Raw genomic sequence first — 48,114 nt, forward strand, 5'->3', positions numbered from 1 at the left:
AGATCATGAAATTGTTAGCCTCTCTCTTCGCAATGCGCTTACTGATTTAAACATCACCATCAACAACCAGGATTATGTATTTTATTGTGATGATGCTTTAACCAGAATAAAAAAAGCATTGCAGGAACTTGATCCCTACGAATTGATTATTACTGATTTATCTTTTGATGAGGAATATACTCAACAGAAAATAGTTGATGGCCGTGAATTAATTACAGCTATACGGGCAGTACAGCCTGATATTAAAGTATTAGTCTTTTCTATCGAAAACCGGGCATCAATCGCGAATGCACTTTTTCAGGAATTAAATATTGACGCCTTCGTTCCAAAAGCGCGTCATGATGCAAAGGATTTGAAACTGGCTATGGAAAGCATTTATAAAAATAAAAAATACCATTCTCCCAATCTGCGGCAAAAACAGGTTAGCTCACACATTTTTACTGAATATGATAAGGCTATTGTGTTATTACTATTGGAAGGCAGAACACAAAAGGAGATGCCTGATCTTTTGAAACAGAAAAAACTGGAACCACATAGTCTAAGCAGTATTGAGAAAAGGATCAATCACATTAAAACTTCTTTGAATATTTTAAATAACGGACAATTGATTGCACATTGTATTGCCAATAAGATCATTTGACGCTTTATCTGTTCTCACTTTTTAGCTAAATGCCTACGGTTTCCCGTAATAAACACCTGACCTTCTGTACTACTTTTGATTGAACCAAAAATCAAAACAGACAAATGGATCTTAAATTAAAGTTAGAACAACTTCACCAGCGGGTGGTCGGATTAAAAGATCAGATCAATACCGAAGAGGCTACGAAAAATGCATTTGTAATGCCATTTATTCAAATCCTGGGTTACGATATTTTTAACCCTACAGAAGTGATACCGGAGCATATTTGCGATATCGGAACAAAAAAAGGGGAAAAGGTAGATTATGTGATCCGTAAAAACAACGAGCCCATCCTCATTTTCGAATGCAAACATTGGAAAGAAAATGCTGATGCACACAATTCTCAGCTGCACCGCTACTACCATGTTTCCAAAGCACGGTTTGGTGTATTAACCAACGGCACGGTTTATAATTTTTACGCCGACCTTGAAAAACCAAATATTATGGATGAGAAGCCTTTCCTCACCATCGATATTGAAGACCTTAAAGATAACGCCATTAAAATCCTGGAGAGTTTTACCAAAAACGAATATAATTTAGAAACAATCCTCGACTCGGCCGAAGGTTTAAAATACATCAAAGCCATTAGAAAGGAATTTGAAAAAGAAATAGACAGCCCTTCCGATGAAATGGTAAAACTATTGGTGAACAGGTTTTTCAACAAACCATTAACCGCTAACCGGATGATTGCCTTTAAAGAATATACTAAAAAAGCACTCGCCGTCTCCATTAATGAATCCATCAGCGACCGCTTAAAATCGGCACTGCACATCAATGAGAAAATAGAGAAAAAGGAAGAAGATAAAGTAATTCCGATAATTGAAGATACTGATAATTCAAAAATTGTCACTACCGAAGAAGAACTGGAGGCCTTCCAGATTGTAAAGGCCATTTTACGCGAAAAAATTCCATCAGCGCGCATAGCTGCCCGTGATACCCAATCTTACTTTGGCGTTTTGTTAGATGATAATAACCGGAAGCCCATCTGCAGGCTTCATTTTAATACGGTTAACAAGTACATCGAGACTTTTGAGAAAGGCAAAGATGCGGGTGAGAAAAAGCAGTTGTTTAATCTCGATGAACTTTATGATTACAGGACTCAATTGCATCAAACTTTAGAAAATTATTAATTAGCTGCTCCATACTCAAAATGCAGGGATTGCTCCATGGATTGTTGGGAGCAGTCAGGACAATCCCTCATTTTTAAACGCATAAAATCCTTTTCTATTTGTCATCCTGAACAGAGTTGAAGGATCTTTATGAAGAGTATGAATGATCAAGTATAGCTAATGCGTTACATCTTTTAATTTAAATAACCCTCGCTGGGGTTAGCCGTAAAGAATCCATTTTTAGCCTGAATAACTTAGCACAATGAAAAAATTGATCATGGTGCTATTATTAATATTCGCAATAGGCACCGCCCAGGCGCAAAAACAAAAAGTAATTACTTATCAGTTAATGGAACCTGGTTTTAACCAAAAACAAATAAAAGGAACCATTAGCGAGGTATATACCACAAAACGTTATGGCAAAACCTTTTGGTGGGTCGTTATTGGAACCGATACCATTATCCACGTATGGCCCAGGCACCTCGACACCGCAGCCATGAAACCTGGCCTTACCCGAACATTTATGTCTGTTAAACGCCTCGATAACAGCTGGTGGAAAAAAGAAAAATCAGAAGATTATACCAAACCGATAAAAGAATGACAGGTTTTCTCTCATTGAAGATTCTGACAAATTTAAGACATTGAAAATAAACCATTTACAATGGTTATTTCTAAGGAAATATTTTTTAGTGTTACGGTTTCCCGTAAGGTTTGAGGCTTGGGCTTCTATACTTTTGAAGTATAAACTTAAAAAAATCTAATAACTTAAACATGGAAGCACCATTACAAAACGAATTCACATTTTATCAAGATGGAAATGTAACTGTTACACAATCAAGGTTTGTAACTAATTCAAAAACTTATGCAATGCGGAACATTTCCTCTGTTCATATTTTTGAGATCATAAAAAGCAAAACACTACCTATTACTATGATTATCATCGGTGTTCTGATGCTTTTTTCAGATGCCTCAAGAGTACTAGGTCTAATTCTTTTGACTTTAGGTATTTTCATTTTAGCATTTACTAAAAATGAATTCTCTGTCAGAATCAGCACAAATTCTGGAGAAGTTAATAGTATTGTTTCAAAAGATAGGTTATACATTCAGAATATCGTAAGTGCACTGAATGATGCAATTGTGTACAGGGGTTAAAAATGTGGCTAACTATTGAGTGTAATTTTTCCTATGAAACCATTCCTGATCATTTGCTCAATCTGCTGCTTTGTCGCAATATTGAAATTGCCCATTGAATATTATACCTTTTTGAGAACAATAGTTTCGCTGGGGGCCGTGCTGCTCATTTACCACTGGGTCAAACAAAAAAACTATTACCTGGCAATTGTCTTTGCGCTGATACTCTTCCTTTTTAACCCCATTTCTCCCATTTACCTGCACCGCAAAAGCATCTGGATTCCTCTTGATATCATTACCGGATTGTTGTTTTTAATCATTGCTTTTTATAAGAAAAGTGAACCTCCAAAACAAGAAGAAAAAGCCACTGAAATTTTACCCGTTCAAAAAACCTACGCCAGAGACCGGGTAGTTTCGGCAAAAAGAGAAATAAAATAATCAATCAAACTTAAAAACTTAATGTTATGATTTCCCAAATAGAGAATTTTTTTAACTTAAAAACAGCCGATCCGAGTCAGGATGAAAATGTGGAGATCAAGGCGCCTGATACCGAAGAGACAGAGGAGGTAAGAAAAAGAACTTACCATGAAGCGGGCTTTAGGGACGGATCGAGGAACAGCGGTAGCCCATTGGCACTTTCAATATGTTTGAATGCCATTTATGCCAGGTTTCAAAACGAAGAAAAGGAACTGATAGAAAAGCAGCAGCTGGCGAAAGAACCCTATATCAACGAGCAGAAAACCAAAGAAACTGAAATAAAAACACTCGTCGTCAGCAAAGAAAGTAAAGAACAACAAATCAACAAATCAGAAGCCGATATCAGGGCGGTAAAAGACAATATTGAAGAATTAAAATTTGAAATCAACGATCTGCCCCGGAACCCCGAAAAATATCATGTCAGTGCTTCAAAAGGCGCTTCAAGCAAGTTCTGGATCGGTTTAATCATCCTGATGCCTTTAAGCCTATATTTATTTACCTTTTATATTTCTACCTCTTATTCTGCCTTTTTTAAACCCTTTGATGCGAATAGCACCATCATCATGAATGTGCTTGATTCGAAAGCATTTGAAAAGGCCTGGCATGATGGATCGCTCGAAGGTGCTTTTGTCACCTTTATCCCTTTTGTATTTTTAGGACTGGGTTATTTAATCCACATGTTCGGAGAGGTTAAAAGTATCGGGAATTATGTTAAAATTGGACTGCTTTTACTCACCACTTTTGTATTTGATGCTATTCTTGCTTATCAGATTGAAGAAAAAATTTATGAGCTGACCAAAACATTTAATACGCCTGAATTTAACATCCCAATAGCTTTCGGCAAAATCCAGTTCTGGGGAATCATCTTTGCCGGTTTTGTGGTGTACCTCATCTGGGGAGTGGTGTTCGATTTTATCATGAAAGAACATCGGGAGAAAGACAAAGTGAAACACGAACAGCTGCGGAGAAAAAAAGATATTCAGATCCATCACGACAGAATCACCGACATCGAAGCACACAAAGAAAAGTTGGTAGACGAACTGAATAAAATCAAAGCAGATTCGATTGCTGCGCAAGAGCGGGTTAAAACATTACAAAACCTTATTGATGCTGTAATTATACCCACTAAAGAATACGTATTATATGCTTCGGAATATATGCAGGGCTGGATTACCTTCGTTAACGAAAAACTCCGGATTTCTCAGCACGAAAAAACAGTGCTCCAAACCGAATGTATGGCTACCTATCAGGAAAACCTTAAAAGTGTTGGTGCCAGCGAAGATGCTCAAAATTCTGTTTACACAACTACCTTATAACCCGCCAGCATGAAAAGAAAATTACAAAGCCTTTTGCTGATCTTTTTGATCACCGGTACTTTCGCCGAAGGAGTTAAAGCACAAAACCTCAACATCAGTTTTTTACTCGATTTATCTGATCGCATCGATCCTAAAAAAAATCCCGGAATTTACCAGCGCGACCTGCAATATATCAAATCAGTACAAAAAGCATTTGTTAACCAAATAAAAGGGAAAAAGATACTCCTGTTAAAAGACCAGATGCAGGTTTTCTTCAATCCTTTGCCCAATATCCCAAATATTGATCAGTTGAGCGAACAGCTAAAGGTTGAATTTAATCCAAAAACGAGTAAAAATGATTTCCTGAACATAGATAGGGTTTATAACCAAAATCCTGCTAAAATTTACCAGTCTGCCATTAAGGACCACAACTACGTAGGCTCTGATATCTGGAGATTTTTTAAAAGCAATGTGCAGCTATATTGTATCAAGCCAGCCCATCGGAACATTTTGGTGATACTCACCGATGGTTACATGTACCATAAGACCAGTATAATGCAGGTAGGGGGAAAAAGTTCTTATATCACTGCAGACTATCTCAGCACTAAAAAACTGGTCACTGCAAATTATCAAAAGATTATGAAGCAAAACAACCTTGGTTTTATTGCCTTCCCCTACAACTTAAAAGAACTCGAAATTTTGGTATTGGGCATCAATCCATCGGTTAAGAATCCATACGAAGAAGATGTGATCAAACAATACTGGGGCGATTGGTTTAAAGCGATGAGAGTGAAGAAATTTGAACTACTGACAAATGATTTGCCGTCTGCATTGGAGCCAGTAATCACTAATTTCATTAACGGAAAGCCATAGATTAATAATTTCTATATTTAATAATTCATTTATCAACAGATAATTAACTCCTCCCAACTTCCTTAAAATTAATCCCGATAGAATGAAAACACTCTCCCTACTCATCTTCTTCTTCGCTAACATCACCTGCAAAGAAAGTACAACCGTATACACCTGCAACAGTCCTGGTGCTAAAAAATACCACAATAGCTCAAATTGTCGCGGTTTAAATAATTGTACTTACAAAATTGTAAAGGTAGATATCGAAAAAGCCAAAAAAGACGGCAAAACATTATGCGGCTGGGAAAAGTAAGCGTACTGCTGTTGTTGCTCACGCTTCAGTCCTGCTTCATCCGGCCAGCCAGAAATAAAGGCATCAATGATAATAATCTGGTTTTTACGGCCAGGGTTATCCGGATTTTAGATGGCGATACCATGGAAGTATTGTATCAGGATCATCCTGTTACAATCCGTTTGGCGCATATCGATTGCCCCGAGAAACGTGGTCACCAGCCTTTTGGCACCAAAGCCAAACAAGCCCTGTCCCATTTATGCTTTGGGCAAATGGTAACCATTGGGGGCCAAAAATACGACCGCTACAAGAGATTAATCGCCATAGTGATTAACAATAAAAAACAGGTGATCAATCAGGAAATGATTAAACAGGGCATGGCCTGGCATTTTAAAAAATACTCCAGCGATCCGCTTTATGCGCAGCTGGAACTTACCGCGAGGAAACATAAAGTAGGTTTATGGCAAGATAGCACTGCAATTGCTCCATGGGAATGGCGGTGGATGAAGCATGTTTTGGCGAAGTAACATTTCTCATGCTACACGTTTTAACCGTTATACCTCAAAGACTATGGAGCGCTTGTGAAAATTTTGTACAATATTTATAGCATATTGTATAAAGACCGCCATTACCATTACCATCTATTCGGCGGCCCGAAAGAACAGCTCGCCCGCCAGTAGCTAAAAGATTACCTTAACATAAGCGAAAGCACCTACCATGTAAGGTAAAAGGCGATCGTTAAACCCCATAAAACTGCTGGGTAGCGACCGTTTTTATCTGGAAGGCCAATTGGCTTCATATTTAAAAAGCCAGAAGGGTGCATTTAGTTACCCATCCTTTACCCTTTGTTTACCTCTTGTTCGAGACAAGCTGACCCCTTGTTTACCCTTTCTTTACCTTTTGTTTACCCCGGCGTTACCTTTTAGGTAAACAAAAGGTAACGCCGGGGTCTTTTTATGTCGGCGATAGGGTTGTGCCCGGCGCCAGCTGTCTGCTACCATGTGCGCAGTTCTCATAAATTAAGTTAAAGGTATATTTTGGCTAAGGTATATCTATAACTTTTTTTAGGTAGGTTAAGTCCGCAATAATGCATCACTAAAGCCGGTAGCTGGTGTAGGATGGGTTTTTGCGGATAAACGAGAAATAACATGCTATCAAACAGCCTAATACCTGTATAATTTTACCATACCAGGGGCTTAAATAATAAATTCTGCTGCGAGCGGCTATGATGCGGTTGGAGCAGGGTTTATTAAATTTTTGTTTTTTTAGCTACATTTTCCGCACTGCAGTTTTTAATACCGAAAGGAGAAAAAGGATAAGAAATACGAAAATGACAGGCGCAAAAATTGCTAACCAGCCTATGTGCCCAAAAATGACTTTGATGATAAAGAGGATGCCGCTAAAAAGCATCCCCAACAGGATTAAGGTTTCTTTAAAACCCCTTTGTTTTGTTTTTCTGGTCTTTCTTTTTGCCACAAGATTTTTTTAAATGATTAACTAATAACCTGATTCCGATAATTGATATAGTCTTAAACAGTCTCTTGAAGATATTTTTAGTTCATGGTCGTCACCCTGAATTTATTTCAGGGTCTATCTAGGAGGAAAGATGCTGACCACGCAGTAGCTACAAGGCAATTAAAAATACTAGCACAACTTGTAAAATAAATTCAGCATGACGATCGCGCTAGACTCATTAGTCCTTAAGAATAAATATTAATCGAATTTAGGTTTATAGCAATGTAATTTCAACACGCCTGTTCTTTTTTCTTCCACTAGCAGTATGGTTTGAAGCAATCGGATTTTCGATGCCTTTTCCTGTAGCGGTTATCCTGTTTGCTTCGATATTTAATGCCATTAAATGATTTTTAAAGGCATCGGCCCTTGCCTGCGATATCTGCTCGTTTAGGGCTATCGGACCATCGCTGCTGGCGTAACCATCAAGATGGATGGATGCCTCAGGGTTTTTGATCAAATAAGCAATTATGCGTTTGATTATAGAGTTGTTGGTGCTGGCGAAAGATGATGAACCCTGAACAAATGTTACCGGCACCGTATGGTTTAAAGCTTTGAGTGCTTTAATTGCTAATTTAGCAAATGCTGGATTCGGGCCAGTTTTGCTGATCGAATCTTCTTTTATTATAGGTGATTTTACCTGTGCTAGAGCCATTGTATCCATACCACTAACTTTTTCTTTTGCTGGTTCCGCAGGTACAACAACGGAAGCAGGATCGGAAGAAACGTTTGATGTAGATGCCTTTGCTGCAGGATCTGTTTTGCCTGCCGCGTAATACCAGATGCCGGCGCCACCAACCAGTATCCCAAATAAACCGATTAACCAGCCTCGCGATCTGCCGGCAGGTTTTTCAATCTCTCCTTTTGAAAGATCAAATTTGGATGGCGCTGTTTTAATACCATCGTTTTTATTTAAATCGAATGCCATAATTTTATTTTCTAAGTGTACATATCTACCAAAGTTTGCAAACTGCCCGTATGCGCCCTGCCCATCGCTTCAAACTCCCAGCTTTCGCCAACACGAAACAATCGCCCAAATTCTACGGCATCTTCATTTGTATATTGGTCTTTAAGGTCGTAACGCAATATTTCAGAACCATTGCTTTCATCCACAATCCTGATGTAACAGTCGTTTACCTTTCCAAAATTGAGGTCTAATGTCCTCCGGTCTTTTTTATTGTCGTTCGGGTATTTACAGATCGTACAGCATATAATAATCTGCTCCACCTTATAGCTAACTTTGGATAAATCGATAAACATATCTTCATCATCATCGCCATCACTTCTGCTCCCGTCAGGATCATCAATGGCACCGATAATTGCACCGTCTTCCGTAAACGGTCTAAAGAGGCCTTTTTCTAATTTATCCTCAATTTTATTACCCATTCGGATTTGCCCGTAAAAGGTAAAGTATGAATCAGAGGGGATCTTAAAATCGTTTCCAATCGAAAATGCTGAAACATCGAGATCAAACTCAGGACCGCCCGGTTCTTCGTTAGGATTCCAGCCCATTCCTATTTTTACCAAGGAGAGTCCGGGCGCTGCCTTGGACAGAGAAAACCTGTCCCCCTTATTTAAATTAAAACTGCTCATCTATTGGTATAATGCTATTAGTGTATTTAAACCGCCTGAAAAGGCCTGTCCAAGGGCCTCTACATTCCATGTTCCCCCGTTTCTGGAAATGGACGCAATCATGAGGGAATCTTCATTTGTAAATTCGTCTTTAAGCAGGTACTGGCATAAAACCGATTGATCGGCATGGTTCCTGATATTAATGTAGGAGTTTTGAACGTGGCCAAAATGGTGGCCCCTTTCTTCACTTTGATCAATGGTTACGGCAAAATAAAGGAATTCTACTTTCGGATCTATTTTTGATAAATCGATGTGGATTACCTCATCGTCTCCATCGCCTTCGCCGCCCCTGCTATCACCCGGGTAATGAGTAGAGCCATCAGGACTGGTATTGTTGTTATAAAAAACAAAGTATTCATCAGCAAGGAGTTTTCCATTTTCACCCAGCATAAATACGGAGAGGTCTAGATCTACCCGGTGTCCATTTATAACAGCAGTATCCCAGCCAAGTCCGGCAATAATGTGTTTCAAGCCAGGTTTTTCCCCGGTCAGGGAAACGGGTTTTCTTTTTTCTATTTGTATAGCCATTCTGTTAATTTTTAGATGTTATATGCACTAACTTTTTTTGTAGGTAAAGGCGGTGGTTTTACGGGATTGTTTTTCGTGTTTGGTGTTGCTTTTATTTCGGGCAACCTGGGGATGTTTATGGGTTTTGGAATATCGTTTTGCTTTTTTGGTGGTAATGGCGGTGGCAATTTGGGCGTTGGGAGCGGGGGGCGAACCACTACCGGAGACGCAGTGGGTGCTTTCACCTCAACATGGTAACCGGCTTTGGCAATGGCCTGAAAAATAGCCAGCATGGTATCTTTAACATCAACAGGCTGCAATGCGATAACATGATGATACTTTTTAAGCAGTTTATCCGAAAAATAAACAGTGCTGATTTCTTCTGATCCAAGCAGAATCATTACCCCATCTGCCTGTAAATTATTTGTCCTCAGGAGATCGTCTATTGCGGCAAAAATCATCCCGTCATTGGCATAATATTGCAGCCTGTCGTTTAGATTTCTTTCTCTTACGTTAAACCAATATCGGTTTCCATCAGATAATTCGGCCTCGCCTTTAATAATCGGGCTGATGTTTTGAAGTAGAGCGGCACAGAACGGGAGCAGGAAAGCAATTTCCATATCTTTATCAACCGACAGGTAAGAATTTTGCAGGAGGATGTATTCTACAATCATATCGGCCAGGATTTTTACCCTTGGGTCAGCACCCTGACCTAACAGTTTGGCTGATCCAAAAGATTCTGCCTGGATATTTTTGTAGAGGTTTAAATAAAGTACATTATCAATGCCATTCATCAATAAAATGGCTTTGTGGTTTGGCAAAATCTGCTTTTGGGCTAGTATATTAAAAAGAGTCTGGTGATACGTAATACGGTCTAAATTAAAATAGCCGGCCTCCTGAAACAGGTTTTCGATCAGCGATTTCTCATTGTCCTCAATATCATCATCAAATAAAAAACGTAAAGGGAATTGCTGCCTGTACGATTCGATAGAATCTGATTTGTACAAGACCGCATTTAAGAAGTGTGATAAATATTGTTCAATACCATAATAAAATAGCTGCTTAACCGGTTTTTTATGACCATATATACTGAAATGTTTTGTCGGATCTTTTACAATTTCGAAATAGTTGCCATAAGCGTAAGGATCGTTTTTGTAAAAGCGTTCTTTTGCTGCGGCACCAAATATAAAATCGTTGCCATTTACATAAAAGTATAGGGGAACCTCGTTTGATTCCCTCATTTTTAATGGGGCATAAGGGTTACTGTCTGATTGATACCAGAAAGTAACCGTTCGCTTCGCTATTTTCGCCAATACGCAAAATCCCATCGCAACTATTATTTTTGAATGCCCTTAAGCAGGTGTTTTTCAAAGAATTTCATCCCTTCAAGAATAATGATCGGTGCTACATAATCGAAATCTTTCTGATCATCGTGTTTCCGCTTTTGTGCTTTGATAAAGTCGGGTTCTCCTTTGATATAATTCTCAATGTTCATATCCTGAAAACCAGCCATAAAATCTGTCGCATTCATTTTTAAACCGAACATGCCGGATGATACCTTATAAAACAGGTCAGCAAAATCCATAAACCTGGGGCAGTGTGCTTTGCCTTCCTGTGGTAAACAGATAAAGTGGTTGCCAATGTGCTCCAGCATTTCGGGTGTAACGGAATTGGTTGATTCCAGGTATTTAAATTCGCCATTTGGCGTAACCACACAAAAATTATCTTCGCCCAATATCTCAATCGCTTGTTTATTGGTCGGCACCAGAATGCTGGTGATGTTTGTTGGAATGGCCAAACCTTTCGACACTTCGTATTTAATATCCGTATTATTTGTTCCACGTTGCGAATTGATATCGATTATTTTCAAAGGGTTTGTGGTAATCGGACTAATGGTTTGTTTGGCCACTGCTTCTCCACCCATTCCCCTGATAAACATCTGTGTATAGTAATCATCTGCTGCTGTCGGATTTACCGCGTTAAACCAGTCAAATATCCTCGCTCCCTTGCCTGCAAACGCAATTTTTACTTTTGGTGGAATGGCTTTAACGGCTGGTGGCGCATCTTCTGATTTCACAATCTCCTTCCGCAGTTTATAAGCCAGCTGACCTGCGTAAAACATAATCAGGCCGGTAACGTAAAGGTTAACGCTCATCATTTCTTTACACTCCGCAGCGATTAAGAGGTAAAAAGTTTCAAAATCTGAAGCCTCTAAACGATCAACAACTTGTTCGAAATAATAGGGTGCGGTATTTTCGTTAAATTTAGTTATGCCGGAATTAAGCCCCTGAATGGATATTTTTTTCTTTTCACAGATCCTAAGCAGTACGTTTTTAAAGTTGGGTGAAAATTTGGTCGCCTGCGCCACACGTTCGGCCGCAAAACGGATGGAGTTCTGTTTGATCATGGCCTTTCCACCTTCCATTTGGCACAGCGCTGTAATATCTGTTGTACTGCCACCAATGTCGAAACAAAGTACCAGCTCTCCGGGATTAATGGAGTAACCCCCATTTGGGCGAACCAGATAATTGGCTACAGCACAGGCTTCTGATAACGACTCTTCGTTGCTTAATTTTTTAAAATCGAACCTTACCGGACCTGTCTCCGTTTTAATATCTACCGTTGTAAGTGTTTTTTTGGCTTCATTGCCCCACCCTGTAGCAACTTCTGCTTTGGCTTGTTCGCCCCAGGAGCTATTGCTGGTGCCAGTTGAACCCCATGTTGAGGCTGTGGCCTCAGGTGTTGAAACTTGACTGCCCCAGCCACCCGATGGAGCAATAGGAGAACCCCAGCTGCTGTTGCCCGAGGTATCGCCGATATCCGAAAGATCAGAAGGAGGGAAAGTCTTTAATTTCACCCGACTTTCAATTGGCGAAATTTCTTTGAGCGAATCCCAAATCCCTCTGTATTCGCTTAATAATTCTTTACCCATTGATGAAGGGTACGACCATTTTAAGGTATGGGGTTCGTGGCCTTCAATAAACAATTGGGCATATACATGGAGCAGCAGGGTACTTAAATAGGCTGTTTTATAACTTTTATCAATCTGCTGGGTAGACCATTTCATATTGTAAACCAGCTCTGCCCTGCCAATCCGGTTATAACCTAAAATATAGCGGTTGTTTTCGGCATTTTCGATGGGTAGGTTTTTTTCAAAACAAGGAAAACCACCTTTTACCCCCTGAGCCATTAGCGAATTGATCTGGATGTTGCCATCATTTACCACTCGTCTTGAATCGTGGATGGTTAATACAGATTTGATGGAATTAGTGAGGATTTCATCGTTTTGGAAAAAGAAAATTTCATCTTCAACAGCTGGCCGTTCATCGTTGTTTTTGCTATCGGAAGCCAGTAATGATACCCTTTTGTTGGTGAGTTTCAGGTTTTCACAAACCTCGTTTCGCTGATCGGAAAAGTAGGCTATAGAAGAGTTTGTACTGCCAAAATCGACGCCTAAAAAGGCCGGCGATAAGGTCCTCGGCGCGTTTAACATGTTCACCGGTAAAGCCTGAGTGTTGCCAGATCCATCGTAACGGATAATCCCAAAACCGCAATCAGCCCCTGCATGTGCAAATTTTACACCTTTAAAAGGTTTATTACTTTCGTATATCTCGTACTTGTATTTATTGTCTGCAACTGCATTATTGGATGCAATATGTAAGTGCGCTTTAATATTGCCATATTTTTCGGAGATTACCGCAGCCTTTCCGTTACTGGCGAGGTATAAAGGAATACCATTTTCATCCAGTACAATCCTGAAAAAATCGTCGTTCACATTTCCGATAAATGGCGTAGCCTGAAACCTAGCATCATTATGTGGTATTTCAGAATACAGAAAATAGCGGTTCCATTGTTTGGAAATAAAATTAGGCCACATCAAAATATCCTTACCGCTGATCGATTCGGATGTTACCTTGTAAATAACTTCTTTAACGATCTCGTTTCCGGTCTCGGTATATAACTTTAACTGTACAATCAGGCGTTCGCCATCTTTATCCGTTGGATCGTAAATGGCGGTAATCCTCGATTTTACATTCGATGATTCGGAAATGCCAGTTAATGCGTCGAGTGTAGCACCAAAAACATTTAATGCCAAAGGCGTTAAGGGTAAGGTAAAATAGGCGTAGTTGTTCAGCTGTCCTTTGGTTTCGGCCGCAAGCAGTAATATAGGCTTGGTCTTCAGAAAATTCCTAATTTCCATGCCCTCTCTCCCAAAATCGATCTGTGCAATTTCAGTAGTATCCGGAAGTAGTAAATCTTTCGGATCAAACAGAATACTTCCTTCTTTCGATTCGTTGTAGATAATTCCTTCAGAGCCGAATAATGAGGTAGAATAGTTAAAAAGAAGGCTAAAAGGATAATTGAATAAGGAACCAACTTCTGGCGGGGTAGATTTATCGATTTTAGGATAACCTTTTGTTTGCTGATAAATAACCATATCGCTCATCCAGGCCTGGATACAAGTAGAAATATTACCATATTCAGGCCTGATCAGTTCGTCTACACCAGCATAATTCAACCTGAATCGCTCCATGTTATCCAGAATGTGTTTGGCGTAACCATACAACGTAAAAAGTTCCTGCGGATTAATTTCCGATTGTAAAGGATCGATAAATTTTCCGTTCTGTACGTTAATGAAAGGAAACTTTTCCCTGATCTGATAGGATACTGAAGTAAAAACAAGACTATCAGGAGAAGTGCCACCTATCACATTGCCTTTAAAGGAAATGACATCAATGAAAGGGATCCTGTCGGCATTATTGGCCAAAGATTGATCGCACCACAAAGGTTTACGCTCGAATAACATATTACCAAATGCGCCGGTAGGCTCGTAAATATTTGCAGTTGTATCTAAATGCTGTCCGTCTGAATAAGATAGATGAATTCTATTTGCTTCTATATCTTTATAGTTTAAGGCTATACAGCTGATCAATCCTTTCCATTCACTGATCAGTGACTTATAGAACAACATCAAACCTGATGCTTCAGCGTCTTTATTGCGAATATGATCTATGGCATTTTTGAATAAACTGGCCCGGGCAAATACCGAAGGTATGCCAGACACAATTGTTCCGATATTAACAGCAGAATTACCATCCTGATCTACAGCGATTTCCGGGATCAGGATGTTTTTGGTAAATACTTCAAGCTGGGGGATTTTATCCCACGCAAATTCAACTCCATTTGGCTCTGTTTTGGGATGAACTTTTATCGCCAGTGCTTTGATTCGTTTATCAGACATGGTGCTTTAGTTTATATCGAAGTTTTGTGAAATGGTAAGTGCATTAAAAATATGCGCGAGGAATTTTTCTTTGGTGGTATTTACCTTTTGCTCTTCCTTAGGATTCGTGTTTATCAGATTCTCAACAAAAATATTATATCGATCGCTAAAAAATCGTCCTTTACTCCAATGGTGTTTTTCATCAAGAAAAATGGTACCAACATCCAGTTTCTTTAGCTCTAAAGGATTATCCGGAAATGCCTTGCTATTAAAAAGAAACCTGCCCGGGGCAACGGAACTTCTCACCTGATAAAGCCAGCCAGGTATAAATCTGGCATCTTTAAAGGTGTAAGCAAAGAGTTTAAAATATTCATTGATGTCTTTGCACTCCGCATCGGTAATGGTACTGTACTGGTTGAGTTTTTGGTTTTCGCATTGTTTAATGAAACCTTTTATGCCTGCATCATCAAAAGCACCACCGTTTTTGGTTAAAGAAATGTGTGCCAGGGAGAAAAAGGCACCCAATTTATTTACAAATATTTCACCTGATTTATTTTCGTTTCCAACAAAGTCATCAAAGGAAAAATTGAACGAATTATCTTTAAATTCTACCGCTTTATAGAGATAGTCGACTTTTGCACTATTAAACCCGTCGTTTCGGGTGAAGAAATCGTAAGCAGCACAGGCACATAACAATTCTGTAATGTGACATGGGTTTTTCTGTTCACTGCCACCGGTTGTGGTCTGATTGGAAATATTGTTCCCGTCAATTTTTTTACTTTCAATTGGCCAGCCGATATGGTAAAACAACTTATAACATTTCTGAACGGTAGGATCGCTTTGGTAAAACTGCAAGGCTGCCTGACTATTCAGCGGAAAAAACGACGAATCGGCAATTACGCTATTGGCTTTGCTGGCTTTTTGTTTATCATCTGGTTTATTAAAAGTAAAATACGCTGTTAATAAGGTAGAACCAAATTTAGCCTTGGAGAAATCGATACTGGCATTGCCATTAGAACGGATTTTCACAAAATCCTGCAGTGCTTTGGGGATTACCGGGATAGATGAAGCACCTGTACCACCGAATATAGAACCAAAAATGAAAACCCTCGCATTTGCACCAGCACTTTCCAGTTTGCCCATAAAAGTGTCCAGTTCACGTTCCTCCGATTGCACTGCCGCCCCTTTGATAATGTTACGGGCGGCTTCCACTATGCCGTGATACATCAGCATGGAGCCGAGGTGGGTTTGTGCCCTATAGCCATGATCTAAAGCAAACTCCTGTACTGAACCATTGTCCAAAAACAGATCAGAGATTAATTTATTGGCTTTCTGTTGCTCAGCCGAGCCTGTGGTAATTTTGCTAATGTTTTTATAGGTTTCCCTTCCAGGCCCGGCATAATTGGTAAAAAATCGATATAAATTCAGTTTGGCCGAGAAAAAGGTATTTGCATTTGGAGTTCCGCCAACGCTGGTACCAGTTGTTTTAATCCTGTTGTAAAGGCTGATCAGCTCTTCAACTCTTCCCTTGTTCCCATTATTTTGATCGGTATCGAGCGTGAGGATTTCGATTTCCTGATTATCGAACATCCCGATTCCGCACAGATGCGTAAAGGCTTCCAAACAACGCATCCCGGTACCGCCTATGGCGATTACGAATAATTTATCCATTGCTATTCTTGTTTAGGAATTAAAACCAGTGTCCGATTTTTCCGGTGGCAAATATTTTGCTCATTACAAAACCGATGATGATGTAGAGTATAAAACCGATAGCCGTACCAATACTCAAGGCTGTTACATAATTATTCAACACCATAATGTTTGCATCTGGTTTGAATACATAATAGCCCAATAAAAAACAGACTGCCGGATTTAAGATGGCCAATATCCAAAACCAGGTTTTACGTGCCTGTGGATCTTTGGGATTGCTCCCACCCTCAAACTTAATGGCGTTTGCAATAATGGCAGATAAAAGAAGAAAGATCAATGCGATAATGATCGATATGATGTAAGCTGAGGTTGATTCCATTTTTAGAATTTATTTTAATGATTTTAGATTACTGTTTGGTTTTGATGTAGTAAGAGTGCACGACTCTGTCCACAGGTTTGAGCTCCTGTAAAGTATTTTTTATAGATTCTGACAAAGCGGTATTAGGGGTGTTTTTTGCATTTACCCACTCGAATTTGGCCATTTTGCCTCCCTGTAGATTTGGTGTGGCGGTGTTTGATAAAATATCTACCTTAATCAAACCGTCTGGATTATGGATGTTGGCTACACTAAATTTAGGGTCGAAGGAGGTACCAAATTCAACACGTTTTGGGTTGGAGGCCCTGGTATTGGTAAAAAGCGTTTGATTGAGGGTAAAAACCTCATTGAGTGGGTTTGATGCCTGTGCTTTATAAATCCATTGTTCTTTTAATTTTCCGTCGGTATTGTAACACGCCAGTGCAATTGCATCTTTTTCCTGATCAGAAAACTTAGCCTCACCATTATTGCCTTTACTTAATTTGGGCTGGTGTTTTTTAGCCTCATCCGCTTTTGCAAAGTTTTCGAAATCGGCCGTTATATCCGAAACTTTTACGCCGAAGTTTGCAAAAGTGTAACTATCTTCATTACTGAGGTCGATAAATAGTCTTCGGAAAAAATCATTAAACTGGTTTTGCGCTGCATAAGTAGTATGCAACTGATCGATGCTTTTCCAATCTAATCCAAGTGGATAAAACTCAAAGTTCTGCCCTTTTTTAAGACCATTAATATAACCCTCTCTTAAATCCAGTATATTTTTGGCTTTGGCTGATTTTGCGGCCTCATCATAAAAAATACCACCTGATTTTTCTGAAGGATATGCGGTTGATAGTTGATACGCCCTGCTCGATAAATCAAACCTGGTTGTTGATGATGAAAGTTTTGATTCGAGTTTTGAAATCAAACTTCTTTCATCCGGATGACCACAACTGAATATGGTAAAATAGAGGTGTTTATTCACCTTGCCCTCTTTGTAATCAGTGATAAAAAAGTGAATCGAATTTCCTTTTTCAAGCCATTTGGAGAAAGAGATTTTTAGAAACGCGGTATTGGTAACCTCTATATTTTTTTGCCACTCCTCAAAATCGGTGATCAAAAGTGCATCTCCATTACCACTTACAATTTTCTCGACCGATGCTTGCAATGGCGCCCAAATATCAGCATATTGATTTGGGTCGCTTACCTGTTGGCCCAATTCAGTGGTATTGGCTACATTCAGCAACGAGATTTTATTGGAACCTAACTTATAAACTTCAAATTGCTGGGCCAGAATGGTGTTAAAACAGCTCGACATCATGCTTTTAATCGTAGGATCGCTAAAAGCCTTATTTATTCCCGATGAGAAATCAATATAAAGTGCCGGAGTACCTTTTTTAGTATTGCTACTAGACGTATTAGCGTTATGGTAAGCTTCGATACGTTTACCTAAGTCCTGATCATAAAAGTTGAAATTTGTAGCTGCGAAAGGATCTTGTGATTGGGAGCCTCCGGATCCTTTACAAGCTGAAACTGCAAAGAGTCCCAATAATCCTATGATTCTAATAAAGTTCCGGGTATTGCCTGTTTTCATAATTTATACATTTTAGTGCTTGGAGTATTATTTAGTTGACCAAAAGTATAAGCACGGCAGCGGCAATCCTTACGGAAAACCGTAAAGAGAAAATTATAGCAACAAAATTTTGATTTAATTTTTAGAAGCCATCATTTTTTGAGCACTTGAGCCAATCACTTCAAGCTAATGGTACCCTAATCATTTGGATGATAAAGTTCACAGAAAGAGGTAAAGACTTACAGCCACTTAAAATTTACGATCAGCTAAGCAGAAATATTCTTTAAATTATCCCCATAAACAAAAAAAAGCCGCCTAATAGGCAGCTCTGTTTATCAAAAATAAATATTGCTATTTTGCTAACACCATTGCATTTTGTTCTGCTTTCATGATTGCTTCAGTAGCATAGGTTTCAGACTTTAGACTCGCAAAGTCAGCTAACTTTACATTTTTCATGTTGCTTACGATCATTGTACTTTGATCAGCAGTACCATTCATTTTTAAAACTGCATCTTCGCTAACGACTGTGTATAAACTGCGTGCTGTAGTTTTGATCTTGGCAGTAGCGCTTTGGCTCAAAAATAACTGCAGGTTTTTTACATCAAAGTTATTACTGGTTACCACAACCGATTGACCATAAGCTTCAATCCTTTCTAAATCTTTTACGGTAATATTAAGCGTTACCTGACCAGTTTCCATTGAATTGATAAATAAGGTTTTTCCATCAGTTCGTACTGAAGTTTTTGCAGCATCGTAGTTGTTCGCGCCTGCTACATTTTGTTTTTCGCCTTGCGTTAAGATCAGTTTTACATTACCGCTTACCCAGATCCTGTTGAATGTAGATAATGAAGAAGTTTTTATTTCTGCTTTAACTGGCTCAGCCGCAAAAGTTGCCATTGCTGATGAAGTGAATACTACTGCTGTTAATGCTACTGCGAATAAGGTTTTTGTCAAGGTTTTCATATCTTTAATATTTTAAGTTCTTTGTTATTGTTTTGTTATTAAGACGCAGTTGATTCGTAAACGTTGCAAGCAAAAACCCGGTATTATACCACTGTCAGTAACTTCTAGACGAACGCCTGTAATTTCTAGACGAACGCCTTCCAAATTTTATCCTGATTTTGGCTAACATCGATGTGTTTGTGCATAATCATCCATCGCCGCCAGCCAGATCGATATATGATGTTTATAAATTGGGCATTCCAATTCCTGATTGATGTAATGAGAAAGATATAAAAGCTGCTTTAATTAGTTACCAAATGAGCTACAGAAGCAAATAAATTGAGCTGCACAAGCAATTTTCTTATCGTTCGAACAGAGATATTTGTGTTATGAAAAACATCAAAAAAATTCAATTAGGCCAGAATGGGCCATTAGTTTCCAACCTTGGATTAGGCTGCATGCGTATGTCGTCAATTTGGGGAGGACCAACACCTGATGAAGCAGAAGGTATAGCCACCATAAATGAAGCTTTGGATCTTGGTATCAATTTTCTGAACACCGGCGATTTTTATGGAGCCGGCCACAATGAAATGCTGATTGGAAAAGCAATTAGGGAAAGACGCGACGATGCTTTCATTAGCGTAAAGTTTGGCGCCATCTTTCATAACGGCCAATGGTTAGGCATGGACCTGAGACCGAATTCGATCAAAAACTTTATCAATTACTCACTTACCCGCCTTGGTATTGAAACCATTGACCTTTATCAACCTAGCCGGATGGATAACAGCGTGCCCGTGGAAGATATTATCGGCACTGTTGCTGATCTGATTAAGGAGGGTAAAGTTAAATACATAGGTGTATCTGAAATTACCGCTGAGCAACTCCGGAAAGCCAATGAGGTTTACCCAATCAGTGCATTGGAAATTGGTTATTCGCTTGCTGAAAGACAAATAGAAAATGAATTGCTACCCGCGGCAAAGGAATTAGATGTTGCGGTTATAGCTTTTGCCAATACAGCAGAAGGTTTACTGACCGGCGGAATGACCGCACCACTGCCGGATAATGATTACCGGAACCATTTTTCCCGTTTCCAAAATGAAAATCTCATACATAATCTTGAGAAGGTTGAGGTATTGAAACATTTAGCCATTATAAAGGATTGTACACCGACACAGCTTGCGATTGCCTGGGTAAAAGAGCAGGGCGATCAGATCATGCCATTGGTAAGCATGAGCAAAAGATCGCGTTTAGCCGAAAATATCGAAGCAATGGAAATCAGCTTTACCCAAGAAGAAATGAATACATTAAATACTACTTTTGCAATAGGGGCCATTAAAGGTGGTACTTACTTAGAACGATAAATGGAAAGTCCGGCAGAAATTCTTCCTGGTGTAATTTTTTATTCCTACCTGTCAACCGAAAGGAAGCAGAAGGCATGCTTTTGGAATCATCATACCTTGATATTGCAGGTTTCAGGACAATTTACGCTGGAAACTTCTGCCCAAACCCTATCAATGGGTGCAGGAGAAATGTTGCTGATCGGTAAAAATCAGCTGGGTACGCTGACTAAAACACCTGGCGACGGGGGCAGCTATGAAACCATCGTCATCTCATTACAGGAAGACCTGATGCGCAAAATTGCATTGGAGGAAAAATTGGAATCTGGCGGGAAATACACAGGCCCGCCAAACCTCCTGATTCCCTCCAATGAATTTTTGCAGGGCTATTTTCACTCCATTGTTCCGTATGCCAGAAGTTCAGGAGCCTCTATGACTGACGAAATGGGCATTTTGAAAGTAAAAGAGGGCGTTAAATTATTGCTGCTGGCGATGCCCATATTACGAAGTTTTTTATTTGATTATTCAGAACCCTATAAAATAGATCTGGAAAAGTTCATGCTTAATAACTTCCAGTTTAATGTCCCTGTAGAAAAATTTGCCCAACTTACAGGCCGCAGCCTGGCTGGGTTTAAACGTGATTTTCAAAAAAAATTCGACCTTCCTCCACGCCAGTGGTTGCTCTCGAAACGGCTTGATGCCGCAAAGTTTTTAATTGAGCATAAACACCAAAAGCCTTCTGCCATTTATCTGGATTTAGGCTTTGAAAGCCTTTCGCATTTTTCACATGCCTTTAAAAAGAAATTCGGATCAGCGCCAAGTGAACTTATCCAGGCAGAAACAGCTAAATAAGCATAACTTACTCAATTGCTGGCTTATTGGATAAAATGAAAAATACCTAATCGTACAGATTAAACCTACATCGTTATCCGAAAATTATACCTAACGAATAGGTGAAAAATTAAGTTAAATGCGGTAGATGGGAAATGAACCCATCATGCTTTATCCATTTTTTTCATGAAAAGTTATCTTGGGGTAGTCCAGAACAGTTCGGGATTATTGGTTTTATAATTGATGAACTTGACCCCAGTTTTCTGAAATGTTGATTCTCTTTTCTGGGGGCCCTGAATAATACCATCCAATGGCAACAGCTCTACATAGGCTACTTCTTTTCCGCTGGTCCAGGTTTCGGTATCATACTGACTGATCACTGGTGTTTCCAGACGGTAAAGGTTTTTTGCCATATAGGTTTGCAGGTAATATTCTTTGGATTGAAGGGCTGTACGGTTCCAGTTTGCATCAGCATTTAATACCAATGGCATACCTTTTATCAACCGCTCCCTTACTTCCTGTATACCGAGCAGGTTGCCTTTTTCATCCATTACATACGAATCAAAGGTAGGGTCAATCCAGATCCATTTACGGAGGTCTTTGCTGTAAACCATATTAATTACATGGCAATCATCAAAGTTGGTTTCTTTTGGCATGCAGGTAATGTATCTTGACGTAATGCCCATAGCGAGGTAACATTCGTTAAGTACCGTGGCCAGCATGCGGCAATTTACCCCCCGGTTTTGCTCCCTGCATACTCTGATTAGCTCAATTGCATTTTTAAGGGTAGGGTTATCACTGTTCCCATCATGCCTGATTAAATTATGTACCCAGTGCAATAGATTGAAAATTTTAGAAAGCTCATTTCCTTTACCTGCAACCGAATCCAACTTGAGATCCTTTCTGATGCGCACCAGATTGGGGTTATCCATAGATTGATAGGTAAATACCGGGATTTCGCGCCTATCAGAAAGATTATATTTTCCCGCTTTTTTAAGGGTATCCAGATAAGCAATTGGTCTCCTGTTGGGCGCCTTGGCATCAAATTTTACCTGTGTCATTGCGGTATCCGTTCCATTGACCAGGATGATAAAATTATATTCCCCAACCTTGGGGTCAACATTGAAAGATATAGATTCCTGATCAGTGTAGAAAGTTACTTTTTTGGCTGAAGTAGCATAAACATCTAATTTCTCCTTCGGCATAACTGTCCAGGCATTCTTTCTTACAGGATCGTTATCATCCTTGATATCAACACTTGTAGAAGTGGCCTTAATAATTTTGAGCTTCGTTTGGGCGAATGTAGTTGTTATTGAAAAAAGGAGTAAGAATAAAATAGCGCGTTTCATTTTTAATTTGTTTAAGGTTTAGCATTAAATCAAAAGACGCCAGAAAACAACCGGGATTGCATGAAATCAAAAATAAATTAACGGTCTAAAAACAAGATTATCAACCAGATTGAAAACTGCTCATGCTTATTTACAAATAGGCAATTAGTATGTCTGGGCATAAAACCATATTTCTAAATCCCTCTACTTTAAACAAAAAAAGCCACCCAACGGGCAGCTTCAACTCTTCTGGTTGATATTTTCTATTTTGCTAAAACCATTGCATTTTGCTCAGCTTCCATAATCGCTTCAGAAGCGTACGAGTTTGACTTAAGACTCGCAAAATCAGCCAATTTTATATTTTTCATGTTGCTTACGATCATTGTACTTTGATCAGCAGTGCCATTTAATCTTAATACCGCATCTTCTTTAACGATAGTGTACAAACTGCCTGCTGTAGTCTTTATTTTCGCTGTGGCGCTCTGGCTTAAAAATAACTGAAGGTTTTTTACATCAAAATTATTACTGGTTACCACAACAGATTGGCCATAAGCTTCAATCCTTTCTAAATCTTTTACGGTAATATTAAGCGTTACCTGACCAGTTTCCATTGAATTGATAAATAAGGTTTTTCCATCAGTTCGTACTGAAGTTTTTGCAGCATCGTAGTTGTTCGCGCCTGCTACATTTTGTTTTTCGCCTTGCGTTAAGATCAGTTTTACATTACCGCTTACCCAGATCCTGTTGAATGTAGATAATGAAGAAGTTTTTATTTCCGCTTTAACTGGCTCAGCCGCAAAAGTTGCCATTGCTGATGAAGTGAATACCACTGCTGTTAATGCTACTGCGAATATTGTTTTTGCTAAAGTTTTCATATCTTTTATATTTTAGGTTTTTGCTATTGTTTGTTATTAAGACGCAGTTGTGCGGTAAACGTTGCAGGCAAAAATCTGGTATTATACCATTGTTGGTAACCAATAGACCAACGCCCGTAATTTCTAGACGAACGCCTCCCAAAATTTTTCCGTACCTTCCTTTACGCTTACGTGTTTACGCATGATCGTTCATCACCGCCAGCATAAGGCTAATGGTGTTATTCCGATTGCATTTCAATATCCTGAATGACGTACTCTGCTTGATAATGACGATGTAAAGGTTGCTGTTTATTTACCTACCATAACGAGCCATAAAAGTGAATTGAAAATTGACTATTCAATAACTCACAGGCAACAAAGAATGAATTGCTTACGGCTGCCAGGGCTACTTCTCTAATAACCATGCCTTAGCGGCGGCAATAACGCGGTCATTCCTGGTATTAGAAAGATCTTCCACAAAAACATCAGGTTTAATATTTTCAGGATAGCCCTTTCCAGTCCGGTCGGCTACATAGGTTCTGGCCAGTTGCAACTGGCTACCATTGGAAAGATTGTAGGTATAATTTGCCGTGGTATATCCGGCTGATGTTTGCCCAAAAGATTTAACATTGGGTAGCCCCAATAGGGAAACTACTGCCATTTCGCCACTACTTCCGGTTCTTGCATCTAGCAACACAGCGATTTTTAGGGAATTATTTTTGATTTTATATGTACTAATGTTCGCTGGCTTACCCGAAATTTGACCATTTTCATTTGGCCAAGACCTCTTTTTTTCCATGCTACCAGATACAAAATAACCTGCGGTACCATCATCAATCAGCCCATTGAGCCCCGCCAACATAGGCCACATATTACCACCAGTATTATGTCGCAAATCTACAATCCAGCCTGCAATGATGTTTTCTGTATCTAATTTTTGAATGATGCGACGGATGGTGTCGGCAAAAAGAGCGTCTTTCGTTTCATCAAAACTCAAACACCTTGGCACCTTGACCCAGGCCACTCCATCTCCCAGATAGTCACCTTGTGGCCGTTCTACCATTGGGGCCTCAGCAATCTGCTCCATCCGTTTTGCTGATATAAAAAAAGAGTGTTTATCACCAACTGCCCTTAACTTTTCTGTGTAGAAATTATAAAGCACTTGTTGGCTGATGGAATCATTACTGCTTAACGATAGGGCTTTACTTTCCTCTTGTATGTTTCGCCAATCCAGTTTGTCGCTAAACATGGAATTATTTTTCAGTATATTGAAAATTTCTTTATTCAATTTTACTGAAGTACGGCTAGGTGAGTTGCTTTGGCTATAAACGGGATTATAAAGTACACCCCATAAGACGATTAATAGATAGGCAGGGATCTTCATGTTTTAAATATAGATAAATTAGTACTGTAAAATATTGATACATTTTGTAGACGAGAGATTAACCAAAAAGGTTGCACATGAAATATATTTAAAGGTTTACAGGTTATTGCTATTTGAGAGATACACGATATACGTATCTACTTTCACACTAATAAAAGACATCAGTGCTATCAATAAAAAAACCCCCTTTTAGAAGAATTAAAGGGGGCTTAAAACAGTGGTCCCGACGAGAATCGAACTCATATCTAAAGTTTAGGAAACTTCTATTCTATCCGTTGAACTACGGGACCATTTTATTTTTCAAATATCGCCTTCCTGAAGCAGATTTAAAATATTTTTCTCTTTTAATCGCCTCATTCCTTATTGGAAATTCTTCATAATAAAAAATTATGAAGGGGAAGTAAGCCTTATTTGACTTCGTCTTACCAGCGTTGTGTTCTTTTAATCGTTTATCTAAATCTTCACAATGTCCTTTATAAAATAATCAAAGTGTACACTTTTAATTACATAGCCAAAGTAACTCATATTCCCTGCCCGACTACGTCGTTCAGGCGGATATCCGTTGAACTACGGGACCATTTTATTTTTCAAATATCGCCTTCCTGAAGCAGATTTAAAATATTTTTCTCTTTTAATAGCCTCATTCCTTATTGGAAATTCTTCATAATAAAAAACTATGAAGGGGAGGTAAGCCTTATTTGATTTCGTCTTACCAGCGTTGTGTTCTTTTAATCGTTTATCTAAATCTTCACAATGTCCTTTATAAAAATAATCAAAGTGTACACTTTTAATTACATAGGCAAAGTAACTCATATTTAAAGTTTAGAAAACTTCTATTCCCTGCCCGACTGCGTCGTTCAGGCGGGTATCCGTTGAACTACGGGACCATTTTATTTTTCAAATATCGCCTTCCTGAAGCAGATTTAAAATATTTTTCTCTTTTAATAGCCTCATTCCTTATTGGAAATTCTTCATAATAAAAAACTATGAAGGGGAGGTAAGCCTTATTTGATTTCGTCTTACCAGCGTTGTGTTCTTTTAATCGTTTATCTAAATCTTCACAATGTCCTTTATAAAAATAATCAAAGTGTACACTTTTAATTACATAGGCAAAGTAACTCATATTTAAAGTTTAGAAAACTTCTATTCCCTGCCCGACTGCGTCGTTCAGGCGGGTATCCGTTGAACTACGGGACCATTTTATTTTTCAAATATCGCCTTCCTGAAGCAGATTTAAAATATTTTTCTCTTTTAATCGCCTCATTCCTTGTTGGAAATTCTTCATAATAAAAAACTATGAAGGGGAGGTAAGCCTTATTTGACGTCGTCTTACCAGCGTTGTGTTCTTTTAATCGTTTATCTAAATCTTCACAATGTCCTTTATAAAAATAATCAAAGTGTACACTTTTAATTACATAGGCAAAGTAACTCATATTTAAAGTTTAGAAAACTTCTATTCCCTGCCCGACTGCGTCGTTCAGGCGGGTATCCGTTGAACTACGGGACCATTTTATTTTTCAAATATCGCCTTCCTGAAGCAGATTTAAAATATTTTTCTCTTTTAATCGCTTCATTCCTTGTTGGAAATTCTTCATAATAAAAAACTATGAAGGGGAGGTAAGCCTTATTTGACGTCGTCTTACCAGCGTTGTGTTCTTTTAATCGTTTATCTAAATCTTCACAATGTCCTTTATAAAAATAATCAAAGTGTACACTTTTAATTACATAGGCAAAGTAACTCGTATTTAAAGTTTAGGAAACTTCTATTCCCTGCCCGACTACGTCGTTCAGGCGGGTATCCGTTGAACTACGGGACCATCTGTTGCGCAAATATAGTAAAAGTTTTGTCTCAAGAGAATTCATTTCATAAGGGTTTACCCCAATGAATTGAATTTAAACACTTAAAGAATTAACTATGAAGCTCATCTATCCAAATCATTACGCATTTAGACACATTAATAAAAACTGTACTACTCACCATAATAAATCATTTCAATAACTTCATATTTGTCTGATTAAATTGATTAAGGATATGAAACTAACAAAAAATAAAATCCTGATTACAGGAGGTGCAACCGGAATCGGTTTTGGATTGGCTGAAAGGTTTATCAGTGAAAACAATACTGTAATTATCTGTGGACGAAGAGCATCGGCTTTAAAGGAAGCCGCAGAAAAACTACCTACCGTAATTACCAAAGTATGCGATTTGGCTGTTGAAGCAGACCGGATTGAACTGTACAATTGGGTTGCTAAACATCATAGTGATTTAAATGTATTGGTTAATAATGCGGGCATCCAAAACTGGATGAATATCAACGACAACGACTTTTCCGAAAAGGCAGGTGCGGAAATTACTACGAATATTGTAGCGCCACTCCATTTAACAACATTGTTCTGTCGGCTCAATTCGTTAGCTACCATTATTAATGTAACATCGGGATTGGCATTTGTACCTTTAGCAACAGTGCCTGTTTATTGCGGAACTAAAGCATTTATGCGCTCTTTTACGCTCTCGCTACGCCATAGTCTTAAGGCTTCGGGTATTGAAGTGATTGAAATGATTCCACCAGCACTAAATACCGATTTAGGCGGTAAAGGGCTACATGATGAATATCCATCGGTAAGCGACTTTGTAGAATCGGTATTTAAGCAGATGGGAGAAGGTAAAACGGAATTAACTTTTGGCACCAGTACAGATAGGGCAGCCGCTAACAATGAGACCATCGCTGCCTATTTTAACCGGATGAATCCTTAATATCAGAAATCAGCTTACGTTGAAATAAATCAATAAAAAAGCCATTCGGATGATCCCGAATGGCTTGATATTTTTGAACAGCTAAATACTATCTGATTACGCTGCCTTCCTGGAATTTTTCTACAGGTGCCACAAAAGTAAGTTTGCCTTCTGCATTTTCGGCCATCAAAATCATACCTTGTGATAAAATTCCCTTGATCTCTCTGGGTGCCAGGTTCACAATCATACTTACCTGTTTACCTACAATGTCTTCAGGTTTATAATATTCTGCAATACCAGAAACTACCGTTCTTTCATCAATACCCGTATTTACGGTTAATTTTAATAGCTTTTTCGTTTTTTCTACCTTTTCAGCAGCAACAATAGTGGCTACGCGGATATCCATTGCAGAGAAATCGTCAAACTGGATATTTTCTTTTGCCGGAGCAGCAACAACATTACCAGCCGCATTACTGGCTTTGCTTTGATTCAACTTCTCGATCTGGAAGTCGATCTCTGCATCTTCAATCTTTTCAAATAACAGCACAGCTTCGCCAATATCGTGACCACGCTTTAATAGATTAACTGTACCGGCATCATCCCAATCATGGCCACCATTTTTAAGCATCTTCATTAACTTCTCTGCGGTAAAAGGCATGAAAGGCTCAATCAAAATCTGAATATTGGCCGCGATTTGAAGCGCAATATGTAAGATTGTCCTTACGCGATCTTCATCGGTTTTAATCAGTTTCCAGGGTTCGGTTTCGGCCAGGTATTTATTCCCTAAGCGGGCCACGTTCATTACTTCCGATAAAGCCTCTCTAAAACGGTAGTTTTCTATAGATGCAGCAATCTTAGCCGGATAACCTGCCAATTCATCAATAACAGCTTGGTCTACTTCTGTAATTTCCATACAGGTTGGTACAGCACCATCAAAGTATTTATGTGTGAGCACCACCACACGGTTTACAAAATTACCGAGTATCGCTACAAGCTCGTTATTGTTTCTGGCCTGAAAATCTTTCCAGGTAAAATCATTGTCTTTAGTTTCAGGAGCTGTTGCGGTTAATACATAACGCAATACATCTTGTTTACCTTCAAACTCTCTTAAATATTCGTTTAACCAAACGGCCCAGTTTTTAGACGTGGAGATTTTTTGTCCTTCCAGGTTTAAAAATTCGTTTGCAGGCACATTATCAGCCAGCGTATATTCTCCATGCGCCATTAACATCGCCGGAAAAATAATACAATGGAAAACGATATTATCTTTGCCGATAAAGTGGACTAATTTGGTTTCGTCACTTTTCCAGTATTCTTCCCAGCCACATTTATCGTTTTCATAGTTGTTAATATAATATTCTTCAGCTTTAGGGTTCCAAACATCAAGCTTAGCATAGTTACACAACTCTTTGGTTGCAGAAATATATCCAATTGGCGCATCAAACCATACGTAAAGCACTTTACCTTCGGCATCGCGGAGTGGAACACGTACTCCCCAGTCTAAATCTCTGGTCATTGCCCTTGGCTGCAAACCTGCGTTTAACCAGCTTTGGCACTGGCCGTAAACATTAGGCCGCCATTCTTTATGGCTTTCGATATAGGTCCGTAAACGGTCTTCATATTTATCAAGCGGCAAAAACCAGTTTTTAGTTTCCTTTAAGATAGGTTTATCGCCTGATAGGGTAGATTTTGGATTAATCAGATCAGTCGCATTAAGTGTAGACCCACAGTTTTCACACTGATCGCCATAGGCATTTTCGTTGCCACATTTAGGGCAGGTACCGGTAATATAACGATCGGCCAGAAATTGTTTTGCAGTGGGATCGTAATATTGCTCGGTAACCTCTTCGGTAAAAATACCTTTATCGTAAAGGGTTTCGAAAAAATCAGCAGCCGTTTGGTGATGCGTAAGCGATGAAGTACGGTGATATATATCGAAAGACACCCCAAACTCTTTAAAAGAATCGCCAATAATTTTATGGTACTTATCTACCACTTCCTGAGGTGTAATGCCCTCTCTTTTGGCTTTAAGCGTAATGGGAACACCATTTTCATCAGATCCACAGATGAATTTTACATCGCGTTTATTCGATCTTAAATAACGGGCATAAATATCTGCAGGGATGTACACCCCAGCCAGGTGCCCGATATGAACTGGCCCATTGGTGTATGGAAGGGCTGCAGTTACGGTATATCTTTTTATTTTACTATTATCCAAAACAATTTTTATTAATTTGGCAAAGATAAGTGTTTTGAAGATGATTAAGCAGCCCCCATATTTAAAAAAAGGAGATAAGATTGCGCTGGTATGTCCGGCAAAGAAATTACCCAAACCTATTGACCAAGCCATAGCACAATTGGAAAGCTGGGGTTTGGAAGTTGCTATGGGCGATAGCGTATATGCCAGCCACCATCAATTCGCAGGTACCGATGCTTTAAGAACGAAAGATATTCAGCGTTTTTTAGATGACCCATCAATAAAAGCAATCATTTCTGGGCGTGGAGGTTATGGTACCATCCGGATTATTGATGATCTGGACTTTACAGAGTTTAATAAGAACCCCAAATGGTTTGTAGGCTTTAGCGATATTACGGTTTTGCTCTCCCATCTGGTTGCGCAATGCAATTGCCAATGTATACATGCGCAAATGCCCTACACATTTGATGAATCTACCCCAGAGGCTTTGCGCTCTTTACAAAAGGCCTTGTTTGGTGAGAAACAAACCTATTCATATCAGAGCTTATTTAAGAACAAGGCAGGAGAGGCAAACGGAGTTTTAATAGGTGGAAATTTAAGTTTGCTCACTATGGTACAGGGTTCGGTTTCGGAAATGGATTTTACCGATAAAATTCTATTTTTGGAGGATGTAGGTGAACAGGAATATGGCATAGACCGCATGTTGCGCATGCTAAAAAGAGCCGGAAAACTAAAAAATTTAAAAGGCTTGATTGTTGGTGCCTTTACGGAAATTGAAGAAGAAAAAATTTCTTTTGGGCAAACTGCTGATGAGGTCATTTGGGATCTGGTTAAAGAATACAGCTTCCCGGTTTGCTTTAATTTTCCAACGGGGCATATCGACAATAACCTCAGCATGGTTTTAGGCGCTGAAGTGGCCTTAAAAGTAGAAACAAATAACGTTCAATTTAAATACTTATAAGATGGCAATTTTAGACAACTTAGGAAAATACCGCAATACGGGCTTGTTACTGCTACGTATTGGCTTGGGTATTATGTTTATCATTCATGGTTTTCCAAAACTTGCAGGTGGCCCAAGTGGCTGGACCAGCTTAGGTGGAAGCATGAAAGTGATCGGGATAGATTTTATACCGATATTTTGGGGATTTATGGCTGCGGTTGCAGAGACTTTTGGTGGTTTTCTCCTGATTGTAGGATTGTTTTTCCGCCCGGCGCTGATCCTATTGATTTTTACGATGATGATTGCTGCCCTTGTGCATTTTGGCCAGGGCGAAGGCTTGCAAGGTGCCAGCCATGCCATTGAATTAGGTATTGTATTTTTAGGTTTGATTTTTATAGGCCCTGGGAAATACAGTGTGGATAAGAAATAGGTTGATTTAAACGTAAAAAAACGAAGGTTGTCATTTAAGACAACCTTCGTTTTTTTAATCGAGTTTTTATTAAAGTGTATTAACCAATGGGTTTGTATTTAACTCTCCAATTGGTATCGGGAATGTGTAACGCTGATCGCTAACAGGAATGGATGCACCAGCACCGAATGATGGGAGTGGAGCGGCTTTTCTTGCCAGATCATTATACCTAAATCCTTCAGCCAGAAGCTCAATCCTTCTTTCTTTTAATATTGCGGCTTCTAGTGTTGCTGGAGTGAGCAATGCACCATAAATATAAGATGCGTCTGAACGCGTACGTACAGCTTGTAGAAGCGCATTTGAACGGACAAGATTTCCTCCGGGAGCCAGCGCTTCAGCTTCCGCTACGTTTAATAATACCTCTGCATACCTGATTATCGGAACAAAATCAATAAATGGAGATACCGCCCCGTATTTAATTGGAAAAGAATGTAATACCCCTGAAATTGTTGCATCCTGTGTCAAAAGTGACTTTCTTGCATCGCTTGTTGGCCATGCAGGATCAGCATAGATACCAGCGCCCGTCTTGTTTAGTGAATATTCCAGGTTTCCATTGCCAGCCCAACTATAGTAATATCCAAGCTGGTTTTGCGTACCTGGTGCATTGGTATCTGCCATTGGGAAAGAAAATATCGATTCTGAAGTTGTAAATGGAGATTGAAAAACACTTACAATACTTGCCTGTAATTCGTGGGCAGTTCTAGCTGTATTCTTAAACGGTGCTGCCTGTGGCACTATTTTATTTCCTTCTTCCAATACTTTTGGGTAGTTGCCCATTGCCAGATAAACACGGGTTTTCAGGGCTATAGCGCTGTTCTTGTGGGCTCTTGTAGTGCGCAATAAAGGCGTACCATAAGTATCAGGCAAACCGGCTTCTGCCTCATCCAAATCTTTTAAAATTTGCGCATAGACTGCGGCAACGGTACTACTTTTTAATGCATTGTTCGCTAATGATGTTTCAGGTGTTAAACGCAATGGCAAGCCCCTAGAAGCACCATTATCAAGTACATATGGCTTAGCAAAAATCTGTACTAAGGCAAAATAATTCAATGCCCTTATAAATTTGGCTTCACCAGCATAGTTCGCATTTACTGCCGGTGTTAACACCGAACTGTTCTTAGAAAGGCCATCTAAAAACAGATTTACCCTATTGATCGTTAGATATGCCTGCGAAAAAAAACTGGCAACATAAGTATTGGTTGAGTTATTGGTTCCCTGATAAACATCATAACCAGTAACCGAATTCCCGGTCCTATTAACAAATTCTTCCGCTCTGATATCATTGTATATCAGATACCTTCCTCCAAATAGTGAACCCGCTTTGGAAGAAGAATATAGCCCATTTACCTGACCTAAAATCCTTGTTGGGTTTGCAAATGCATCTTGATCAGGAAGTGTCAATTCCGGAACCTTTTCTAAAAATTCTTTTTTGCAAGATGAAATACTTCCAATTAAGGGTATTGCTAGTATAGCTGCAGTAGCTAACTTCAATTGATATGTTTTGATATGAAATAATTTCATGAATGTAATAATTAATATTATAAGCCTAAACTGATACCAAATGTAAATGATCTGCCTTGTGGGATAGAGTTGCGCTCAACACCACTTGCGAGATTACTATTTCCATTTGTTGATATTTCTGGGTCTACTCCTGTATATTTTGTAATCAAGAAAGCATTGTTTACAGATGTATAAACCCTGATACTGTTAATGCCTGATTTACCAAAAACGCTTTTAGGAATGCGATAACCCAAAGTTGCAGCCTGTAGTCGCAAGAAATCACCTTTTTCTACGTTAGCATCAATAGCAAACGATGAGCCATTTGAAACATTATCGCCATAAACCACCCTTGGAATATTTGTCTGTTGGTTTGGGGTTGTCCATGCATTCAGCACTTCAGTTGAGTTGTTCCAAACACGTTGATCTAAAAGCCCGGCACGGGTACCATTGTAAATATAATTTCCACCGGAGAAGGTAAACATAACATTCAAGTCGAAGTTTCCATAATTTAAAGTGTTATTGAAACCACCATACCATTTTGGCAAAGTGCCTCCTATTACCTGGGCGTCGCCTGCAGGAGAGGTAGCTTGTGTACCATCCAAATAAGTCCATGCATTGGCACCTCCAAAGTGCTGGTACTGAACTTCTCGACCAGCGGCATTAATATAAATTCTTCTACCATTGGCTGGGTTAACGCCATTCGTTTTAACGGCATAAATACTACCAATTGACTCTCCTACCTTAGTTACGCTTGCTGATTCAAGACCGCCAGTTGTACCAATGATTTGTGATACGTTTGGATCTAAAGCCGTTACTTCGTTTTTAATAGTGGTTAAATTTAAATTAGCTGTCCAGGAAAATTTAGTTGTTTTAATCGGTGTACCGCCTAATGCAAATTCAAATCCTTTATTGTACATTGAGCCAACGTTGGCTAGAATTGTTCCGGCAGGATCATTTGGAATACCTTTTGATAGTGCCTGCGGTACGTTAAGTAACAAGTTGTTAATGTTCTTTTTGAAATAGTCTGCTTCAAAAGTCAATCGGTTATCAAACAAAGCAAGGTTTAAACCGATATCCAGTTGGTTACTTGTTTCCCACTTGAGTTCCTTATTTCCAGCCTGCCCAAAAATCCATGCAAATGGAGTAACTCCATAAAGACCTGGGCTATAAGTTGTATATTCACTGTAAGCAGGCACATTACCATTACCCACACGTCCATAACTTGCTCTCAATCTTAAAGAGTTGATTGTTTTGCTTAATGAACCATTTTTAAAGAATTCTTCTTCAGAAATTGTCCACCCTACAGATCCACCACCAAAATTACCCCACTTATTATTTGATGACAAAGCAGAGTTTCCATCTCTTCTAAAATTTCCACTCAGGTAATACCTTCCTTTATAATTATAGCTTGCGCTGGCCAGATAAGCCTGAAACGCGATTTCATTGATACTATTTCCCCCAGGAACATTGGTGGTGAACGTTCCCTGAAATTGATTGAAGAAAGTTGGATCTCCTAATCCCTGACGAACTGCACCCCAATTTGTTGTTCTCGTATTTTGAACATCACTACCAATGGTTAAGCTTAAATTGTGTGCTCCACCAAAGGTTTTCATATATTGCAAGGTATTTATCCAGTTCCAGCTATTTCTTCTTGCAGCGTTATTATAAGCATATCCATTAAAAGAATATCCGTCCCCTTGAAGCGGGTTCCAGAATTGAATGTTTTCCGTATTCGCTCTTTCCCAAGAGAAGTTGGTCTTGAAATTTAAGCCATCAATAATTTTAAGATCTGCTCCCAAATTTGTTAAGAACCTGTTATTCTCTGAGCTATTTAAATCTTTGTCTACTAATACCGTTGGGTGGGCCCATGTACTGGTAATAAGATTTGCTCCATTACCTACGTTATTAGCAGAAATATTATAGCCACCGCTAGCATTATACACCGGTACATTTGGCGCAATAGCGATAGCGATACGGCCTAATCCTGAAGAGTTAAATGCTGCGCCTGGAGCTGATCCGCTATTTGGTGCTTTGTTGATACTATTGTTATAACTCACATTCATGCTTAGGCTTAACCAATCTGTAGCTTTATGTGTTGCATTTAAGCGAGCGGCATACCTTTTGAAGGTATTATTTTTAAGGAAACCATCTTGATCTGACAAACCTCCAGATAAATAGTAAGTTGTTTTAGCAGTACCGCCACTTAAAGTTACATTATGATTTTGAGACTGGGCTGTTCTGTAAACCTCATCGTACCATTTTGTATCAATCAGTGAACCATCAGCATTATAACTTGGAAAGAAACTCTTGTTATTTGCATCTCTTTGAGATGCAGGTACTGCGTTTGGATTCAGCGCCAAAGCATTTGCAATGGCTGTATTCTTACTATCTATATATTGCTGTGCATTTAACAACTCAGGCAAGCGGACAGCATTGTTTACGCCATACCATCCATCATAAGTGATTTTTGCATCGCCGCTCTTTCCTTTTTTAGTAGTAATGACCAATACACCAGCAGCTGCCCTTGAGCCATAAAGCGCTGTAGAGGCTGCGTCTTTTAAGATATCAATCGTTTCAATATCTGCTGGATTGATATCTCCCAGTGGATTGTTTGTTGCAGAGTTTGCAGATGCATCGTTGGTAGGAAAGGGGATACCGTCTACCACAACCAAAGGAAAAGAACTTAAGGAGATCGAACTTACACCCCTTACACGGATAACAGGAGGGTTATTCAACAAACCATTTGGCTGAATGATGCTAACGCCTGCTGCCTGTCCAGTTAAACCCTGTACAAAACTTTGTACTGGTTTATCTTTAAGGTCGTCACCTTTTACCGTAGCCGCAGCGCCTGTAAAGTCTTTTTTTCTGGTTACACCATAACCTGTTACTACAACATCGGTTAATGTTTTGGAGTCGCTCACTAAAGCAACATTGATTATTGATCCTCCACCAATTGCTTTTGATTGGGCAATATAGCCAATGTAAGAAAATTCTAAAGCTGTAGCTTGTGGCGAGATTTTAACGGAATATTTTCCGTTTGCACCTGTTACAGTTCCTCCAGATGCACCTTTAATTTTTACACTTACACCAGGGAGCGGCATTCCATCATCCTTTCCCGTAACTGTACCTGTGATTGTTCTTTCTTGCGCTATTGCAGTTGTAGCAATACAAAGCAATATGAACAAACTTTGTAGAAGTTTTTTCATAAAAAAAGTTGAGTTTAGTTAATAATAATACAAGATATGACTTAGTATTTCGTCATGCAAATATTACAAACAGATATTTTTAATATTATAATTTAGCAAAACCGAATAATGGGTACTTAATATCATTAAAAAACATGCTGGAACACCTAAATTCTCAACAAATGAAAAACACACACATATTTATGGACAATATCTTTAGCAAAAAAGATACAAATACATTAAAACGCTATTAGAAAATAATGTTTAAATAAGATAGTATCATGATATGAGTTACGTTTATTTAGAACTAGCTTGCTTAAATTAGCAAATCAAATATCTGGTAACGGCTCTCAAAGAAAAATGAATATACGTTTTTGCAAATATCTAGAACGTTTACTAGCGTGGCTCGGATACGGCGACTTGAATACAATTTTAAACTCTTTATTTAGGCATTCAATCATGTAGGTTTATCTATTTTACTGGTAGGATTGTATAGACTGCATAAGGTTTTATCTAATACGATCGTGAATTGGCTAGAAAAAATTCAATAATCAACATTTATACTCAAGTCAATATTTAGAGAAAAAAACTCCAAAAATAGCATTTAACTTACGCATCGATTAATAGTTAAAGCTTCGGCTTTGGTTTACGCTTTTCTGAATCTAATCCAGTTACACTTGATAATTATTTTATCAAGTACACTCAGCGTTGTTAACGAACAGTAAAAGTATAGGCCACCCGGATTTCATCCTCAAATATATTTGTTGCCGGTTAAGCAACCATTATAAAATAATAAAAATGAACAGAATTACGTGAGATGTAAGATATGATCATTTTCGAAAATGGTTATCTATTCATAGAGAAAAAGCCCAAATTAAAAAGAATAGGCATGCATAAACTTTGATAAGATGTTGAAGAAATTACTTTATTCACCTAAATTCACCGCATTTGATTAACCTCGGAAGCCAAGTGCATTTTCCCATTGAAATGTTCAAATAAATACATCTGGAAGTTTAGTACAGATGAAACCGGAAACACACGGCATAAAAGGAACTTTAATAAACGTACCAGTTGAAGTCTAGGTCATTTTAAAATGTATCATAATAAGTTAACAGTCTAACTATGCCGTCAGTAGATTTTATATCTAGTTTGTTTTCTTTACAATACCTAGCTAGCTCTTCACTTCTGCCTAATGTAGAGAAAATCGACTTTTCAGTATACTTTACTTTAATTGGTTTATTATCTGCCTTAACGATGTAATATTGCGTATCATCAGCTATTTTTCGGGTTACTGTTGCAGTATTATATCCCTTGCTTTCAATTATAGTTTTTGCTGTTTTTTTAAGGAATTTAATCTTACCCTCATAAATGATTTGGTAAAAAGTTTTATCCGTAAATTTATCAACAGGAGCGAAACCATTTTTATATAGTTCTTTTGATGATGTCAATAAAAATTCCTTAGGTTGATCTTTAAATTCATACTCTTCGCCATCTTTACCTTTTAACACCAGTAAATCAGCTAGCAAATCATATTTCACTTCGCTAGATGAGGGCTCTATACCTTTCCCGAATTGCACGACTGCTTTTTGCCAATCACTAAATAGGTACGGGGAACCTTCAAAATCAGCATCTGTTCTTTTTGCACGAATGGTTTGGTGATCGCCTCCCATATTTACATTCCTGTACACTTGGGCTTCAGCTGAAACAAATCCTATTGTACCAACTAATAAAAGGAATATTTTTTTCATAATCTATTTGATGAAGTTATACCGAATTTAATATTTTAATATAAAAAAACCCGCATGAAGCGGGTTTTTTTATAATTTAATTACTGTCTTGCGCGAAGATAGGTCCACACTTCGTTCCATGTTGTTCTAACAAATGGAGAAGTAGTTACTACGCTTGGCTGAAGCATGTTATATTTAATGGTTATTGTTTTCGTTGCTGCGTCATAAGCATTAACCGTTCCTGATGGGTCCAGCCTACCTGAACGTGTGTTAGAAGCCGGTTGCCCATACGTATTGGTTACAGCTACAACCTTGTCAGTTGCAGGATCAAATTCTACTGTCACAGCGAAACTGCCATATTGACTATAACTTGTTCCTGAACGAATTGGAACATAATTACCTCCAAAGAAATGGTTATCATAAACAATGCATTTAGTTGGTGATAATGTTCTTAACTCATACTCCATCGGAGCTGTAACACCAACGGTATTATTTGAAGAGGTTAAATACTCATTGATGTGGCCTAAGGTAGCATTTGTAACATCAACCATACTACCTGCTACACTATATACTCCATCCCATTTATTCTTGATGCTAACAAAAACCATTATTGTATCACTTGTTGCCGCTGTTTTTTTAATTCCACCCCAGTCTGTTACACGAAAAGCAAGTGCATATTTTTTACCTAAATCTGTCCACTTGGAACCATCTATATTTAGTTTGAAATTCTGAGAGAATACTCCTGATGCGAAATTGACATTATAGCCAGTAGCAGTTTTGGAATAACCTCCATCACCTCCAAAAGTATAATAGGTTGCGGGTAATTCTTCAAATGTGTCTGCATGGTCTGTGTTATACTTTGTGATAATACCAGCATTTTGTTCTAATTTTATAGTTGCCGACTGCTGCAGATCAGCATTACTTGCTGCATCACGACGGATACTGAACATGGCAACTTTTTTAATATCTGAAAAAGGAGAGAAGAACAACTTTACCTCTCTACCTTCCAGCACTTTAAAATAGGTAGTACCTGAATCTCCGGTTTCGGTTCCTTCAAAAGCATCTTTCCTACAAGATACGGCTGTAATAGCGAACAATAACGCAATCCCAGCATATTTTAAAAAATGATTTTTCATTTTAATTAATTTAAACGTTAACGATTATTGATCCCACCACATTCTGGCATCCTGAGTATTACCCCCGGATAAACGAGCAATTGCTGCATCGTTATTTGCTTTATTGGTCGTTTGTTCTGTTGGAGAATAAGCAATTCTCCTTGGTATCTGTTTTGAAGAGTTCACAGCAGCAGCGGCTGGTGTAAGTACAGGGAATCCTGTTTTTCTCCAAATGTTCCATCCTTGTTGTCCATCAGGATAACTAGCCAAATACCGTTGAGTAGAAATATTTTTAACATTGTTTGCCGCTCCAACAGCCCCAATAGCCACATTGGCATTAGCCAGGTATGCTGAAGAGGGTGTACCAACTCCCCATTGCTCGTATGATAAGGTAATACCTTGGATGTACAAATCAGACAAATTTTCATTAGTCCAGCCTAGATTAGCCGCTTCGGCCCTGATCAATGCGATTTGCGAAGCAGTTATGAAGTATACAGGGCTAGCCTGATCTCGTTTATCGCCGCGCAAAACACGAGCCCAAGTCGGGTTATTATTTGTAAAACTCTCTGTTGATGCTTTATCACCGCCATAAGGAATACCTACATTTGACGTTGCTACATTTCCTGATTGTTCACTAGCGCCTCCAAATACAGCCTGTCTGCCATCTCCTAAACTAGCTGTTAAGTCAGTCATCGTTTTACTTTCGCCATAATCTTTACGGCCATTATAGCCATCCCAAATCACGTTTCTGAAATTTGGTGCAGCAGGTGTGAGCTGCATATTCTGGGCATTAGAAGTGATAACACCTCCAGCATCAGCTAAAGCAGCTTTAAATTGTGTCGCCGCATAATCACTTGCCCCAGGGTATTTTTTCGATAATTGAATGCTAATTACCAATCTCAAGGAATTTGCTACTCTTTTCCAGGCAGCAACATCACCATTGAACATGATATCACCTGTAATTGCAGAAGAATTAAAAGAAGTTGCTGCGGTAGTTAATGCCGCTAACATCCCTTTGTAAATTGCTTCCTGTGTATCGTAGGCCGGTGCATTTACAGTAATTCCCTTTAATGCTTGGCTATAAGGAATGTCACCCCAACGATTGGTCAACTGAAAATATACGTATTGTTGAAGTATCTTGGCAATCTGGTTTTGATTGTTGCTTGTGTTTACCAGTTGAATATTTTCCAAATCATATAGTATGCCACTGTAAGCACCAGTAAATGCACTTTGATCCAAAGCATATAACATCGCATCAGGATATTGGCTTTGTGAAAAATACTGGGAATAATAGCCCCCCGTTACATAAAACGCATAACCGCTCAAGCTTGCGATCGAGTTAGTTAACAAGGCATCAACCCTTGGATTTGTCGTTGCAGCTGGATTATCATTTGCTACACCAAAATCCTCTATTTTTTTACACCCCACTGAGCTGGCCAACACCAAACCTATCAAGGATGCATATATAAATTTCTTTTTCATAATAATTTCTTTTGTTTTTTAGATTAGAATCCTACTCTTAAGTTAAAACCAAATCCTCTTGTACCTGGTAGCTGAGCAGTTTCACCACTTGTAGCAGATACTTCTGATGGATCAAAATCTTTTGTTTTGGCATAAATTAAAACAGGGTTACGCGCAATTACCGAGAAAGTTGCATTTTGGATATATTTACTTATTCCTAGCTTCTTAACTGGAATATTGTATCCAACTGATACCTCACGTAATTTGATGAATGTTAAATCGTAAATGTAATCATCAAATGTTCTAGAATTATATAAACCTTGATAGTAATCAATTGCACTTAAATAGTAGGTTTTTGGCTGGCCAGTTGTGGCATCAACACCATCCACTCTAACACCGCCACCATCCGCAGGGTTATCACGAACAGAAACGCCTTTATCGTTCAAGGCAGCAGTGCGAGCTGTTAAACCACTATATGACCCCCACATATTTGATAACGATACGAATTTCCCACCAAATTGGTAATCGATATTAGCACTCACATTGAAATCTTTAAATATGGTAAATGAGTTTTGCAAACCACCAGTGTGTTTCGGAAGCACACTACCAAAAAATACGTTAGGATCATTTACAAAGTGCCCATTAGCATCTAATAACGGAACCCCATCTGCATTTCTTTTCTTTCCATTTCCGAAAATCTGTCCCCATTGCTTACCCTCTTCGTGTACCATATATGGCATAGTTGTACCCCAAACAGCATCAACTCCTGAAATTCGAGTGATACCGTATTTTTTACTCACCTCTACCACTTTATTATCTAATAAGTTAGCATATGTTCCCGAAATACTCCAAGAGAAGTTTGGAGAGTTAATAGGATTACCTGTAAGTTGAAATTCTAATCCTCGTTTGTTAACCTGGCCAATATTAGTAAAGATTGAGCTAAAGCCCGAAGCAGCGTTGATTGAAATAGATCTTGGGAAATTTTTCTCTGTTGCGTCCCAATAAGTCGCTTGTAAGGTAAGGCGCTTATTTAAGAATCCTAAATCGATCCCGAATTCATAGTTTGAAGAAGTAGCGCCTGTAATATCAGGGTCCACTAAAGCATCAGGAGTGGTCATTAATAAATTACCGTTCCATTTCAACGCATTTACACCATATGCAAAACCAGGGTAAACATACGCGCCAAAACGACCTGACTGATCAGATAGGGCCTGCGGAATCTCACCATAAGAAGCCCTCAATTTACCATTTGATAACCAACCAAAACTTTCTTTAGGAAGTAAGTCGCTGAACACAAATGAACCACCAATGGATTTAGACAGTACATTGTTGTTTGCCTGTGGCAGAGTTGAGAACCAGTCGTTACGAAGCGTTCCTTCTAAAAACAGGTAGTTTTTATAGCCTAAAGTTAATTTGCCAAAAACAGCTCTGTATTTTTCTATATATCTCGTATTACCGATTATAGGCTGATTAACAGAGTTTTGAACAGTAAACAAATCTGGAATCACCAACCCATTATCTGTTTGTGCCGAATTATCTTTGTAATCTGCTCTGAAAATATCTGTACCCACAGTTGCATCAACAGTAAAATCCTGAATTTTCTTAGTATATTGACCTAACAACTCATAGTTTTCCCTATTTGAATAAGTGTTAGCAGTATAATAATAACCACGAGCCTGTGGATCATTACCTGTCGTTTGCGTACCACTATCATTTAAACGTGTACTGTATTTGTCTTCAGTAAATGTTGTGTTTTGTTGTTTACGGTAAGTTCCTGTAAATTTCAAATCGTCATTAACCTTATAAGTTAAATATACGTTACCGTAAAGTCTATCTCTCTGGTTATTTTTATTTAATAAATCGTAATAGGTATAAAAGTTATACCAATAGTTACCTGCGTAAAATGCTTTTGGATCTGCTGCGTTGAACGAAGTTGGGTCATTATGGTTCCAGCTACCATAAATGTTAGTTCCATTCAATCCTGGCACGGTTAATCCTCTTAATTCTTTCATGATTCCCATATCCAAATCTCTATGGAACCATTGGTTAAATGATCCTGTACTTTGACTTGAATAAGCATCATCGATATCTCCACCTAATGCGGTTTTAACGTAGTTGATATTTGCTCCTACTGTAAAGTGTTTGTTAAGATCATAGTTTAAAACCAAGTTTAAAGTATTTTTTTTCAAATTTGTATTAGGTACCAAACCTTGAGTATATTGGTTTCCATAAGTCATTTTAAAATTATACTTTTCTCCAGCATTAGCGAAGGTCACTGAGTTATTTATGGCGATACCAGTGTTAAAGTAATCACGGGCATTATTTGGCTGTGGTGTTAACGAAGCGGTTTTATATGAATACTGAGTACCTGGATACCAAGCGTACCAAGGAATATATTCTTGACCTACCATTTTAGGCCCCCAGCTTGAATCATCGCTATAGTTATGATAATATTTACCATCAAGTGCCTTCCACTCTATAGGATCTCCGGATTTCCAGTTGTACTGGATAAGATCAGCAGAGTTACCACCGGCATAAGTATTTTGATAATTCGGTAAAATATAGGCATTTTCAAATGTTGCGCCCAAATTAAGGGTGATACCTGCCCCTTCGGTTTTCTTACCTTTTTTTGTGGTAATCAAAATTGCGCCAGCAGCCGCTTGTGAACCTAACAAAGCCGCTGCTGCAGGACCTTGCAAAATAGAAATATCCTCGATATCATCTAAGTTAACGTCATCTGCATTAGGAAGAATTGTTCCATCAACAACATAAAGCGCACCACTACCTGTACCGAAGCCACCTGCACCACGCATCCTTACTTGAGTGTTTCTTCCCAAAGCCGCTGCCGATTGACTTCTTACCTGAATACCTGCAACTTTACCCGCTAAAGCATTGTTGATATTTGTTCCACGTACAGTATTTAGCTTTTCACCGCTAATCGTTTGAATATTTGCTGTTGTAGCTCTAGCCGTGGTTTTTGTGCCATAAGCACCTTGAACAACAACCTCTGTTAATTGATTGGCATCACTTTCTAACATTACATTAACTACAGCTGAAGAACCTACGGTTACTTCTTTTTGTTTGTAGCCAACATAAGTAAATACTAAAACTGATCCATTTGGTGCTAATAAAGAGAATTTGCCATTAGCAGCGGAAACTGTACCCGATTGAGTACCTTTAATTTTTACACTTACGCCAGGGATTGGGAGGTTATCCTCTTGTGCAGTAACTGTACCAGTGACTGTTCTTTCTTGAGCAAACGCTGAAAATGCGCACAGCACGAGAATGAACAAACTTTGTAGAAGTTTTTTCATAATTTGAAAATAGGTTAGTTAATGATTTAATTAATGCTAATGTATAGTTAGTTACGAATAACACCAAATATTTTTTAACATTTTTTAACAATTATCTTGCTTTTTTAAAAAAAATGGCCTAGAAAGCAAAAAAAACAACTTAATCAAATAAAAACTGGCTTTTTAGTTAAAATTTTATCTGATTATAAATACATAAATAAGTTTTTAGTTAAACCTTAATGGAATAACGTGATTAAAATAAATGAAACTGGTAAAAAAATCTATCCATTTGTAAGCTGGGCGATTTTCGAATTTATAAGTAAATGATATTGATTGGCTTGTGAATCTGTTGTAATCAAAGCAGAGTACTTATACCCATGAACAAACCTGCCATAAATTTCCGAGTTTAAAAAGGGACTAGCTGAAATAGAAAATATTCAATTCAACCACGATATAGTAGGGTATCCATTCAACGATCATGAAGAGATGGCGCTGAAATTCTAAAGCGGATTAAGCGTCTTTGTGCTATAACAAAATAGAGAAGGAGAGTTTGAAGATCGGGGCCGGAAGCATTTTATTGAAATGATCTGAATTATTCTCGGTGGGTTAATTATTTATACATATAAGTGTCCAAAGTTCTGACGGATATACTTTAGGGGGAGACGGAATTCAAATGATGCTCCACAAGTTAAAGAAAAACATAAAGATCATTAACTTGACCCAGCCGATAGATGTAGATTATGTTTTAGGAAAAGAGTCATAATAGACCGGGTAATTATGAAATCAAGATATCTGCGAGCTACAGCATATATAACACTGATTAGAAATAACTTTCAACTAACAATCTTATTTTCATATTTATTTTTACTGAAAAAGCCATTACTCAATATTTAAATTGATAGCGCAAAGAAGCTAACACTATCTTCGTAAGCCGAATTCGCGTTAAATTAAATTAGGATTCATAAAAAAATAGCAGCCAAATAATTGACTGCTATTTCATGTTCATTAGTTCTAAGACATCTAATCGCTAGTAAAAAAACTGATGCCGATTATTTCAAAAATTTTATTTATCCCACCAAACTGGAACATAAATTAAAACGTTCCCTGGGAAGTTTAAGTTTGAAGTTGACTCTGCATTTGAATAAAGTAATCTCAATGGCGTTCTACCTGCACCAATATTTGAGCCAACAGAGGTGATAAGAAAATCAGGGTATCCTGTTCTTCTATATTCTGACCAAGCTTCAAATCCTTGTGTTCCGCACATTGCATAATATTTCTGGGTGATAATTACTTTCACCAAAGCCTCAGACGTTGTAGCCGCATTTAATGCAGCCTGACCATCTGGCGCAGTCGCAAAATATGCGTCAGCATCGTTAGCTGTCAATCCCGTGGCAACAAAACTCGCTCTTACTCCTGCCGTTAATAAATTAGAAACTGTACCACTAGCATAATTTCTGGCCACTGCTTCTGCTTGTAAAAATGCAGATTCAGACGCGGAAATTAATTTTACAGGAGCGGTTGCAGAACTACTGTTAGCTGCATTACCACCAGTTAACGTAGATGGTATAGAAACAACTTTAGCAACACCAGATGCTGCAAAGCTACCCTGTACTATAGAGTTCAAAGTTGTTTGTCCATCAACTAGATCATAAAACTTTGGCAACCTCTTATCCGAATTTCTCGTAAACGCGTTTACTGCGGTAGAACTGGCTACCAAATTCTGAACTTTACCTAAGGCTAACATTTCATTGTAAAGTGGGTTTTCATTACCACCAATACTAGAGTATTTAATTGCAGCATCTTTAGCTAAAAAAGTTGGATTAGTAGCATATAAAGCTTTTATTCCCGCTTCGGCCTTTGCTGGATCAGCTTTTACAATTCTAAGATATGCTCTAAGCTTTAGCGTATTTGCAAATGCTTGCCAACTTGGAATATCCCCTTGAAAAATAATATCTTGTGCACCAGGAGAAGTTGATGAAACCTTTAATAAAGCAATACCTTTATCGATATAGTTGAAGATACTATCATATACAAGTGCTTGTGAATCATATTTTGGTGAACCATAAAGACTAGGATTTAAAGCCTGAGATAAAGGCACATCTCCAAAAGCATCAGTAGTAAGCTGGTAAGAATAAGCCTTAAGAATGTACGCCATACCTTTCATGTATTCCAAACTTGAACCTTTACTATTGATAATCAGATTACAGTTAATTAATGCATTACGATATAGTGTCAACCAAGGTCTGTCAAATGCGGTATTGGCCAAATTATACTGATCAATTGTTTTATACTGTGAACTGTTTGGACTCTGTGTCCAGTACTGGCTCCACATACCTCCATAAACCTGGAAACTGTTCCCAACAATCTGCCCGATTGCAGCCTCTACGGTTGGAAGCAATAAAGATGGTTCCGCGGTATCCGGATTATTTGGATTTGCATTGATATCCAAAAATTTCTTACATCCTGATATACTCAGTATGCCAATAACTAATATTAGCAAAAGCGTATATTTTGATTTTTGTATTTTCGTTTTCATATTGAACTCCTTTAATTTGTTAAAATGTAACTTTAAGGTTGATACCATAATTACGAACCGAAGGCTGCGCAGTAAAGTCAAATCCTTGAGTATTTCCAGCGCCTGCTGAGTTAATTTCTGGGTCAGCGAACTGATTCTCACTAGCTGTCCACATGAATAAATTATTTCCATAAAGACCTACTGCGATAGAACTTACTGGTAAGCGTCGAAGCTGAGCCTTGTTAAATGTGTAAAAAAGACTAGCTGAACGTAATTTTACGAAAGACCCATCAACCATACTAAAGCCTGCAGGCAAACTACCACCATAATAATCTTGTTTAACAAAACCAACACTTGTGTTTGGAATAAATGCCCCAGAAGCATCTTGATATACAGAATTAGGCCATATTTCTCCAAATCTATTTCCGCCGGTTTCTGCGGAAGCGCCAACGAAAGCTAAAATTGATCTCGTCCTAGAATAGAATTTTCCACCTTGTTTAGTATCAAACAAAACATTGAAAGACAATTGTTTATACTTAATACTGGTACCCCATGAAGCTTGATATTTAGGATTATAATTGCCTAGATACTCTGCCTTCGAAGTACTTAACGGCATGCCCGTTGTTTCGTCAACAACAGTTCTTCCCTGATCATCTTTTAATGTGGTAACGCCATAGAACTCGCCATATGGTCTACCTACTGCTGCAACGATTGACATTCCTGAGAATCCACCGACTACAAACTGATCAATACCAGGCATTAGTGAAACCACTTTGTTTTTGTTCTTCGTAAATGATCCGAATAAACCCCACTCAAAATCATTAGATTTTAGTACAGTTCCTTTTAAGCTTAACTCAATACCATTATTTTGGACTTCACCCGCGTTAACTACGCTAAATCCATAACCTGTTGAGTTAGGAATTGGAATGGCCAAAATCTGATTTTTAGAATTGCTTTTGTAATAACTTGCATCTATTGTAATCCTATTATTTAATAAGCCTAAATCTGCTCCAATTTCAAAAGCTGTAGTAATTTCAGGTTTAAGATTTACGTTACCTAAGGTGGATCCTGGTGTTAAGGCAGCAACGTTACCAAAAGGGAACACCGTGCTTCCAAAATTGCCATTTATAGTCGTCTTTCCATAAGTAGATAACAACTGATAAGGATCGGTATCATTACCCACCTGAGCCCAACTTGATCTTAATTTACCGTAGTTTAAAACATTGGATACTGGCGAGTCTTTAAGTAATTCAGTAAAAACGAAAGAGCCACTTACACTTGGATAAAAGAACGAATTATTGTTTTTTGGTAGTGTTGATGACCAGTCATTTCTCGCTGTAGCTTCTAAAAATAAGAGATTTTTATAAGATAAGTTCAAATCTGCATAAAGACCAATTAACCTTCTTTTTGATAAATTATCAGCAATGATGTTTACCGGACCATTACTATTCGACAAATTGTACCACCCTGGAACAACTAGCCCACCAGATGTGTTGGTAGCAGAACTAAGTGTATTTGTTCCTCTTTGTCTGATATTATTACCCAACATTAACGATCCTTCAAAATCCTCGTTAAATTTATGTCTAGCAGTAACCATGAAATCATGAACCAATTCAGTAACATTATATTGATCTATTTGATAGGCACCAACATTGGTTCTGGTATTAGTTCCTGCATATTCCGCAGTTTGATCAATGTCAACAAAGCTATATTTTGGAGATATTGTTCTTCTCCTATCAGAGTAAGTATCAATACCAACTCTTTCCTGAATATCTAACCAATTTAACGGTTTATAATTTATATTAAAGTTACCTGTAACTCTGCTTACATCATTATAGTTTGCAAAATTTTCGAGTATCCAATATGGATTTTGAGTATATGTTCCATAATATCCGTATGAATTAGGGTGCGGAATACCCGCAGCATCAATATAGCCATAACCGTAATATTTGTTATTTAAATCTCTCAATGCCGGTAAATCGATATCCCTCGGAGTTTGCAACACATTATTAAAAACAGA

38 protein-coding genes, 1 tRNA gene and 2 pseudogenes (1 of these 41 running past the window's edge) are annotated in these 48,114 nt (G+C 38.4%); 14 read left to right on the plus strand and 27 right to left on the minus strand.

Going from position 1 to position 48,114, the window contains the following annotated elements:
• From PGN18_RS10535 to PGN18_RS10575, 9 genes are all read left to right on the plus strand, one after another.
• Nucleotides 1–640, plus strand: the 3' portion of a protein-coding gene (locus PGN18_RS10535) for a response regulator (RefSeq protein ID WP_335319452.1). It extends 26 nt beyond the left edge of the window; 640 of the gene's 666 nt are visible here — the last part of the coding sequence; its start codon lies off the left edge, out of view; it ends in the stop codon at nucleotides 638–640.
• A 104-nt stretch (nucleotides 641–744) separates the two neighbouring features.
• Complete coding sequence (locus tag PGN18_RS10540) at nucleotides 745–1,809, plus strand: type I restriction endonuclease (RefSeq protein WP_335319453.1); 1,065 nt, start codon at nucleotides 745–747, stop codon at nucleotides 1,807–1,809.
• 241 nt (nucleotides 1,810–2,050) lie between these two features.
• Nucleotides 2,051–2,389, plus strand: a complete 339-nt coding sequence (locus PGN18_RS10545) for a hypothetical protein (RefSeq protein ID WP_335319454.1) — start codon at nucleotides 2,051–2,053, stop codon at nucleotides 2,387–2,389.
• Between the two features lie 170 nt (nucleotides 2,390–2,559).
• Nucleotides 2,560–2,940: a DUF6232 family protein gene (locus PGN18_RS10550; RefSeq protein WP_335319455.1), complete on the plus strand. Its 381-nt coding sequence runs from the start codon at nucleotides 2,560–2,562 to the stop codon at nucleotides 2,938–2,940.
• Between the two features lie 33 nt (nucleotides 2,941–2,973).
• Nucleotides 2,974–3,357, plus strand: coding sequence for a DUF6804 family protein (locus PGN18_RS10555; protein WP_335319456.1), 384 nt, complete (start codon nucleotides 2,974–2,976; stop codon nucleotides 3,355–3,357).
• 26 nt (nucleotides 3,358–3,383) lie between these two features.
• The gene (locus tag PGN18_RS10560) at nucleotides 3,384–4,712 is read left to right on the plus strand and encodes a hypothetical protein (protein ID WP_335319457.1); all 1,329 of its coding nucleotides are present in this window, start codon (nucleotides 3,384–3,386) and stop codon (nucleotides 4,710–4,712) included.
• Nucleotides 4,713–4,721: 9 nt separating this feature from the next.
• A complete protein-coding gene (locus PGN18_RS10565) occupies nucleotides 4,722–5,564 on the plus strand; it encodes a hypothetical protein (protein ID WP_335319458.1) in 843 nt (280 codons plus the stop codon).
• Between the two features lie 82 nt (nucleotides 5,565–5,646).
• The gene (locus PGN18_RS10570; RefSeq protein ID WP_335319459.1) at nucleotides 5,647–5,856 is read left to right on the plus strand and encodes a hypothetical protein; all 210 of its coding nucleotides are present in this window, start codon (nucleotides 5,647–5,649) and stop codon (nucleotides 5,854–5,856) included.
• Nucleotides 5,838–6,362, plus strand: a complete 525-nt coding sequence (locus tag PGN18_RS10575) for a thermonuclease family protein (RefSeq protein ID WP_335319460.1) — start codon at nucleotides 5,838–5,840, stop codon at nucleotides 6,360–6,362. The genes PGN18_RS10570 and PGN18_RS10575 overlap by 19 nt, the downstream gene beginning before the upstream one ends.
• Nucleotides 6,363–7,564: 1,202 nt before the next feature.
• Here the strand turns inward: PGN18_RS10575 and PGN18_RS10580 are convergent.
• The 9 genes from PGN18_RS10580 to PGN18_RS10620 form a co-directional block, all read right to left on the minus strand.
• The gene (locus PGN18_RS10580; protein WP_335319461.1) at nucleotides 7,565–8,275 is read right to left on the minus strand and encodes an OmpA family protein; all 711 of its coding nucleotides are present in this window, start codon (nucleotides 8,273–8,275) and stop codon (nucleotides 7,565–7,567) included.
• 11 nt (nucleotides 8,276–8,286) lie between these two features.
• Nucleotides 8,287–8,940: a TerD family protein gene (locus PGN18_RS10585; protein WP_335319462.1), complete on the minus strand. Its 654-nt coding sequence runs from the start codon at nucleotides 8,938–8,940 to the stop codon at nucleotides 8,287–8,289.
• Nucleotides 8,941–9,507, minus strand: coding sequence for a TerD family protein (locus PGN18_RS10590; protein WP_335319463.1), 567 nt, complete (start codon nucleotides 9,505–9,507; stop codon nucleotides 8,941–8,943).
• 11 nt (nucleotides 9,508–9,518) lie between these two features.
• A complete protein-coding gene (locus PGN18_RS10595; protein ID WP_335319464.1) occupies nucleotides 9,519–10,727 on the minus strand; it encodes a hypothetical protein in 1,209 nt (402 codons plus the stop codon).
• Nucleotides 10,728–10,822: 95 nt separating this feature from the next.
• Complete coding sequence (locus tag PGN18_RS10600) at nucleotides 10,823–14,728, minus strand: hypothetical protein (RefSeq protein ID WP_335319465.1); 3,906 nt, start codon at nucleotides 14,726–14,728, stop codon at nucleotides 10,823–10,825.
• Nucleotides 14,729–14,734: 6 nt separating this feature from the next.
• Complete coding sequence (locus PGN18_RS10605; RefSeq protein ID WP_335319466.1) at nucleotides 14,735–16,378, minus strand: hypothetical protein; 1,644 nt, start codon at nucleotides 16,376–16,378, stop codon at nucleotides 14,735–14,737.
• A 19-nt stretch (nucleotides 16,379–16,397) separates the two neighbouring features.
• Nucleotides 16,398–16,736, minus strand: a complete 339-nt coding sequence (locus PGN18_RS10610) for a hypothetical protein (protein ID WP_335319467.1) — start codon at nucleotides 16,734–16,736, stop codon at nucleotides 16,398–16,400.
• A 28-nt stretch (nucleotides 16,737–16,764) separates the two neighbouring features.
• Nucleotides 16,765–18,303 carry a hypothetical protein gene (locus PGN18_RS10615; RefSeq protein ID WP_335319468.1) on the minus strand — a complete coding sequence of 513 codons (1,539 nt, stop codon included), beginning with the start codon at nucleotides 18,301–18,303 and terminating at the stop codon, nucleotides 16,765–16,767.
• 330 nt (nucleotides 18,304–18,633) lie between these two features.
• Nucleotides 18,634–19,245 (minus strand): GIN domain-containing protein, encoded by a 612-nt coding sequence (locus tag PGN18_RS10620; RefSeq protein WP_335319469.1) that lies wholly within the window; start codon nucleotides 19,243–19,245, stop codon nucleotides 18,634–18,636.
• A gap of 368 nt (nucleotides 19,246–19,613) precedes the next feature.
• On the opposite strand from PGN18_RS10620, the gene PGN18_RS10625 reads away from it, so the two are divergent.
• Entirely contained in the window at nucleotides 19,614–20,585 is a 972-nt protein-coding gene (locus PGN18_RS10625) for an aldo/keto reductase (RefSeq protein ID WP_335319470.1), read from the plus strand.
• The gene (locus tag PGN18_RS10630) at nucleotides 20,586–21,413 is read left to right on the plus strand and encodes a helix-turn-helix domain-containing protein (RefSeq protein ID WP_335319471.1); all 828 of its coding nucleotides are present in this window, start codon (nucleotides 20,586–20,588) and stop codon (nucleotides 21,411–21,413) included. It abuts the gene before it with no gap.
• A 173-nt stretch (nucleotides 21,414–21,586) separates the two neighbouring features.
• Here PGN18_RS10630 and PGN18_RS10635 read toward each other — a convergent pair whose 3' ends face one another.
• From PGN18_RS10635 to PGN18_RS10670, 9 genes and pseudogenes are all read right to left on the minus strand, one after another.
• A complete protein-coding gene (locus PGN18_RS10635; protein ID WP_335319472.1) occupies nucleotides 21,587–22,741 on the minus strand; it encodes a transglutaminase-like domain-containing protein in 1,155 nt (384 codons plus the stop codon).
• Nucleotides 22,742–22,983: 242 nt separating this feature from the next.
• Nucleotides 22,984–23,595, minus strand: coding sequence for a GIN domain-containing protein (locus PGN18_RS10640; RefSeq protein WP_335319473.1), 612 nt, complete (start codon nucleotides 23,593–23,595; stop codon nucleotides 22,984–22,986).
• Between the two features lie 385 nt (nucleotides 23,596–23,980).
• Entirely contained in the window at nucleotides 23,981–24,958 is a 978-nt protein-coding gene (locus PGN18_RS10645) for a S41 family peptidase (protein ID WP_335319474.1), read from the minus strand.
• Nucleotides 24,959–25,176: 218 nt separating this feature from the next.
• Nucleotides 25,177–25,248: transfer RNA gene (locus tag PGN18_RS10650), tRNA-Arg, on the minus strand.
• Nucleotides 25,239–25,379, minus strand: a pseudogene (locus PGN18_RS22405) (GIY-YIG nuclease family protein); the annotation flags it as partial. The gene PGN18_RS10650 and the pseudogene PGN18_RS22405, both read right to left, overlap by 10 nt.
• A gap of 146 nt (nucleotides 25,380–25,525) precedes the next feature.
• Nucleotides 25,526–25,771, minus strand: coding sequence for a GIY-YIG nuclease family protein (locus tag PGN18_RS10655; RefSeq protein ID WP_335319475.1), 246 nt, complete (start codon nucleotides 25,769–25,771; stop codon nucleotides 25,526–25,528).
• A 64-nt stretch (nucleotides 25,772–25,835) separates the two neighbouring features.
• Nucleotides 25,836–26,081 (minus strand): GIY-YIG nuclease family protein, encoded by a 246-nt coding sequence (locus tag PGN18_RS10660; RefSeq protein ID WP_335319475.1) that lies wholly within the window; start codon nucleotides 26,079–26,081, stop codon nucleotides 25,836–25,838.
• Nucleotides 26,082–26,145: 64 nt separating this feature from the next.
• Nucleotides 26,146–26,391, minus strand: coding sequence for a GIY-YIG nuclease family protein (locus PGN18_RS10665; protein ID WP_335319476.1), 246 nt, complete (start codon nucleotides 26,389–26,391; stop codon nucleotides 26,146–26,148).
• A gap of 64 nt (nucleotides 26,392–26,455) precedes the next feature.
• Nucleotides 26,456–26,683: pseudogene (locus tag PGN18_RS10670) on the minus strand (GIY-YIG nuclease family protein); the annotation flags it as partial.
• 307 nt (nucleotides 26,684–26,990) lie between these two features.
• On the opposite strand from PGN18_RS10670, the gene PGN18_RS10675 reads away from it, so the two are divergent.
• On the plus strand, nucleotides 26,991–27,713 hold the full coding sequence (locus PGN18_RS10675) for an SDR family oxidoreductase (RefSeq protein WP_335319477.1): 723 nt from the start codon (nucleotides 26,991–26,993) through the stop codon (nucleotides 27,711–27,713).
• 88 nt (nucleotides 27,714–27,801) lie between these two features.
• Here the strand turns inward: PGN18_RS10675 and metG are convergent, their stop codons facing one another.
• A complete protein-coding gene (metG, locus tag PGN18_RS10680; protein WP_335319478.1) occupies nucleotides 27,802–29,910 on the minus strand; it encodes a methionine--tRNA ligase in 2,109 nt (702 codons plus the stop codon).
• 40 nt (nucleotides 29,911–29,950) lie between these two features.
• Between metG and PGN18_RS10685 the strand changes: the two genes are divergently transcribed.
• Nucleotides 29,951–30,850 (plus strand): S66 peptidase family protein, encoded by a 900-nt coding sequence (locus tag PGN18_RS10685; protein WP_335319495.1) that lies wholly within the window; start codon nucleotides 29,951–29,953, stop codon nucleotides 30,848–30,850.
• Between the two features lies 1 nt (nucleotide 30,851).
• Nucleotides 30,852–31,259, plus strand: a complete 408-nt coding sequence (locus tag PGN18_RS10690; protein WP_335319479.1) for a DoxX family protein — start codon at nucleotides 30,852–30,854, stop codon at nucleotides 31,257–31,259.
• Between the two features lie 69 nt (nucleotides 31,260–31,328).
• On the opposite strand, the gene PGN18_RS10695 is transcribed toward PGN18_RS10690, so the two are convergent.
• The 8 genes from PGN18_RS10695 to PGN18_RS10730 all read right to left on the minus strand — a co-directional run.
• Entirely contained in the window at nucleotides 31,329–32,819 is a 1,491-nt protein-coding gene (locus PGN18_RS10695; protein ID WP_335319480.1) for a RagB/SusD family nutrient uptake outer membrane protein, read from the minus strand.
• Nucleotides 32,820–32,836: 17 nt separating this feature from the next.
• Nucleotides 32,837–36,004: a SusC/RagA family TonB-linked outer membrane protein gene (locus PGN18_RS10700; RefSeq protein ID WP_335319481.1), complete on the minus strand. Its 3,168-nt coding sequence runs from the start codon at nucleotides 36,002–36,004 to the stop codon at nucleotides 32,837–32,839.
• 1,067 nt (nucleotides 36,005–37,071) lie between these two features.
• Nucleotides 37,072–37,731, minus strand: a complete 660-nt coding sequence (locus PGN18_RS10705) for a hypothetical protein (protein WP_335319482.1) — start codon at nucleotides 37,729–37,731, stop codon at nucleotides 37,072–37,074.
• A gap of 80 nt (nucleotides 37,732–37,811) precedes the next feature.
• Nucleotides 37,812–38,846: a DUF1735 domain-containing protein gene (locus PGN18_RS10710; RefSeq protein ID WP_335319483.1), complete on the minus strand. Its 1,035-nt coding sequence runs from the start codon at nucleotides 38,844–38,846 to the stop codon at nucleotides 37,812–37,814.
• A gap of 24 nt (nucleotides 38,847–38,870) precedes the next feature.
• Nucleotides 38,871–40,307, minus strand: a complete 1,437-nt coding sequence (locus PGN18_RS10715; RefSeq protein ID WP_335319484.1) for a SusD/RagB family nutrient-binding outer membrane lipoprotein — start codon at nucleotides 40,305–40,307, stop codon at nucleotides 38,871–38,873.
• Nucleotides 40,308–40,330: 23 nt separating this feature from the next.
• Complete coding sequence (locus PGN18_RS10720; RefSeq protein WP_335319485.1) at nucleotides 40,331–43,600, minus strand: SusC/RagA family TonB-linked outer membrane protein; 3,270 nt, start codon at nucleotides 43,598–43,600, stop codon at nucleotides 40,331–40,333.
• Between the two features lie 1,042 nt (nucleotides 43,601–44,642).
• On the minus strand, nucleotides 44,643–46,115 hold the full coding sequence (locus PGN18_RS10725) for a SusD/RagB family nutrient-binding outer membrane lipoprotein (protein ID WP_335319486.1): 1,473 nt from the start codon (nucleotides 46,113–46,115) through the stop codon (nucleotides 44,643–44,645).
• Between the two features lie 19 nt (nucleotides 46,116–46,134).
• On the minus strand, nucleotides 46,135–48,114 hold a 1,980-nt coding region (locus tag PGN18_RS10730; protein ID WP_335319487.1), incomplete at its 5' end, for a TonB-dependent receptor domain-containing protein.

It is taken from the genome of Pedobacter terrae (genome assembly GCF_036946585.1).
GTDB lineage: Bacteria > Bacteroidota > Bacteroidia > Sphingobacteriales > Sphingobacteriaceae > Pedobacter > Pedobacter terrae_C.

What these genes read in the sequence shown, in the direction of transcription:
- PGN18_RS10540 (WP_335319453.1), top strand. Translation starts at nt 745, where the DNA reads ATGGATCTTAAATTAAAGTTAGAACAACTTCACCAGCGGGTGGTCGGA.
- PGN18_RS10545 (WP_335319454.1), top strand. Translation starts at nt 2,051, where the DNA reads ATGAAAAAATTGATCATGGTGCTATTATTAATATTCGCAATAGGCACC.
- PGN18_RS10550 (WP_335319455.1), top strand. Translation starts at nt 2,560, where the DNA reads ATGGAAGCACCATTACAAAACGAATTCACATTTTATCAAGATGGAAAT.
- PGN18_RS10555 (WP_335319456.1), top strand. Translation starts at nt 2,974, where the DNA reads ATGAAACCATTCCTGATCATTTGCTCAATCTGCTGCTTTGTCGCAATA.
- PGN18_RS10560 (WP_335319457.1), top strand. Translation starts at nt 3,384, where the DNA reads ATGATTTCCCAAATAGAGAATTTTTTTAACTTAAAAACAGCCGATCCG.
- PGN18_RS10565 (WP_335319458.1), top strand. Translation starts at nt 4,722, where the DNA reads ATGAAAAGAAAATTACAAAGCCTTTTGCTGATCTTTTTGATCACCGGT.
- PGN18_RS10570 (WP_335319459.1), top strand. Translation starts at nt 5,647, where the DNA reads ATGAAAACACTCTCCCTACTCATCTTCTTCTTCGCTAACATCACCTGC.
- PGN18_RS10575 (WP_335319460.1), top strand. Translation starts at nt 5,838, where the DNA reads ATGCGGCTGGGAAAAGTAAGCGTACTGCTGTTGTTGCTCACGCTTCAG.
- PGN18_RS10580 (WP_335319461.1), bottom strand. Translation starts at nt 8,275, where the DNA reads ATGGCATTCGATTTAAATAAAAACGATGGTATTAAAACAGCGCCATCC.
- PGN18_RS10585 (WP_335319462.1), bottom strand. Translation starts at nt 8,940, where the DNA reads ATGAGCAGTTTTAATTTAAATAAGGGGGACAGGTTTTCTCTGTCCAAG.
- PGN18_RS10590 (WP_335319463.1), bottom strand. Translation starts at nt 9,507, where the DNA reads ATGGCTATACAAATAGAAAAAAGAAAACCCGTTTCCCTGACCGGGGAA.
- PGN18_RS10595 (WP_335319464.1), bottom strand. Translation starts at nt 10,727, where the DNA reads ATGAGGGAATCAAACGAGGTTCCCCTATACTTTTATGTAAATGGCAAC.
- PGN18_RS10600 (WP_335319465.1), bottom strand. Translation starts at nt 14,728, where the DNA reads ATGTCTGATAAACGAATCAAAGCACTGGCGATAAAAGTTCATCCCAAA.
- PGN18_RS10605 (WP_335319466.1), bottom strand. Translation starts at nt 16,378, where the DNA reads ATGGATAAATTATTCGTAATCGCCATAGGCGGTACCGGGATGCGTTGT.
- PGN18_RS10610 (WP_335319467.1), bottom strand. Translation starts at nt 16,736, where the DNA reads ATGGAATCAACCTCAGCTTACATCATATCGATCATTATCGCATTGATC.
- PGN18_RS10615 (WP_335319468.1), bottom strand. Translation starts at nt 18,303, where the DNA reads ATGAAAACAGGCAATACCCGGAACTTTATTAGAATCATAGGATTATTG.
- PGN18_RS10620 (WP_335319469.1), bottom strand. Translation starts at nt 19,245, where the DNA reads ATGAAAACCTTGACAAAAACCTTATTCGCAGTAGCATTAACAGCAGTA.
- PGN18_RS10625 (WP_335319470.1), top strand. Translation starts at nt 19,614, where the DNA reads ATGAAAAACATCAAAAAAATTCAATTAGGCCAGAATGGGCCATTAGTT.
- PGN18_RS10630 (WP_335319471.1), top strand. Translation starts at nt 20,586, where the DNA reads ATGGAAAGTCCGGCAGAAATTCTTCCTGGTGTAATTTTTTATTCCTAC.
- PGN18_RS10635 (WP_335319472.1), bottom strand. Translation starts at nt 22,741, where the DNA reads ATGAAACGCGCTATTTTATTCTTACTCCTTTTTTCAATAACAACTACA.
- PGN18_RS10640 (WP_335319473.1), bottom strand. Translation starts at nt 23,595, where the DNA reads ATGAAAACTTTAGCAAAAACAATATTCGCAGTAGCATTAACAGCAGTG.
- PGN18_RS10645 (WP_335319474.1), bottom strand. Translation starts at nt 24,958, where the DNA reads ATGAAGATCCCTGCCTATCTATTAATCGTCTTATGGGGTGTACTTTAT.
- PGN18_RS10655 (WP_335319475.1), bottom strand. Translation starts at nt 25,771, where the DNA reads ATGAGTTACTTTGCCTATGTAATTAAAAGTGTACACTTTGATTATTTT.
- PGN18_RS10660 (WP_335319475.1), bottom strand. Translation starts at nt 26,081, where the DNA reads ATGAGTTACTTTGCCTATGTAATTAAAAGTGTACACTTTGATTATTTT.
- PGN18_RS10665 (WP_335319476.1), bottom strand. Translation starts at nt 26,391, where the DNA reads ATGAGTTACTTTGCCTATGTAATTAAAAGTGTACACTTTGATTATTTT.
- PGN18_RS10675 (WP_335319477.1), top strand. Translation starts at nt 26,991, where the DNA reads ATGAAACTAACAAAAAATAAAATCCTGATTACAGGAGGTGCAACCGGA.
- PGN18_RS10685 (WP_335319495.1), top strand. Translation starts at nt 29,951, where the DNA reads ATGATTAAGCAGCCCCCATATTTAAAAAAAGGAGATAAGATTGCGCTG.
- PGN18_RS10690 (WP_335319479.1), top strand. Translation starts at nt 30,852, where the DNA reads ATGGCAATTTTAGACAACTTAGGAAAATACCGCAATACGGGCTTGTTA.
- PGN18_RS10695 (WP_335319480.1), bottom strand. Translation starts at nt 32,819, where the DNA reads ATGAAATTATTTCATATCAAAACATATCAATTGAAGTTAGCTACTGCA.
- PGN18_RS10700 (WP_335319481.1), bottom strand. Translation starts at nt 36,004, where the DNA reads ATGAAAAAACTTCTACAAAGTTTGTTCATATTGCTTTGTATTGCTACA.
- PGN18_RS10705 (WP_335319482.1), bottom strand. Translation starts at nt 37,731, where the DNA reads ATGAAAAAAATATTCCTTTTATTAGTTGGTACAATAGGATTTGTTTCA.
- PGN18_RS10710 (WP_335319483.1), bottom strand. Translation starts at nt 38,846, where the DNA reads ATGAAAAATCATTTTTTAAAATATGCTGGGATTGCGTTATTGTTCGCT.
- PGN18_RS10715 (WP_335319484.1), bottom strand. Translation starts at nt 40,307, where the DNA reads ATGAAAAAGAAATTTATATATGCATCCTTGATAGGTTTGGTGTTGGCC.
- PGN18_RS10720 (WP_335319485.1), bottom strand. Translation starts at nt 43,600, where the DNA reads ATGAAAAAACTTCTACAAAGTTTGTTCATTCTCGTGCTGTGCGCATTT.
- PGN18_RS10725 (WP_335319486.1), bottom strand. Translation starts at nt 46,115, where the DNA reads ATGAAAACGAAAATACAAAAATCAAAATATACGCTTTTGCTAATATTA.